The organism is Pseudomonas sp. BF-R-30, from assembly GCF_019956175.1.
Lineage (GTDB): Bacteria > Pseudomonadota > Gammaproteobacteria > Pseudomonadales > Pseudomonadaceae > Aquipseudomonas > Aquipseudomonas jessenii.
On sequence record NZ_JAHBDE010000011.1, the window covers coordinates 115,343 to 173,013 of the forward strand.

Consider the following 57,671-nt stretch of genomic DNA (forward strand, 5'->3'; position numbering starts at 1 on the left):
AACCGCTGGCGGACAACAGGTACGCCAGGGCAAAGCCGATGTGCTCGGACAACGACAGCAACAACAGGTAGAAGAACGCCAGCGCCACACCTACCAACGCATATTGCACCGGGTGCACCGCTAGGCTTTTCAGCACTTCGAACAGGAAGAAACCGGCAAAGGTCAGGACGATGAACAGCAGCGCATATTTGATCGCCCGGTCGCTTTTCAGGTACTGGTCCACGGGTTCGATGAAGCTCACGCCGAAGCTGCGACCGAACAACGCCTCACAGCCACCGCGGGACACGCAGCTGTTCAGCGTTTCTTGCAGGTTGGTGGAGAAAAACGAGGTCTGCCAATGGGCGGTAAAACCTTGATCAGTGATCTCGCGCTGGGCAGGCAGGTAGTTGCCGATGAAGCTTGGATGCGGCCAGTTGGCACTCAGCGAAACTTTGCTGGTCTTGCCCACCGGCAGGATTTGTAACTGGCCGGTACCTTGCAGCTTCAGGTCAAAACCGAAGGCCAGCTCCGTGGCCTGCTTTGTTTCCAACGCCGGCAGGGTCACGTGGACGCCTTCACCCAGCCAGCTCACTTGGCTGCCCGGAATGAAGTCCAGGTTTTGGCCGTTGAGTTCAAGCTTCAACGCGTTTTCGATACCACGAATGTCGCTGATGCCAACAGCGAGGAACGGCTGATCGAACTGGTAATCGGCGAAATCTTCCTTGATGCCCAGTTGAACCGGCAGGGAAAAGTGGCCGCTGATGCGGTTGTCTGCATGGAACAACCGTGCCTGGTAAATACCTCGGGAACGCAGTTCGGTCTGAACGTCTGCGTCGAGTTCGAAGCGCTCCGGCAGAAAATACAAACGACCGCGCTCTTCACCGATCTCCTGATAACGCTCGTTGGTTTTTTCGTGGGTCTTCCAGGTGCGCACGACTTTACGATACGGCACCACCATCAGCGGGCCGCTCAATTGCTGGCTGTAACTGGAGCTGCGGGCAATGTCTTCGAGCACACCGTCGCGCAGTTGCTGGCGCTCCTGGATCACGCCGTTGATCATCAGCAGTGGAATCAGCAACAACAGAATCAACAGGGCAATTGCCCCGAGTTTTAGGGTCAGGCTACGGTTCATGGGACTCTCCCTGTTTTGGATGGGGAGAGTCTGGATTCGGTATGTGGTGGGGCCATGGGGGGAATGTGGAGATTGTGTGGAGATTCCGCCTGCTCGCGATTGGCCGTAACTCGCTCTTAAGGCAGGTGTAACTTCACCTCCACTCCGCCGTCGACATTACCAATACTCATCGTACCGCCATGCAGCTTGACCACTTCCTCGACAAAGTTGAGCCCGAGCCCGGTGCTTTTGCGCCCATTGTCGGGACGCGGCAACGAGTAAAAACGCTCGCTCAAACGCGGCAGCGCGTAGTCGGGAATCAGCTCTGCTTGATTGAAAAGCTTGAACTCGACCTGCTCGCCTGTCCGTTCGGCGGTGAATCGCAGCCCACCTTCAACAGGGGTGAAATCCAGCGCATTGTCCAGCAGATTACCCAACGCCTGACGCAGCAGAAATGGCTCGCCGATCAGCACCAGGTCCGATGGAATCGTTTGCTCTACGCGCAACTGTTTACCTTCGATTCGCGCAGATTGCGCGTTCAGCAGGCCATCCACCAAAGCCGCCAATGGCACCGCCACCCGCTGCTCCAGCCCTTGGCGTTGCTCGACCTGCGCCAGGTTCAAAAGCCGCTCGATCAGCTGCTGCATGCGCGCACTTTCACTGTCGATATTGCCGACGAAACGTTGCCGCTGTGCCGGAGGCATTTCGCCCTGTAACAGTTCCGCCGCGCCACGAATCGCCGCCAACGGACTCTTCAGCTCATGGGTCAAGGTGTGCACGTAACGTTCGACGTAGGCCTTGCCTTCAAGCTGCGTGCGCATCTGCTCCACTGCCGTGGCCAATTGCTCCAGCTCACCGCCGCGATAATGCGGCACTTCAACCCGCCGGCCTTCACTGACGCCTTGGGCGTACACCGTCAATCTTCGCAGGGCTCGGCTGAGCCACCAGGATAACAACGCGCCGAACAGCAGACCGAGGCCGATCAGCCCGGCGCCGTACACCAGCAACCGGCGTTCCGTGCGATCCACATAAGGCTGCAACGAGCTGTTGGGCTTGGCCACAGTGACCACGCCGATGATCTGGCCGTTGTCGCGAATCGGCGCGCCGACGTGCATCACCGAAGACCCCGGATCGTTCGGGTCATTGCGCGTGGAGCGTGCGCCGTATTCGCCACGCAGGGTCAGGTAGACGTCGTTCCAGCGCGAGTAATCCTGCCCCACCGCCGTCCCGCTGGAGTCCAGCACGACGAAGCCCTTGGCGTCGGTGACGTAGATGCGGTGGTTGACCTGATTCTTTGGCAAGCCCCAGATTTTCGCTCCGGGCTGTCGCTCACCATAGGCCTTGAGCAGTTCCGGCCAGCGGTTCTGGTTGAGGCTGCCGGCCTTGAAGTCGTCGCGCAGGATCTCGGCCATCAGGTTGGCGGTATCGACCAGGGTTTCTTCGGTGGACTGGCGCACGCCGGGGCGGATCTCCTGCATGACCGTGTTGAGCACAAAGTAGCCGGTCAGGCCGATGAACAGTGCGTAGACCAGGAAAATCCGGATTCCCAGCGGCATCAGCTGTGTCCCGGGTTGAAGCTGTAGCCGAGGCCGCGGTGGGTCTGGATCGGTTCGGCGTCAGCCTTCACCAATCGCAACTTGGCGCGCACGCTCTTGATGTGGCTGTCGATGCTGCGCTCGTAACCGGCATCGGCGGCCACACCCAGGGCATCGAGCAACTGTTCGCGGCTGAAGACTCGCTCGGGCTGCTCCAGCAGGCATTGCAGCAGACGGAATTCATGGCGGGTCAGGGTCAGCAGTTGACCGCGATAACTGATTTGCACACGCTCACTGTCGATGCGAAACAGCGTCGCCGACGGTTCGCTCACCGTGCGGGGCACCATGCGCTTGAGAATCGCCCGGACCCGCGCCGCCACTTCTCGAGGGCTGAACGGTTTGACCACGTAATCGTCGGCGCCGATTTCCAGGCCCACGACGCGATCGATTTCGCCATCCCGGGCGCTGAGGAACATCACCGGTACTTCGCTGAAGCGCCGCAGTCGCTTGCAGGTTTCGAAGCCGCTGATGTCCGGCAGGCCGATATCGAGAATGATCAGATCCGCCGGGGTCTGGCGCTGGTGCTCCAGCGCCGCCGCGCCCAGGCTCAGCCATGTGGTGGTGAAGCCCTCGCCTTGCAGGGCGAAAACCAGGGTGTCGGCAATGGCCGCTTCGTCTTCGACAATCAGGATATGAGGCATGGCGTCCGAGCCCGGCAGTGATGTGGGCGAACGGTGACTCAAGGGGGAATCGGCGTCAATCAGGCTGTGTTAATTGGCGGCGAGGCCTGTGGTACCTAGCAGTTCTGCTAGTAGGCAATGGATGAAAACAAGCTGATTCTGATAGCCCGTCTTTTTGGTACTGACACGGAGACCAGTCAATGCCTTTGCACTCTCGCAAAACGATTCTGCTGGCAACCGATCATCAGCGCTCGGTAATAAACGCCCTGGTCGAAAATCGGCGACAACACATCGCCTACACACCCTATGGTCATCGCCCAGCCGAAAACGGCTTGCTCAGCCTGCTGGGTTTCAACGGCGAACGGCCGGACCCGCTGACCGGGCATTATCATTTGGGTAACGGATATCGGCAGTTCAATCCGGTGTTGATGCGGTTTAACAGTCCCGATAGTTGGAGTCCGTTTGGGGAGGGTGGATTGAATGCGTACGTCTACTGTTTGGGGGACCCAGTGAACGCAACCGATCGTTCGGGTCATACACCATATCCCCTGAAATTACTTCTGAAAAAGCTTGGTTTGATGAGTAAATCATCTAAAGGAAAAAACAGAGTTTCAGTAACTATCGCCAATCAGAAAACAACTACTCCGCCTCCTTTAAACTCCCCCAAGACCGCTGATCAATTAAATCCTGACGACTTCTACAAAGACGATCTGAATCTAAGCTTTTTCACCCCAAAAAACCAATCCAATTTGCCGTCAAGTTTCAAAAACTCGAAAATCTCAAAAAACAGCGTTAACAAACCAATTGGCAGCATCACTGATCCGAAAAGCCAAGCTATTCCACCTCCTAAAGGTAAACATTTCCCACCACAGCGCGCTCTACCCAAAAGCCATCGCGGCTCATTACCGTCACTGGAAGAGTTTCTTAGTACAGCAACTAGTGAGCAACTCAGTGCTGGATTTAACGATGTTAAGTACGCCCTTGAGCAGTCTCAAACATCAGCTTTCATAAAGATAGGAATTGCCTATGAGCAAGAAATGTTAAACCGCGCCATCAGGGCAAGCTCATAGCCCAGCAACCAATATGGCGCCATGCTCTGGTGAGGCCTTTCAGCAATCCGGCTTATCCGCGGTAAAACGCCGCGCCGGATTCACCGCCGCGCCAAACTCACGCAATGCCTTGGCCCCAATCAACAACGGGTAGTTGAAGCTGCTGCGGTCAGTCAGGTTGACCTCGACCGTGCGCTTGACGTTGCCCAGGCACAATTCCAGATCGACCACCGGACGCTTGCTGGGCGCGGCAGTGTCTTCTTCTTCGTCCTCTTCAGAACGGGTCTTGATTTTGCTGATCCGCGCGACTTTATGCTCGTAGACCTTGTTGCTCGCATCCTTGGTCGCGAGGCGGAAACGCACCCAGTCTTCACCGTCTCGCTTGAAGGTTTCGATGTCCTTGGCCGACAGCGACGCGGTCAGGGCACCGGTGTCCATCTTGGCCTTGAGCACTTCACCGCCAATTTCCGGCAGCGCGATGTATTCGTAACGTCCGTACAGCGTGGGCTCGGCGGCCATGACCGGCAGGGCCAGAAGAGAAAGCAGTGCGAGGAGCGATTTCACGTATGGGGCTTCCTTGAGCAATGGGCAGCGAAATTTTAGACAGTCAGTTGGCAATTCGTTCGTTCTTGGAATCGCTTCGCGGGCAAGCCACGCTCCCACAGGGTTTTGTGTCGTTCACACATCTTGTGTACACCCCCAATCCACTGTGGGAGCGGGCTTGCCCGCGAAGAGGCCGGTACAATCGCCACAGTAATGTGACCGGATACTCCAACCCAGCCTACCCATCCAATGGTGAAACATTCGTCAGCACCGATTTGGCCTGACGCCCGAAGCTGCTTATCATTGCGCGCCCAACCGCTTCCACGAGTGACTTATGCGCCGCCTGCTCACCGGCTGTTTCGTGACCCTGCTGCTCCTGCTCAACACCCTGATCCTGATCGGACCGTTGATGGTGTTTGCCCTGCTCAAACTGATCCTGCCTGGCCGTTTTCGCGATTACGCCTCATGGTCGGTGATGTGGATCGCCGAGACCTGGTCCGAGATCGACAAGCTGATCTTCCGTGTCTGCATCCCTACCCAATGGGACATCCGTGGCGGTGACGATCTGCGTCGCGACACTTCATACCTGGTGATCAGCAACCATCAATCCTGGGTCGACATCCCGGCGCTGATCCAGACGCTGAACCGGCGCACGCCGTTCTTCAAATTCTTCCTCAAGAAAGAGCTGATCTGGGTGCCCTTCCTGGGCCTGGCGTGGTGGGCGCTGGATTACCCGTTCATGAAGCGCTACAGCAAGGCGTTCCTGGCCAAATACCCGGAACTGGCCGGCAAGGATCTGGAAATCACCAAACAGGCCTGCGAATTGTTCAAGCGCCAACCGGTGACGGTGGTCAACTACCTCGAAGGCACCCGCTTCACGGCGGCTAAATGTGCCCAGCAACAGTCACCGTTCAATCACCTGCTCAAGCCCAAGGCCGGCGGGGTGGCCTTTGTGCTGGCGGCGATGGGTGAGCAGCTGGACGCGATCCTCGATGTGACAGTGGTTTTCCCGCAGCAGACGATTCCGGGGTTCTGGGACTTGATCAGCGGCAACGTTCCGCGGGTCATCATCGACATCAAGACTCGCGAACTCGACCCGGCGCTGTGGCAGGGCGATTACGAAAACGACCCTGCGTTTCGCGAGAAGGTCCAGAACTGGGTCAACCAGCTCTGGATCGAGAAGGACCGGCGCATCGACGCATTACGCGCCGGGCGCCGCTGAATCAGCTACCGGTGCCGATGCCCCAGATGCTGCCCAGGCTGCTCAGCAGCGAACCGCCGACGCCCTGCTGACCGAAGTATTGCAGGAGTACCGGGGCAAACTGGCCGATCATGCCGCTGTCCATGCCCAGGGCGCTGAAGGCGTTGTTCAGGTCGTTGGTGTCCTTGACGTTGCCCAAGGCGTTGTCCAGCCCTGCTGCTTTGCCGCTGGAGCCGAGCAGACCGGCGAGTGCACCCAACTCCCCGCCGCCCGAGAGCATGTCGATGCCCGGCACGCTTTTGGCCAGTTCCGAGTAGTCGGTCGAGCTCAACTGGTTCTTCGCCAGCCCCAGCATCGCCCCGGCACCGCCAACGGCTTGCTCTGGGGTGATGTCCAATTCACTGAGGGTGCTCAGCAGGTTGGCGGTCTGCGGTGTCGGTGCAGCAGTCGCGGCCGCGTCATCGCCCTTCATGCCGGCAATGGCATTGACCGCATCGCCCAAATTGAACTGTGCGAAGACCGGGCTGGCTGCCAGGGTCAGGAGTGATGCCAGTGCAAAACCGCGTGAAATCTTCATTCAGACATCCTCTGCGTCATGAAAAACGCCCGGCTTACGGGCGCAAAGCTGCCGATTTGACCGGGCAGACGTGGGCATGTTCCTCAGGTTTCCACCCATTTCCTATCCGCTCGTCACAAAGCAGCCCCGAAGTCTGCGGCACTATCAGATCTGCCAGTAGGCGGATCTGTTCGAATGCGCCACAGTAAAACCCTGGACCGACAAACTCATTCAGGAACCCGGCCATGCTCCCCAATCGAGAAACTCTGCTCTGCAGTTACCGCTACGACCCGCTGGATCGTCTGGTTGATTGCACTCCCTCTGCGCAGTCCCCCACCCGACGCTTTTACTTGAAAGATCGTCTGGCCACAGAGATTCAAGACGCGGTGCAGCGTTCGATCATGCAGCATGAGGATCAACTGCTGGCGCAGCAGCAGCGTCAGAGTGGGGCCGTGGAAGCGCGCTTGCTTGCCAGTGATCGACAGCGTTCGGTTTTGAATGTACTTGATGTCGCTCGGCAACACCCCCTCGCCTACTCACCCTATGGTCATCGCCCTGCGGAAAGTGGCTTGCTCAGCCTGCTGGGTTTCAACGGCGAACGGCTTGACCCGGTGACGGGGTGTTATTTGTTGGGGAACGGGTATCGGGCGTTTAACCCTGTGTTGATGCGGTTTAACAGTCCGGATAGTTGGAGTCCGTTTGGGAAGGGTGGGTTGAATGGGTATGCGTATTGCAGTGGAGACCCCATCAATCAAAGCGATCAGACTGGGCATGCTGCACGAAAGCTAATCAGCATTTTGAAAAGTGATAAAATTCCATTTATGGGTTCGCTCAAAAAATTGATTTCTCGGAAGACCAGGACCTCTAGAAACGGTATCAATACAAGCGGAGCAATTGAGAATACACCCCGCGCTAGCCCCCCCCTCCTCCAAGTTACGCCGATACTTTCCCTCCCAGCTATGAAAGTGCAGTCCCAGTAGAAAACAGACCTGCGTTTTCCCCAACACCCACCGACTTCAAATTTGACGCTCAACAAAAACTGCTAACAGCGATTAAAAATAACCAAATCAATCTATCTCAACTCGTACTTGACCAACACAAAAATATTGGACACTCAATAAAAGCACCTTTGGCCACAAACTCGCACCTATATAGATCCATCACTACCGGACAGGCATTTAAATTAAATCCGACGCAGCAAACAAAATCCATAGAAAGCCTCCACAAGCAGCTTAATTCTAAACAATACTTTCCAAGCTTCATTGAAGAACTTAAGAACAATAGTATCCAAAGTATAAATTTAGAAGATCTTCCTGAAAGAGTAAGAAGCATCATCCGCGACGCCTGAAATTTTTCGACAGGCTATTTTGGCAAGCGAACCTTAAGAACCTTTAACAAAGCTTACTACCTCACAAACCATCATCAGTCTGCAGCTCTATCAGAGCTGCCAGTAGGCGGCTCTGTTCGAATGCACCACAGTAAAACCCTGGATCGACAAACTCATTCAGGAACCCGGCCATGCTCCCCAATCGAGAAACGCGGCTCTGCAGTTACCGCTACGACCCGCTGGATCGTCTGGTTGATTGCACGCCCTCTGCGCAGCCCCCCACCCGACGCTTTTACCTGAAAGATCGTCTGGCCACCGAGATTCAAGACTCGGTGCAGCGTTCGATCATGCAGCACGAGGATCAACTGCTGGCGCAGCAGCAGCGTCAGAGTGGGGCAGTGGCGGCGCATTTGCTTGCCACTGATCAACAGCGTTCGGTTTTGAATGTACTTGATGTAGTTCGGCCACATCCCCTCGCCTACTCACCTTATGGCCATCGCCCGGCGGGGAACGGCTTACTCAGCCTGCTTGGCTTCAATGGTGAAAGACCGGATCCGGTGACGGGGTGCTATTTATTGGGGAATGGTTATCGGGCGTTTAACCCGGTGATGATGCGGTTTACCAGCCCGGATAGTTGGAGCCCGTTTGGGGAGGGGGGGATTAATGCGTATGGGTATTGCGCGGGAGATCCGGTAAGCAGAAACGATCCGAGCGGGCATGCATTTAATTTATTTACCATTAAGAAATTTAAGTTCTGGAAGTCAGCTCAGACGATCAAAAAATCCAGAAATACACCTGCGACGGTAGACTCGCTTGTAGGGACGTATAAAAGAACCGAACAAATCACAGCCGATCGAAGGAGCCCAGCGCATCTGCGACTCGATAAACAACGTACATTAAAAAGCATCGACGATCTCTTCGATGATACAAGTTCAACTACCCTTCACACCTCTTCAGCAACCGATCAGGCTGATGCCTCCTTCAAATCGGCCGTTCAAGAATTAATAACAAGTGAACAAAGAGCAATTAAACAGCTGATCAGCTCGAATGCAGCCTCAAAAAACGCCAATCAATCAGAACTTAATCTCATTGCAATCGGCGTAATAGACCAGAGAATATTGAAACTAGAACACACTTTAAGAACCACCCCCAACCCCCAGATATCCGCCCAAACAAGAGACATTATTCGCAACGAAAAAGGGTGACATTAAGTCACCCTTTTCCTTTTCTTAAAGACCCTTACGCCGCACTAAACATCTTATGCGGATCAATCACAAACTTCTTCGGCACACCCGCGTCAAACTCGCCATAACCCTGCGGAGCCTGATCCAGGCTGATCACCTGCACCCCCACCACTTCGGCAATGTTGATGCGGTCCCACATGATCGCTTGCATGAGCGCGCGGTTGTACTTCATCACCGGGGTCTGGCCGGTGTGGAAGCTGTGGGACTTGGCCCAGCCCAGGCCGAAGCGGATGCTCAGGCTGCCCATTTTCGCGGCAGCGTCGACAGCGCCCGGGTCTTCGGTCACGTAGAGGCCGGGGATGCCGATCTTGCCTGCCACACGCACCACGCCCATCAGCGAGTTGAGCACGGTGGCCGGGGCTTCGTGTTTCACGCCGTCATGGCCATGGCCACGGGCTTCGAAACCAACGGCGTCGATGGCGCAATCCACTTCCGGCTCGCCCAGCAGTGCCGCGATCTGTTCGTGCAGCGGCGTGTCCAGGGACAAATCGGCGATCTCGAAGCCCTGAGCCTTGGCGTGGGCCAGGCGCACGGTGTTGACGTCACCGATGATCACCACCGCCGCGCCCAACAGACGGGCCGAAGCAGCCGCCGCGAGGCCGACCGGACCGGCTCCGGCGATGTACACGGTGCTGCCCGGGCCGACGCCAGCGGTCACGGCGCCGTGATAGCCGGTCGGCAGGATGTCGGAGAGGCAGGTCAGGTCGCGGATTTTTTCCATCGCCCGGTCGCGATCCGGCAGTTTCAGCAGGTTGAAGTCGGCGTACGGCACCATGGCGTATTCGGCCTGGCCACCGGTCCAGTCGCCCATGTCGACGTAACCATAAGCACCGCCCGGACGCGCCGGGTTGACGCTCAGGCAGACGCCTGTGTGCATTTCTTTGCAGGAACGGCAGCGCCCGCAAGCCACGTTGAACGGAACAGACACCAGGTCACCGATCTGCAGGTTCTCGACGTCGCTGCCCTTTTCGATCACTTCACCGGTGATCTCGTGACCCAGGACCAGACCGGTTTGAGCGGTGGTACGGCCGCGCACCATGTGCTGGTCGGAACCACAGATATTGGTGGAAACCACGCGCAGGATGACCGCGTGGTTAATTTTCCTGCCACGCGGGTCCTGCATTTTCGGATAATCAATACTCTGCACTTCGACCTTGCCAGCGCCGAGATACACCACACCACGATTGCCAGACATGCTTTCACCTCGCTGTTGTTTTTATGGAACCGCGTTGCCCAGGCAGGCAGCGCGTTAAATGCTCGGGTTATTGCCGTTGTCATTTGTGTTGCTTATAAGGGCCTCATCGCGAGCAAGCTCGCTCCCACAGGTTTTTGTGTCGTTCACAAATCTTGTGTCCGCCCCCGATCCACTGTGGGAGCGAGCTTGCTCGCGATGGCGATTTAAAGAACGACCGTACGATTGGCGTTCAAAAACACCCTTCTCTCAATGTGATACCCGACGGCCCGCGCCAGTGTCAGCCCTTCGATATCCCGCCCCTTGGCGATCAGGTCTTCCGGATAATGGCTGTGGTCCACTGCCTCCACACCCTGGGCAATGATCGGGCCTTCATCCAGGTCGTTGTTGATGTAATGCGCTGTGGCGCCCACCAGTTTCACGCCCTTGTTGTAGGCCTGGTGGTAGGGCTTGGCGCCCTTGAAACCGGGCAGCAGGGAGTGGTGGATGTTGATCGCCTTGCCATCGAGCTTGCGGCATAGCTCCGGCGACAGCACTTGCATGTAGCGCGCAAGGATCACCAGTTCCGCACCGGACTCTTCAATGATCTGCCAAACCTGACGCTCCTGCGCCGGCTTGTCGTTCGGATCCAGCGGGAAGTGGTAGTACGGAATCTGGTGCCAGTCAGCCAGTGGCTTGAGGTCCGGGTGGTTGGAGACCACGGCGGCCACGTCCATCGACAACTGGCCGATGCGCTGGCGATAGAGCAAATCGTTGAGGCAGTGATCGGCCTTGGAAACCATGATCACCACTTTCGGCCGGTAGTTCGGCGCGGTCAGTTCGAAGATCATGCCAAAGGCTTCACCGCGTTCGGCGAGGCCCGCGCGGAAGGACTGCTCGTCGAAACCGTCAGGCTGGCGGAACTCCACGCGAATGAAGAAACGGCCCGAGAGTCGGTCATCGAAGGAATGGTGCTCGGTGACGTAGCAGCCCTGCTCGAACAGAAAGCGGGTCACCGCGTCCACGGTGCCGAGGACGCTGGGGCAGTCGGCGGTCAGAATCCATGTGTCTGGGGCGCGGCTCATGGTGCGGTGACTCCTGTGATATCTGTAAACGGAACAGCCTTCCTGTAGGAGCGAGCCTGCTCGCGATGGACGTCAACGATGACGCGTACTTCCTGATTTAACGCGTCGCTCTCAAGTCCATCGCGAGCAGGCTCGCTCCTACAGTGACGGTGGTGATCAAGCCTGAACGCTGAGGCCGAATTCGGCAGAAGCATCCTGCAACCACAGCCACCAGTAATCCGAGAAGCTGCGACGAATCAGCAGTTCCCAGGTGTCTTCGGCGGTGTGACGGATCATCAGTTGCGACTTGGCGAACACCGTGCCGACGGCTTTGCCCACCGGGAAGTTGTTCGGGTGCACGTCGTAGCTGGTGGACTTCATCAGCACCTGGCGCACGTTCGGGCCGCTCAGTTCGAGGAGTTGCTGGCCGCCGCTGACGTTGACGATTGCAATGTGCAAATCGCCCAGTGCTGCGCGCAGTTTTTGCTCGGCGGCAAGTTCTTCACCGGTCGGCACGATCAGCAGCCACTCATCCGGCCCCATCCATTGCAGACTGGTTTCGCCTTTGACGATGACGCTCAGCGCGCCCGGCAACTCGATGCCCAGGGCCTTGTGCACGCCCGCGGCAAACGCGGCATCGTGGCCATCGCCGCGGATGGTCAGGTGGCCGAGGAGTTTTTTCTCGCGCACGGTCACGCCGGCGTTCTTGCGACCCTTGCCCACCAGGCTGGCGAGGTCGGCGTGATGCAGCGACGACTCGGCCTTGGCCCCGGAGGTTGGGCGTTGTTGGTAAACATTGGCTGCGGTCATAAAGCACCTGCTCTAAATTCTGTTGGCTTCTGTGGAGACTGTTCTGCCGCCTTCGCGAGCAAGCCCACTCCCACATTGATTGATGCCTGACTCATATTCCCTTGTCGACTTCGGTCCTGTGGGAGCGGGCTTGCTCGCGAAAGCGGCAGCAGGCTCACCACAGGATCCAAGGCCATTAAACGTTCTGGCGCTCACCCTTCGGATCAAAGAACACCGAAGAAACGATTTCCGCCTCGATCACGCTGCCATCGGCCAGCGGTGCAAACACTCGCTCGCCCATCCGCTGCAACCCGCCCTTGACCACGCCCATGGCAAACGAATAGCCCAGGGAGTTGTGCAGGTAACTGGAAGTCACGTGACCCACCATGGTCATCGGGATGGCTTGCTTGGTGTTGAACACCAGTTGCGCACCTTCCGGCAGCCACTTGGTCGGATCGATCGGCTTCAGGCCAACCAGCTGTTTGCGCTGATCACGCACGCAGTCTTCACGGTTCATGCCACGCCAGCCGATCCACGAAAACGGTTTGGTGCGACCGACACACCAGCCCATGTTCAGGTCGTCCGGGGTCATCGAGCTGTCAGTGTCCTGACCGACGATGATGAAGCCCTTCTCGGCCCGCAGCACGTGCATGGTTTCTGTGCCGTACGGCGTCAGGTTGTACTTCTTGCCGGCGTCGACGATTTTTTCCAGCACGCCCATGGCGTAGTCGGCTTGCACGTTGACTTCGTACGACAGTTCACCGGTAAACGAAATCCGGAACACCCGCGCCGGCACACCACCGACCAGACCTTCTTTCCAGGTCATGAACGGGAAGGCTTCGCTGCTCAGGTCGATGTCGGTGACTTCAGCGAGCAGCTTGCGGCTGTTCGGCCCGGACAGGGTCATGGTCGCCCAGTGGTCGGTGACGGAGGTGAAGTACACCTTCATGTCCGGCCATTCGGTCTGGTGGTACAGCTCCAGCCACTGCAGCACACGAGCCGCGCCGCCGGTGGTGGTGGTCATGACGAAATGGTTGTCGGCCAGGCAAGCCGTCACGCCGTCGTCGAAGACCATGCCGTCTTCTTTGCACATCAGGCCGTAACGGGCCTTGCCCACATCGAGCTTGGTCCAGGCGTTGGTGTAGACGCGGTTGAGGAACTCACGCGCATCCGGGCCCTGGATGTCGATCTTGCCCAGGGTCGAAGCATCGAGCAGGCCGACGCTGTCGCGCACGGCTTTGCATTCGCGCTTCACCGCGGCATGAAGGTCTTCACCGGATTTCGGGAAGTACCAAGGACGCTTCCACTGGCCGACGTCTTCGAACTCGGCGCCGTTTTTCAGGTGCCATTGATGCAGTGCGGTGTAACGCACCGGCTCGAAGATGTGTCCGCAGTGACGACCGGCCACGGCGCCGAAAGTCACCGGCGTGTAGTTCGGACGGAACATGGTGGTGCCCATCTGCGGGATGGTCACGTTCAGCGAGCGGGCAGCGATGGCCAGGCCGTTGACGTTGCCGAGCTTGCCCTGATCGGTGCCGAAGCCCAGTGCGGTGTAGCGCTTGACGTGCTCGACCGACTCGAAGCCCTCGCGGGTCGCCAGTTCGATGGCGGCGGCGGTGACATCGTTTTGCAGGTCGACGAATTGCTTCGGTGCCCGTGCGGTGCTCTTTTCATGGGGAACCTGGAACAGCGCCAGGGTCGGCTCTTCGAGACGGCTCAGGGCTTTCGGCAGTACGCCTTCAACCGTCTGGAATCCGGCTTCAGCAGCGGCGCGAGCGCCACCTTCAAAACCGTCGGCCAGGGAATCGCCAAGGCCGTAGACGCCGTTGATGCCGCCGACACACACGCGTTTCTGCGGTGCTTCGCCCGGTACGAAACCGAGGATGTCTTCACGCCAGATCGGCTTGCCACCCAGGTGCGAAGCCAAGTGAACCACCGGGCTGTAGCCACCGGAGCTGGCGACCACGTCGCAGTCGAGCCATTCGCCAGGGCTGGTCACGGTGTGGGCTTTGACGTCGATGGCGGCCACACGGGCAGCGGTCACGTGCTTGCTGCCACGAGCCTCGATCACGGCACTGCCGGTGAGGATGCGGATGCCTTTGGCGCGGGCTTCTTCCACCAGCGCACCACGCGGATTGCTGCGGGCGTCGGCGATGGCCACCACTTGCAGGCTGGCATCGAGCCAATCCAGGGCAACGCGGTAGGCGTGGTCGTTGTTGGTCGACAGCACCAGCTTCTTGCCCGGTGCCACGCCGTAACGACGCACGTAGGTCGAGATGGCGCCGGCGAGCATGTTGCCCGGCACGTCGTTGTTGCCGTAGACCAATGGACGCTCGTGAGCGCCGGTTGCCAGTACCACGCGATTGGCGCGGACCCGGTGAATGCGCTGACGCACCTGGCCAATCGGTGCGCGGTCGCCGAGGTGATCGGTCAGGCGCTCGTGAATGGTCAGGAAGTTGTGGTCGTGGTAGCCGTTGACGGTGGCGCGCGGCAACAGCAGCACGTCCGGGGTGTTCTTCAGCTCGTCGATGACGCTGGCCACCCACTCCATCGCAGGCTTGCCGTCGAGGCTTTCGCGGGAATCGAGCAGGCTGCCGCCGAACTCTTCCTGTTCATCGGCGAGGATCACCCGGGCACCGCTGCGCGCAGCCGCCAGGGCAGCCGCCAGGCCAGCAGGGCCGGCACCGACGATCAGCACGTCGCAGTGCTGGTTCATGTAGTCGTAGGTGTCCGGATCGTTTTCGGTCGGCGAGCGACCAAGACCGGCGGCCTTACGAATGTACTTCTCGTAGGTCATCCAGAACGATTGCGGGTACATGAAGGTTTTGTAGTAGAAGCCCGGTGGCATCAGCTTGCCGCCGACCTTGCCGAGAATCCCCATCATGTCGTTGTTCACGCTCGGCCAGCCGTTGGTGCTGGTGGCGACCAGGCCCTGATACAGCGCCTGTTGCGTAGCACGCACGTTCGGGATCTGCGTGGCTTCGGTGGCGCCGATCTGCAGCACCGCGTTCGGCTCTTCGGCACCGGCGGCGAAGATGCCGCGCGGACGAGAATACTTGAAGCTGCGACCGATGATATCGACGCCGTTGGCCAGCAGTGCAGCGGCCAGGGAATCGCCTTCGAAGCCTTTGTAGTTCTGGCCGTTGAAGGTGAAGGTCAAGACTTTGTTGCGGTCGATCCGTCCGCCGTTGGACAGGCGATTGATCTGGCTCATACCTTCTCTCCCAGAGCCGTGCTGGCCGCTTTCGGGCTATCGGTCTTGTCGGTGAATTGTGGCTTGGTGCCGATCTTGTAGGTTTCGAGAATCTCGTAGGTCACGGTGTCGCGGGTGACGTTGAAGTACTGACGGCAACCGGCGACGTGATCCCACAGCTCGTGGTGCAGACCGCGCGGGTTATCGCGGAAGAACATGTAGTCGCCCCACTCCTCGTCGGTGCAACTGCTCGGGTCCAGTGGGCGCGGGATGTGCGCCTGGCCGGATGCATGGAATTCCTCTTCGGAGCGCAGTTCGCCGCAGTGAGGACAGAAGATATGCAACATAGGGATTTCTCCTGTTAGTGGGCGACTGCTGCAGCGCCGTGTTCGTCGATCAACGCACCGCTGTGGAAACGGTCGATGGAGAAAGGTGCGGCCAGTGGGTGCATTTCACCCTTGGCCAGGCTTGCGGCAAATACGTTGCCCGAGCCAGGTGTAGCCTTGAAGCCACCGGTGCCCCAACCGCAGTTGAAGAACATGTTCGGTACCGGGGTTTTCGAAATGATCGGGCAGGCATCCGGCGTGGTGTCGACGATGCCGCCCCACTGACGGTTCATGCGTACCCGCGACAGCACCGGGAACATCTCGACGATGGCCTGGATGGTGTGTTCGATCACCGGGTACGAACCACGCTGGCCGTAGCCGTTGTAGCCGTCGATACCGGCGCCGATCACCAGGTCGCCCTTGTCGGACTGGCTGATGTAACCGTGCACGGCGTTGGACATGATCACGCTGTCGATAATCGGCTTGATCGGCTCGGACACCAGCGCTTGCAGCGGGTGGGATTCGATCGGCAGGCGGAAACCGGCGAGCTTGGCCATGTGCCCGGAGTTACCGGCGGTCACGACGCCGACGCGCTTGGCGCCGATGAAGCCCTTGTTGGTTTCAACGCCGATGCACACGCCGTTTTCCTTGCGGAAACCGATCACTTCGGTCTGCTGGATCAGGTCCACGCCCAATGCATCGGCGGCCCGGGCAAAGCCCCAGGCCACGGCATCGTGACGGGCCACGCCGCCGCGACGCTGGACGGTGGCGCCCATCACCGGGTAGCGAGTGTTCTTGGAGCAGTCGAGGTACGGAATCTCGTCGGCAACCTGCTTGGCATCGAGCAGTTCACCGTCCACGCCATTGAGGCGGTTGGCGCTGACCCGACGCTCGGAATCACGGATGTCCTGCAGGGTGTGGCACAGGTTGTAGACGCCACGCTGGGAGAACATCACGTTGTAGTTGAGGTCCTGGGACAGGCCTTCCCACAGTTTCATCGCGTGTTCGTACAGGTGCGCCGACTCGTCCCACAGGTAGTTGGAGCGAACGATGGTGGTGTTGCGCGCGGTGTTACCGCCGCCCAGCCAGCCTTTCTCGACCACGGCCACGTTGGTGATGCCGTGTTCCTTGGCCAGGTAGTAGGCCGTGGCCAGACCATGCCCGCCACCACCGACGATGACCACGTCGTAGACCTTTTTAGGGGTCGGCGTGCGCCACATTTTCTGCCAGTTTTCATGATGGCTGAGAGAGTGTTTGAAGAGGCCGAAGCCCGAGTAGCGTTGCATAGTCATTTACTCCAAAACCGCACTCAGCGATAAACCGGGAAGTCCGCGCACAGGGCTGCCACTTGCTCGGCGACATTGGCCTCGACATCGGCGTCGCCGAGGTTGTCGAGGATGTCGCAGATCCAGCCGGCCAGCGTGACGCACTGGGTCACCTTGAAGCCGCGAGTGGTGACCGCCGGGGTGCCGATGCGCAGGCCAGAGGTCACGAACGGCGACTGTGGATCGTTCGGGACAGCGTTCTTGTTCACAGTGATGTGGGCGCGACCGAGTGCTGCATCCGCCTCTTTGCCGGTGAGGCCCTGACGGATCAGGCTGACCAGGAACAGGTGGTTGTCGGTACCGCCGGACACTACATCGTAGCCGCGTTTGATAAACACGCCGGCCATGGCCTGGGCGTTGTCGATCACTTGCTGCTGATAAGCCTTGAAGCCAGGCTCCAGCGCTTCCTTGAAGCACACCGCCTTACCGGCGATCACGTGCATCAGCGGGCCGCCCTGGGCACCGGGGAAAACTGCTGCGTTGAGCTTCTTCTCGATTTCTTCGTTGGACTTGGCCAGGATCAGGCCGCCACGCGGACCGCGCAGGGTCTTGTGGGTAGTGGTGGTGACCACATCGGCGTAAGGCAGCGGGTTCGGGTACAGACCAGCGGCAACCAGACCGGCCACGTGGGCCATGTCGACGAACAGCAGCGCACCGACCTTGTCCGCGATCTGGCGGAAGCGCGGGAAGTCGAGGGTCTTGGAGTAGGCCGAGAAGCCAGCAACGATCATCTTCGGCTTGTGCTCGACGGCCAGACGCTCGACTTCGTCGTAATCGATCAGGCCGGTGTTGGTGTCGATGCCGTACTGCACGGCGTTGTACAACTTGCCCGAGGACGACACTTTGGCGCCGTGGGTCAGGTGACCGCCGTGGGCCAGGCTCATGCCGAGAATGGTGTCGCCGGCTTGCAGCAGGGCCAGGTACACGGCGCTGTTGGCCGAGGAGCCGGAGTGCGGCTGGACGTTGGCGTAATCGGCACCGAACAGTTGCTTGGCGCGCTCGATGGCCAGCGCCTCAACCTTGTCGACGTGTTCGCAGCCACCGTAGTAGCGCTTGCCCGGATAACCTTCGGCGTATTTGTTGGTCAGGCCACTGCCTTGCGCTTCCATGACGCGTTTGCTGGTGTAGTTCTCTGACGCGATCAGCTCGATGTGATCTTCCTGGCGTTGCTCCTCGGCATTCATCGCCGCCAGCAGTGCATCGTCGTAACCCTGGATCTTGTCTTGCTTGCTGAACATCGCGTCTCTCCCAGCGGCGGCGGTGCGCCATTCGTCTCGGTGAGGCACTGGCTTTTCGGCAGTGCCCTTTGGTAGCGATGGTATGACTGGCTTGGAGTCGTCAAATGCCTACGGGCGCCACGCAAAGGTGCGTTTACGACATGGCGGGAAATGGCAAGCCGCAAGCAAACCTCAAATCAGCCTGGATCCCTTGTGGGAGCGGGCTTGCTCGCGAATTCTGCGTATCAGTAAGTATTGAAGTGACTGACACCCCGCTTTCGCGAGCAAGCCCGCTCCCACAGGGTTATGCGAGCACCTGACGCAAAGTCAGCAAAGCGACGAAATGCGCGGGATACAGGGCATACGCCCAACGCCGCATCGGTGGTGGATTTACGCCCTTTGCGTGTCGCAACAAGAACAGCCCGAGCCATGGCGCAATCAGGCACGTGACGATGGCCGGAAACGCCGCGACATTGCCCAGGCGAGCGGCGTGATACAGCACCTGCCATTGATTGGCCGCCAGACAGACCAGCCCCGCCAATAGCGCGAAATACCAGGGTCGCTGAAGTACCAGCAGCAAGGCCAGCGGCAACAGAACGCCAAAGAAACCGAACATCAATCGCTGGGAGAAAAACCCCGCCAGCAGCAACGCACCGACGGCCAGCAGGCGCGGCGCAAGCACCGGCTGCTGCCAGCCACGAATCACCAGCAAGCCCAGCGCAAGGGTGGGCAACACGTTCAAGGTGTCGGGATTGTGAATATACATCCGGTAAGGAATTTCACTCACCGCGCTAAACAGCAACAACCAGCCCAGATAGCGCCATTGCCCACCGTCCACCACAACAGGCTTTCGTGACAGATTGGCCGCCATCGCCAGGCAGAACCACGGGAATGCCAGCCGCCCCGGCACATACAACAGATCGGCGGAATAACCGACATATCGCAGGTGATCGAGCACCATGCTTAAAAGCGCCAGCCACTTGAGCAGATCCAGTGCCCCGTCGCGCTGCTTTAAGTGCATGGCCTTGTGCATCGTCACGTGCATAATTGCCCTTCGACTGTGTATGTTCCCGACAGCGACATCCTGTGCGCTCCACCTGACGATCTTGGGTACAGTGCGCACCCTCATTGACCACGGGACGCTTCACCATAGGCATCTCGACCACGGAAGCAGGCCATGACCGACAAGAGCCAACAATTCGCCAGCGACAACTATTCCGGCATCTGCCCTGAAGCCTGGGCCGCCATGGAGCAGGCCAACCACGGCCACCAGCGCGCATACGGCGACGACGAGTGGACCGCCCGCGCCTCCGACGGATTCCGCAAACTGTTCGAAACCGACTGCGAAGTGTTTTTTGCCTTCAACGGCACCGCCGCCAACTCGCTGGCGCTGTCGTCGTTGTGCCAGAGTTACCACAGCGTGATCTGCTCGGAAACCGCCCACGTCGAAACCGACGAATGCGGCGCCCCGGAATTCTTCTCCAACGGCTCCAAACTGCTGATCGCCCGTACTGAAAACGGCAAGTTGACCCCGGAATCGATCCGCGAGGTCGCGCTCAAGCGCCAGGACATCCACTACCCGAAACCCCGTGTGGTGACCCTGACCCAGGCCACCGAAGTCGGCAGCGTCTACACCCCGGACGAAATCCGCGCCATCAGCGCCACCTGCAAGGAACTGGGCCTGAACCTGCACATGGACGGCGCACGATTCTCCAACGCCTGCGCCTTCCTCGGCTGCACCCCGGCTGACCTGACCTGGAAGGCCGGCGTCGACGTGCTGTGCTTCGGCGGCACGAAAAACGGCATGGCCGTGGGCGAGGCGATTCTGTTCTTCAACCACAAACTGGCCGAAGACTTCGATTACCGCTGCAAACAGGCCGGGCAGCTTGCTTCAAAAATGCGCTTCCTGTCGGCGCCGTGGGTCGGGATCCTGGAAAACGACGCCTGGCTCAAATACGCCAACCACGCCAACCACTGCGCGCAGTTGCTGGCCGAACTGGTCAGCGACATCCCCGGCGTGGAGCTGATGTTCCCCGTACAGGCCAACGGCGTGTTCCTGCAACTGTCGGAACCGGCCATCGCCGCACTGACCGCCAAGGGCTGGCGCTTCTACACCTTCATCGGCAACGGCGGCGCACGCTTCATGTGCTCGTGGGACACCGAGCAAGAGCGCGTGCGTGAATTGGCGAAGGACATTCGCGAAGTGATGTCTCACTAACCTCCCCCTGTAGGAGCGAGCCTGCTCGCGATGGGCGCTAACGAAAACGCGTGCTTTCTGGATAAACGCAGCGCCTTCAAGTCCATCGCGAGCAAGCTCGCTCCTACAAAAAGCCCCACAGCCTGACCGTTCGCACCTGAAGTCTTGGTCTACATTGTCTGTCGATCCGTACAGATAACAACAATCAGGAGCGTACGCATGTCATTGCAAGGCAAAACCCTGTTCATCACCGGCGCCAGCCGCGGCATTGGTCGCGAGATTGCGCTGCGGGCCGCACGCGACGGGGCCAACATTGTGATTGCGGCGAAAAGTGCGTCGCCACACCCCAAATTACCCGGCACGATTTTCAGCGTGGCCCAGGAAGTCGAAGCCGCAGGCGGCAAGGCACTGGCCCTGCAAGTGGATGTGCGCGATGAAGATGCCGTGCATCAGGCCCTGGCCCAGGCCAACGAACATTTCGGTGGCATCGATGCACTGATCAACAATGCCGGGGCGATCAAGCTCACCGGGGTTCAACATCTCGAACTCAAGCGCTTTGACCTGATGCACCAGATCAACACCCGCGCCGTATTGCTGTGCAGCCAGGCAGCGTTGCCGTACCTGAAGAAGTCCAGCGGCCATATCCTCAACCTCTCGCCGCCGCTGAACCTGGCCGCCAAGTGGTTCGCCCAATACAGCCCCTATACCGTGACCAAGTACGGTATGAGCATGCTGACCCTGGGCATGAGCGAGGAATTCAGGAATTACGGGATCAGCGTCAACTCGCTATGGCCACAGACGATGATCGCCACCGCTGCCATCGAGTTTCAGTTGGGGTCGAGGGAATCGTTCAAGCATGCGCGCCTGCCTGCGATCATGGCGGATGCGGCGCATGTGATTCTGAGCAGCGCAAACCGCAGCCTGACCGGGCGCTTGTTGATTGATGAGGAGATTCTGCGGGAAAGCGGTGTGACGGAGTTCGAACACTATCGGTTCGCGCCGGACAGCAACGACAAGCTGATGACCGACTTGTTTATCGACTAAACACCCTCCCCTGTAGGAGCGAGCCTGCTCGCGATGAACCTGAGAACACCGCGGGGGGTCAGGTTGTCAGCGTTATCGTTGACGTCCATCGCGAGCAGGCTCGCTCCTACAGGGACTATTGCGCAACCATTAGAATTCGATGCGCACGTCGCCTTTAGGCACGCTGCAGCACGAAAGAATGAACCCTTCAGCTTCATCTTCCTCGGTGATCCCGCCGTTGTGGTCCATTTCCACTTCACCACCCAGCTTCAACACCTTGCAGGTGCCGCAGATACCCATGCCGCACGCTTTCGGAATCATCAGGCCGACCTTGGCCGCCGCCGCATGCACGGTCTCGCCCGGGGCCACACGAATGCTCTTGCCGGACGCCGTGAACTCCACCTCGTGCAGATCCGCCACGTCGACTTCCGGTGCCTCGGCCGCTTGCTCGGCGTGTTCCACGGCGTCGGCGCGCGCCTCTGGCGGGGTCGCACCGAAGGATTCTTCGTGATAACGCGACATGTCGAAGCCAGCGGCTTCCAGCAAGCGCTTGACCGCATTCATATACGGTGTCGGGCCGCAGCAGAACACTTCGCGCTCAAGGAAGTCCGGCGCCATCAATTCAAGCATTCTGTGGTTCAGGTAACCGCGATAACCGGCCCAGGGCTCACCCATACCGTGCTTCTCGCAGATCAGGTGCAGGCTGAAGTTGTCGATCCGCGACGCCATGTGTTCCAGCTCACGGTGGTAAATGATGTCCTTGGGCGAACGGGCGCTGTGGATAAACACCATGTCGACATTGCCGTTGGTGTCGTAGAACCAGCGCGCCATGGACATGACCGGCGTGATACCGACGCCGCCGCTGAGGTAAAGCACCTTTGGCGCGGTGAAGTCCATGGCATTGAACAGCCCGACCGGTCCGTGCACCGCCAGCTCCTGGCCTTCGTGCAGAGTGTCGTGCAGCCAGTTGGAGACCTTGCCACCCGGTACGCGCTTGATGGTCACCGAAAAGCTGTACGGCACCGATGGCGAGCTGGAAATGGTGTACGAACGCATGATCGGCTGGCCTTCAATCTCCAGCTCCAGGGTGACAAACTGCCCCGGTTTGAAGAAGAACATGATCGGCTGATCGGCCATGAAGCAGAAGGTGCGCACATCCCAGGTTTCCTGGATGACTTTGACGCAACGGACGATGTGCCGACCATTGGCCCAGGTCTGGGTGGTTACCGGATTCAGGAAACTATTGGACATGCTGATCTCCACGGCCGACTGCCGGCCTTCATGTTGGCGATTCTGCGTATAGCGCAGATCACCCATTTACCTATCTGCGACATTGACATGCTTATCGCGACCAGCCCCCAACGACTGGGGCTTGCGCGTCGGGAACAGATTGCACCATGTCGCCCATGGATAAGGTTCTGGCCTGCGCCGGCCCCACACTCGCCCCATACCAAGACACATTCTTTACACCTTGCGTAGCAACCCTGATCAGCCACTTTCGCGGCCACGCAGATGGCCTTGAGGAAATACACGATGGACGTCACTACTACCCTGAGCCTGGGCGATCCGCTGGAACCCGCACGCAAGGCCACCGCGCAGATGCTGCAAGAGCGCGAGCGCACGTTCTCGCTGCCGCAGCCGTTTTACTCCGACGAGCGCCTGTTTGATATCGACATGCAGGAAATCTTTCAGAAAGAGTGGTTGATCGCCGGCATGACCTGCGAGATCCCTACCAAGGGCAACTACCTGACCCTGCAGATCGGCAAGAACCCGATCATCGTGATCCGTGGCGCCGAAGGCGTGGTGCACGCGTTCCACAACGTCTGCCGCCACCGTGGCTCGCGCCTGTGCACCAGCGACAAGGGCAAGGTCGCCAAGCTGGTTTGCCACTATCACCAGTGGACCTACGAACTCGACGGCCGCCTGCTGTTCGCCGGCACCGAAATGGGCGCCGACTTCGACATGAACCAGTACGGCCTCAAGCCGGTGAACGTGAAGACCGCCGGCGGCTACATCTTCATCAGCCTGGCGGAGAACCCGCCGGCCATCGATGACTTCCTGTCGACGCTCAACCACTACATGGAACCGTACGACATGGAGAACACCAAGGTGGCGGTGCAAACCACCTTGATGGAAAAGGCCAACTGGAAACTGGTGCTGGAAAACAACCGCGAGTGCTACCACTGCAACGCGTCGCACCCGGAACTGCTGAAAACCCTGCTGGAGTGGGACGACGTCACCGACCCGCGCGCCGACCAGGCCTTCAAGGACCACGTAGCTGCCTCCGCCGCTGCCTGGGAAGCCGAGAAGATCCCTTACGCCCACGCCAGCTTCGGCCTGCGCAACCGCATCGTGCGCATGCCGCTGCTCAAGGGCACCGTGTCGATGACCATGGACGGCAAGCAGGGCTGTGCCAAGCTGATGGGCCGCATCAAGAACCCGGACCTGGGCTCGATGCGCATCCTGCACCTGCCGCACTCCTGGAACCACTGCATGGGCGACCACATCATCGTGTTCACCGTGTGGCCGATCAGCGCTCAGGAAACCATGGTCACCACCAAGTGGATCGTGCACAAGGACGCGGTCGAAGGCGTGGACTACGACGTGGAGCGCATGCGCCAGGTCTGGGACGCCACCAACGACCAGGACCGTCGCCTGGCCGAAGAAAACCAGCGCGGCATCAACTCCACCGCGTACCAGCCTGGTCCGTACTCCAAGACCTATGAGTTCGGTGTGGTGAACTTTGTGGATTGGTACAGCGAGCGCCTGCTGAGCAACTTGGGTGCCGAGCCTGCGCCTTACCTCAAAGGGGTTCCGGTTCAAGGCTAAAGCATGCCCCTGTAGGAACGAGCTTGCTCGCGAAAAATCCAGGGGCACCGCTGGTCATCTGTCTTTTCGCGTCATCGTTCACGACCATCGCGAGCAAGCTCGCTCCTACAAGGGGCTTGCTCGCAACAGGTTTTCTCCCCGCTACACATTCCTCTAACTTTAGAACTGTACGAAATATGATCTATTTCGTTCAGAGCTATGCTGCGCACGCCTCCCAGCCTTCCGCAAACAAGTTATCCACATCTCCACCCACAGCTATTGGGGACAACTGTGGAAAGACTGCAAAATCTCTTCACAAAAACCAAAGAAAAAACGTGACTTATCCAGAAGCATGCTTCCACTGGCGCGCTGGTCATTTTTTAACCAGAAGCCTGAAAGTCACGTACTGCAAGGCTTTCAGAGGATGGCAAACACCTTATCCACAGAAGCGCCAACAGACTTTGGGGTTAACTTCGCAAGGGCTGTGGAAAACCGCCAAAACCCGCAGGAACTCGGCGTTTGCGCGGAGGTTCACGGCGCCAAACGGGCTTTTGATCATTTTATGATCAAAAGCCTACACGCCGCTGTTTATAAGGCCTGCAGCCGATAGCAAACATCTTATCCACAGAAGCGCCAACAGAGATTGGGGGCAAGTCTGCATCAGCAGCAGCACATATCCCCTTGAAAAAGCATGGAAAAACCACGAGCCAGGCTGGGTGTTTTTTGATCGACGCCATGCAAGGCTTGATTTGTATGGGGTGTAGCGAGGGGCGAACATGTTATCCACAGAACCACCAACAGGGATTGTGGGTAACCGTCCAAGCTGTTCAGACTCTATTGAGGCATGAGCGACCCGAATCGAGATCCAGGTTCAATTCAAAGTCTTTGAAGGCGCGCCATCCGAGTAATATCGACGGGACGTATTGTCCGTCCACCAACGACGGCGGGATGGTAAAGCCCGGGTAGTATTTGTAGCTGACCACCAAGGTGTCGCCTTGCAGGGCCAATACGCCGGTGAAGCGTTGAAAGTGCTTATTGTCGCCGGTGTAAACGTTCGAGCCTCCCGGTGTCAGCGCCTGCGCCACGCTGACGTGCCTGCCGGGCGACGCGGCCGTCAGGTAGTCGACATTTCCCGTATCGATGATGGCTTGCGTTGTCCGACGATCCAGCTGTGCGGCAACTACCAGCCGCTGGTTGAGATCCAGGCGGCTCAAGACAATTGGCGCATCACAGCGCCGGGCAGGCGGCGGATTAAGCTCCAGTGTTCTCCTGGTTATCTTCAAGCGCCCCAGCTTGCTGATCAGATCCAGCCCCAACAAATTATCCCGGTCGCTGACAAAGACCAGGACGTTCCTGAACTCACGGGTGCCGACTCTCAATGACCCGAGAATTCCCAACCTCGCGGCCAGGCCCCTTTCGCCATAAAACGTGCTGTAGCGATAATGAGCATCGGGCAACATCCTGATCCCCATCTGTTTCGCAGTTTCAATGTTGACCCGGGTTTGCGGTGCCCCCGTGTCCAGTACAAAACGCGCCGAGACACCGATGGCCGTTCCGACCTCGATAAATGGCAGCGATTGTTCAGCGATGTGGAAGTCATTGGCATACGGATGGAGCTGCAGCACCTCATGTCGCGCAGATCCCTTGACCGAGAAATTGCCAGCCCTCGTCAGAATAGCCAGTGATTCGCTGCCAAACATGGAGAACAGGGCATTCAGGTCGGCATCGACCGCAATCGCCCGGGCATGCTTGCCCTTGATGGCCAGATAGTATTCGGGGATTTGGTTGGCGGCCTTGGCTTCGAGCATTCTGGCCAGGACCGTCACTGAACAGCTGAGGTGCTTATCGGCATCCAGTACCTTGTCGCACTGCTGCCGTAGCTGCGCCAGGGACGCGTCGCGCCCCTGCCCGGTCTCCAGCCATTGATAAAAGTCCTGATCAGCCACGGGCACGTTTGCCGGGACAGCAGACAGCAAGCCGGTGGATATCCACAGGGTCGATGCAAAAAGCGCCGGAAGAGCGAAAGTCTTCATGTTCAAGCCAGTCATAAAAACCGGATTTCATGAGTCAGCGCTGAACGTCTGAAAACTCCCTAAAGCGTGTCGCACCCTTGATCAGCGCATAGAAAACTGTAGCTCATCGCCCTCGTCAACGTGGGACGAGGGCGCGTGGCGTTGTGGATAACCTTCGCTGGTTAGAACCCCCGCAGACTCAGGGCCTGTGCATAAGATAGGCGTCACCGGTGACGCGGATCATGGGATGAGGGGTGACCTGGCAGGTCTTGATGATCTCGAAACCGTGCCGCTCGTAAAAGCGCCGGGCGCCAGTGTTGGCGGCATAGTCGATCAGGCTCAGGCCATTGAGCCCCAGTTGGTCGGCACGTTCTTGAGCATGGGCGAGAAACTGCACGCCCAGGCCCCGGTTGCGCCAGCCCTCGTGCAGGGCAAGGCTGGAGATATAGAGCGTGTCGGGCACTTCCATGTCGGCGTAAGGCGCCAGTACCGGGTCGGTCGTCGGCACCGCCAGTGGATCGTGGCGCATCACGTAGCTGTGCATCATGCCAATGACCTGGCCACCGGCCTCGGCAATCAGGCAATTCTGGTAGGAGAAATCCACGTCGTCCCGGGCATACCGAATGGTGCCGACGTCCAACAGATCCTGGCCGGGCTCTGCGATCTGGCTCCAGATGTAGTCTGAAGCGCCTTCGGATGAAATCTGGAACAACCGCGCAATCTCACGCGCATCCGCGCGGACCGCCGAACGAAATTCAACAGCCATCGTTTCCTCACAATCTGGGGGGTTAACACAACCCAATGTGGGAGCGGGCTTGCTCGCGAAAGCGGTGTGTCAGGTAATCAGAATCTCGACTGACGCGACGCCTTCGCGAGCAAGCCCGCTCCCACAGTGGACTTGCGGTGACTATGTGATTAGCGGACCACACCCTCTTCAATCAGCAGCTTGAGGATCGCGTCTGCCCCCGCTTGCGCCGTAACGCCCTTGAGCACTTGCCCACCGCCACCGCTGGCCTTGGCCGTCGCGGCTTTCATGCGATCGGCGCCGCTCTTGGCCTTGATCACCTTCAGGCGCTTGGGCCGTGGCTTGGCCGGCTGCAGGGTGGCGACCGCGAGCAGTTCATCGTCGATGACCTCGACGTCCTGTGCTTGCAGCACGCCGCGTCGGGCCGGGCCGTAGGCACTCTGCCGTGGCTTGGGCGCGGCGTTATCCACAGTTGCCAGGAACGGCAAGCGAACCTTCAAGCGACGACGCTGACCACGCGGCAACGCTTGCAGCACCAGCGCCGAACCGCCATCGATGGACTCGACTTGCGCCAACCCCACCACCAGCGGCCAGCCCAGGTTTTCAGCGAGGAGGAATGGCAACATGCCCGATCCTTCGCCGGTTTCCGCCTGACTGCCGGTCAACACCACCTGGGCCCCGGCATCGCGCAGATAATCGGTCAGCGCCGGCAGTGCGTCGGCGCCTTGTGGTTGTTCCAGCACGTGCAGTTGTTCCAGGCCCATGCCCAGATACGCGCGCAATGCAGGCTCGGTGATGTCGCCGGCATGCAGCACCTGCAAGTTATCCCCAGCCAATTGCAGGCCCAGTTCCACCGCCCGCGCATCCTGTTCCGCGCGACGCGGTCGACCGGACGTCGGGTGGGCGCCGATGGACACCAGGCTGATGATTTTCGTGCTCATAACCCTTTCCTTCCCTTAAGCCGCATCGCGCTTGGCGTCGTTGCGGTAAGCCGCTACCGCATCGATCAAGGCTTGAAGAATCTCCGCGCTCTCGCCGATCACCGAGAGGTCCGCACGCTTGATCATGTCGCAACCAGGGTCGAGGTTGATCGCCACCACCTTGTCGCAGGCACCAATGCCTTGCAGGTGCTGGATCGCTCCGGAAATCCCCACCGCCACATAGACCCGCGCGGTGACCCAGGTGCCGGATGCCCCGACCTGACGGTCGCGGGCCATGAACCCATCGTCCACCGCCACCCGCGATGCGCCTTCGGTCGCGCCGAGGGCTTCGGCGGTCCTGTGGAAAAGTCCCCAGTCCTTGACCCCGTTGCCGCCGGAGAAAATGAATTCGGCTTCGGCCATGGGGATGGCCGCCGGATCGACTGCCACCGCACCCAGGTCTTCGATCCGCGACAGGCTGCGGGCCACGGTTGTGGATAACTCCACGGGCAGCGCTTCGTGACGGGTTTCGCTGACCGGTTCGGCGCACTCGGCAGCCGCCAGGATCAGTCGCGCCAGTGGACGGGCAAGGTCTTGCAGACCCGCGCCGGCGCGGCCGATGCACTCCTGATCCTTGACCTGCCAGACCCGCGTGGCCGGGCGTTCGCCCAGTGCGGCAGCAAAGCGCCGCCCCAGCTCGCCGCCACCGCTGCGGCTGTCCGGCAGCAACCAGTGACGCGGGCTGAACTGGTTATCCACAGCCCGCAGGCCCTGGACCCGTTGTTCCTGTGCATAACCGCTGAATTCGTCACCTTCCAGTACCAGCAAGCGGTCAACGCCCGCCGTGGCGAAAGCGCTTTCCTTGTGCTCGCCGAACACCACGGCCAATACAGCGCCGTCCTTGCCGGCCAGTTGATGGGCCAGGCCCAGCAGATCGCGGTCGTGACTGCTCAAGCGACCGCCGACCATGTCCGGCACCACGCTGATGTAAAACGCGGGTGCAGTCACTTGATGCAGCGGCAACTGCACTTCAACCGCGGCCGAACGTTTAGTCGTCCCGCCTTGCTGAGCGCCACTGCGGTCGATCCGTTTGATCCCATTGGGACCGATAAAACCGATCCCGTGAGGATTCTTGCGGATGACACCGTTCGGTCCCATCCAGCTGTGTTGCGCTGGCTGCATGGCCGCGTGCAGCGGGTGCAGACGGTTGCGGGCGATCCATTCGGCGCGAGGGTCGCGGCGGATAATGTCACTCATCAATGCACCTCCGCAGGTTCACGTTTGGCCGGTGCCGAAGGCTTTCCCGGCGCGGCGTCTTCGAGCAACGCATCAGCCACCAGTTCGGCGATGTCCTTGATCAGAGGACGTGGTTCGACCACGCCTTCAAGCATCGCGGTGCACTGTGGACAACCCACGGCCACCAGTTCGGCGCCGGTTTCGCGGATGTCTTCCATGCGCATGTCGGGAATGCGCTGCTTGCCGGGAATGTCGGTGATCGGCGCGCCGCCACCACCGCCGCAGCAGCGGGAGCGGAAGCCGGAGCGCTGCATTTCTTTCACTTCAATCCCGAGCGCACGCAGTACCTGGCGCGGTGCCTCGTATTCGCCGTTGTAACGGCCGAGGTAGCACGGATCGTGATAGGTCACGCTATCGCCTTTGTGCTGGCCAAGATTGAGCGCGCCAGCATCGATGATTTCCGCCATGTAGGTGCTGTGGTGCTGCACCAGGTAGTTACCATCGAAGGCGCCGTACTCGTTTTTCAGCACGTGGAAACTGTGCGGATCGCAGGTGACGATACGGTTGAAACTGTATTTGGCCAGGGTCTGGATGTTGCGCTTGGCCAACAGCTGGAAGGTTGCTTCGTCGCCCAGGCGCCGGGCCACGTCACCGCTGTCGCGCTCTTCGAGGCCGAGCACGGCGAAGTCGATTTTCGCCGCTTTGAGCACTTTGACGAAGGCGCGCAGGGTGCGCTGGTTACGCATGTCGAAGGCGCCATCGCCGACCCAGAACAGCACGTCGGTGGATTTCTTTTCGCTAAGCAGGTTGAGGTTCAGGTCCGCCGCCCAGTTCATTCGCCCGCCCGGCGCGAAACCGCCAGGGTTGTCGGTGGCGATCAGGTTTTCCAGGACTTCGGCACCCTTGTTCGGGGTCGCGCCTTTTTCCAGGGTCAGATGACGGCGCATGTCGACGATGGCATCGACGTGCTCGATCATCATCGGGCATTCCTCGACGCAAGCGCGGCAGGTGGTGCACGACCACAACGTTTCGGCATCTACCAGACCGTTGACAATGGGCTGATGCGGATTGCCCGCGTGTTCGCCAATGGCTTTGCCTGGGTACGGGCTGCCGGCGAACTTGGCATCGGTGCCACCGGCCAGGCCGACGACCATGTCCTGAATCAGTTTTTTCGGGTTCAGTGGCTGACCGGCGGCGAAGGCCGGGCACGCTGCTTCGCATTTACCGCACTGCACGCAGGCGTCGAAGCCGAGCAACTGGTTCCAGGTGAAATCCTTGGGTTTTTCCACACCCAGTGGCGCGGTCAGGTCGCTAAGATCCAGCGGTTTCAACCCCGTGGAACGACCACCGCCAAAGCGTTCGGCGCGGCGGTGCCAAGCCAGGTGCAGGGCACCGGCAAAGGCGTGTTTCATCGGCCCGCCCCAGGTCATGCCGAAGAACAATTCCGACACGCCCCACAACACGCCAACCCCGAGAATCGCCGCCAACAGCCAGCCACCGAAATTTTCCGGCAGGATGCCCGCCACCGGCAGGGTCAACAGGAAGAACGAGGCCGAAAACGCCAACAGGCTTTTCGGCAGGCGCATCCACGGGCCTTTCGACAGGCGCGACGGCGGATTGCGCCGACGCAGGTAAACGAAGATCGCACCAACGAACATCACCGCCGACATCAGCAGCAACGCATAGCCGAGGAAGCGGTTATGCAGGCCGAAACCATGCACCAGAATCGCCAGCACGATGGACGCCACCGCACCGCCAGCCGTGGCGACGTGGGTGTTGGCAATGTATTTGTCCCGCGCTACCACATGGTGCAAGTCGACCATGTAACGCTTGGGCATGGCGAACAGGCCGCCGATCAGGTCGACCTTGGAGGCTCGGCCCCGGCGCCACATGGCCACCCGCCGCAACGCGCCCAGGACACCAAGGCCCAGGGCGGCGAACAACAGGATTGGAAGAAGGGTGTTCAACATGGTGAAGCTCCCAAAGACCTCGGGGTCTCATGTGGGAGCGGGCTTGCTCGCGAATCAGGCGACGCGGTGTATCAGGTGTACCGCGTTTTCGTTCTTCGCGAGCAAGCCCGCTCCCACATTGGTTCGGTGTGGTTTTAGAAATCCTTGCACAGCCGCAACGCGTCGTAGATCGCCGCGTGCACGTTACGCTGGGCCACGCAGTCGCCGATGCGGAACAGAAGGTAGCCGTCGCCGCTCTGTTCCAGGCAAGGTTGCGGCTTGATCGCGAACAAGGCTTCGACGTCGATCTGGCCTTTGTTGCGCGAGCCTTCCTTCAGCGCGTAGTAGATTTCTTCGTCCGGACGCACGCCGTTTTCCACGACCACCTGGTCAACCACCCGCTCCTCTTTGGCGCCGGTGTATTCGTTTTCCAGTACCGCTACGAGCTTGTCGCCTTCGCGGTAGACCTTCTCCAGCATCATGTCGCCGGTCATGATCACTTCTTTCGGGTACATGCTGCGGTAGTAAGTCGGGAACGACGTACCGCCAATCGCCACACCAGGCTTGATGTCGTCGGTGACGATCTCGACCTGACTGCCCTTGTCGGCGAGGAAGTCGGCGGTCGACATGCCGGTGAACTCGCAAATGGTGTCGTAGACCAGCACGTTCTTGCCCGGTGCCACCTTGCCGTCGAGGATGTCCCAGCTGCTGACCACCAGGCCTTCAGCCGCGCCCCAGTGTTCGTTCTGCTCGATGAACGGATGACCGCCGACGGCCAGCACCACCACGTCCGGACGCAGGTCCATGATGGTTGGCGCGTCAGCCGCGGTGCCCAGGCGCAGGTCGACTTTCAACCGCGCCAGTTCCAGTTGATACCAGCGGGTGATACCGGCGATCTGGTCCCGTTGCGGGGCTTTCGATGCGGTGGTGATCTGCCCGCCGATGAATTCCTTTTTCTCGAACAGGGTCACGTCGTGGCCACGCTCGGCGGCCACGCGGGCGGCTTCCATCCCGGCGGGACCGGCGCCGACCACCACCACCTTGCGTTTCACGCCAGTGGTTTTTTCGATGATGTGCGGCAAGCCCATGTATTCACGAGAAGTCGCGGCGTTCTGAATGCACAGCACATCCAGACCCTGATACTGACGGTCGATGCAGTAGTTGGCACCGACGCATTGTTTGATCTGGTCGATCTGGCCCATTTTGATCTTGGCGATCAGGTGTGGGTCGGCGATGTGCGCGCGGGTCATGCCGACCATGTCGACGTAACCGCCTTCCAGGATACGTGTGGCCTGGTTAGGGTCCTTGATGTTCTGCGCGTGCAGCACTGGAACCTTGACCACTTCCTTGATGCCGGCAGCCAGATGCAGGAACGGCTCCGGCGGATAACTCATGTTCGGAATCACGTTGGCCAGGGTGTTGTGGGTGTCGCAACCCGAACCCACGACGCCAATGAAGTCGAGCATGCCGGTATCGTCGTAATACTTGGCGATCTGCTTCATGTCTTCGTGGGAAAGACCATCCGGGTGGAACTCGTCACCGCAGATGCGCATGCCCACGCAGAAATCGTCACCAACCTCGGCGCGCACGGCCTTGAGCACTTCCAGACCGAACTTCATGCGGCCTTCGAAGGTGCCGCCCCATTCGTCGGTACGCTTGTTGACCCGTGGGCTCCAGAACTGGTCGATCATGTGCTGGTGCACCGCCGACAGTTCGACACCGTCCAGGCCACCGGCCTTGGCGCGGCGGGCCGCTTGAGCGTAGTTGCCGATCACCCGCCAGATCTCTTCCGGCTCGATGGTTTTGCAAGTGGCACGGTGCACCGGCTCGCGCACGCCTGACGGCGACATCAGCGTCGGCCAGTTGAAACCGTCCCAACGCGAGCGACGGCCCATGTGGGTAATCTGGATCATGATCTTGGCGCCGTGCTTGTGCATGGCGTCGGCAAGATTCTGGAAGTGCGGAATGATGCGGTCGGTGGACAGGTTCACCGAACTCCACCATTCCTGCGGGCTGTCGATGGCCACCACGGACGAACCGCCACAAATCGCCAGGCCGATACCGCCCTTGGCTTTCTCTTCGTAATACTTGACGTACCGGTCGGTGGTCATGCCGCCGTCGGTGGCATAGACCTCGGCGTGCGCGGTGCTGAGCACGCGGTTGCGGATGGTCAGTTTGCCGATCTGGATCGGCTGGAACATTGCTTCGAAAGCCATGGCGGGTTCCTCGACTTACAACGGCTTGACGGTGAACAAGCCGTCTTCGTGGCCCTCTTCGGAGCCACCGTAGACTTGTTCGGCCACGGTGCGGATCTTGCTGCCGCGAGCGGCGAGGATCTGATCCATGGCCCCTGCAAACCAGCCAGTGAACATGTAGTCGACCTTGCGCCCGACCTTGCCGTACACGTAGACAAATGCCGAGTGTTCGAGCTTGACGCTGGCGGTGCCTTTGTCGAGGTCGATGTCCTGGATCTTGAACAGGCCCCAGCCGCGCTGCGACAGGCGCTTCATGTAGTGCTCGAACACCGCGACGCCTTCCAGGCCGTGGCATTCGGCTTCTTTTTCACACCAGTGCCAGGCGGACTTGTAGCCGGCCTTGTAGAGGATTTCGGCATAGGCTTCAGCGCCCAGCACTTCCTCGATGCCCATGTGGTTGTTGACGAAGAAATGGCGCGGCACGTACAGCATCGGCAGGGCGTCGGAGGTCCAGACACCGGTTTCGCTGTCGACTTCGATTGGCAATTGCGGGGCGATCTTGGCCATGGAAACTTAACTCCAGAAAAATTTTGGTGTTGCCCCCGGCGCGGGCGGCCGGGGGAAAGGATTCAGAGGTGCAGCGGCTTATTCGCCCCAGACATCTTTCAAGACGTTGACCCAGTTCTCGCCCATGATCTTGCGTACCACGCGCTCGGAGTGGCCGCGCTTGAGCAGGGTCTCGGTCAGGTTCGGGAACTCGCCCACGGTGCGGATGCCCAGCGGGTTGATGATCTTGCCGAAGCTGGTCAGGCGGCGGGCGTAGCCCTTGTCGTGGGTCAGGTATTCGAAGAAGTCCTGGCCATGGCCCTGGGTGAAGTCGGTGCCGATGCCGATGGCGTCTTCGCCGACGATGTTCATCACGTACTCGATGGCTTCGGCGTAGTCGTCGATGGTCGAATCGATGCCCTTGGCCAGGAACGGCGCGAACATGGTCACGCCGACAAAGCCGCCGTGGTCGGCGATGAACTTCAGTTCTTCATCGGACTTGTTGCGCGGGTGCTCCTTGAGCCCCGATGGCAGGCAGTGGGAGTAGCAGACCGGTTTCTTCGACTCGAGGATGACTTCTTCGGAAGTCTTGGAACCGACGTGGGACAGGTCGCACATCACACCAACGCGGTTCATCTCGGCGACGATTTCGCGACCAAAGCCCGACAGGCCGCCGTCACGCTCGTAACAGCCGGTGCCCACCAGGTTCTGGGTGTTGTAGCACATCTGCACAATGCCGACGCCCAGCTGCTTGAAGACCTCGACATAGCCGATCTGGTCTTCGAAGGCGTGAGCGTTCTGGAAGCCGAACAGGATGCCGGTCTTGCCCTGCTCCTTGGCTTTACGGATGTCGGCGGTGGTGCGCACCGGGATCACCAGGTCGCTGTTCTCGCGAATCAGCTTCTGGCTCGCGGCGATGTTGTTGACGGTGGCCTGAAAGCCCTCCCACACCGACACGGTGCAGTTAGCCGCCGTCAGACCGCCCTTGCGCATGTCTTCGAACAGTTCACGGTTCCACTTGGCGATAATCAGCCCGTCGATAACGATGCTGTCGGCGTGCAATTCGGCTGGGCTCATCAGGCTGTCCCCTTGTTAGCGATTCATGCGCCGAATCGTGTGCCGGCGCTTTGGGGCCAGCATATGCCTCGGTGCAGGGGCAGCCGGGTGCAAAAACGACAGGGGGTTTGCCGAAAGCGTCAATCCGCGACAAAGGGTCGTCGCCAGGCACAATCATCGACCTGTTCAAGGCCCCTGGCTTGGGCCAGAATTCGCCGCATCACTGGATGCTTCACTGGACAAGAGCGGCGACGATAATGAAATCGATCATTCTGGCAATGGCACTGATTGCGACCGGCGTACACGCAGCGGAGGTGGCCGACGACAACCCCTGCGACAAAGTCGAAAACGACATCCAGACCCTCGAGTGCTCGGCCTTCAGCAAAACCTCCGCCGAAGACCTGCTCAAGGAAAACCTCCAGGGCCTGACCGAGCGCATGCAGTCGCAGTACGGCAAAAACCCGTCGCAACTGGCCGACATCACCGCCAAGATCAAAGCCGCCCAACAGCAATGGCTGAAGACCCGCGACGCAGACTGCGCCGTCGAAGCCTTCCCGGCCACCAGTGGCAGCAAGGCGCTCACCATTGCCCAGAACGATTGCATTGCACGGATGAGCGACGAGCGGTCGGAGTTTTTGGAGTCGATTGGGCAGGAGTGATCCGTTCCCCAGCCAGCTTGAGCTGTAAGCTGCACACCCTCTGTCACTAATGGGATTGAACATGAAAGTCTGCGGCATCGAAATCAAAGGCAGCGAAGCGATCATCGCCGTGGCCACGCTGGACGGTCAGGCGCTGAGCCATGTCGCGCTCGCCACCAAGAAAATTGCCCTGGACGATGATGACGAAGCTGCCAACGTCAAAGTGTTTGCCGCTCAGGTCGCTTCGTTTGTCCGTGAGAATTCCATCGACCGCATTGCGATCAAGAAACGCAGCAAGAAAGGCGAGTTCGCTGGCGGGCCAACGACCTTCAAGATCGAGGGGGTTTTCCAGTTGTTGGAGAATTGCGAGGTGACCTTGCTGTCGCCGCAGACCATCAATGCCCAAGCCAAAAAGCACAATTTCGAGCTGCCGGGGACGCTGAACAAGTATCAGCATGAGGCGTACAAGGCGGCATGTTCGGCGTTACTGAAGAAGTAACCGCCCCTCCAGACACTGGTGATCAAATGTGGGAGCGGGCTTGCTCGCGAATGCAGTCTGTCAGCTGACATCTGTGCCGATTGACACACCGCTTTCGCGAGCAAGCCCGCTCCCACAGGTTTCTCGGGGGTTTATGCCTTGGCGGTGCGTCGATCCTCCCGCGGGCACCGCTCATACTTCGCTCGATAACTGCGGGTGAAATACGACGGCGATTCAAACCCGCAGGCAATGCTCACTTCCAGCACGCTCATGTCGGTCTGGCGTAGCAACTGCCGGGCCTTTTCCAGCCTTAATCGCAGGTAGAAATTGCTCGGCGTGTCGTTCAGGTGCAGGCGAAACAGGCGCTCCAGCTGCCGCCGCGTCACCTTGATCGATTCCGCCAGTTCCAGCGTGCTCAGTGGCGGTTCACTGTGCTGCTCCATCTCGCCGATCACGTGAACCAGCTTCTTGTTGCTGATGCCATAACGGGTGGCGACTTCCATGCGCTGATGGTCTTTGCGCGGGCGGATGCGGCCAAGCACGAATTGCTCGCTGACCTGGATCGCCAGCTCCGGGCCATGGGCCTGGGCGATCAGATCCAGCATTAAATCAATAGAGGCGGTGCCGCCAGCAGAGGTGATGCGACGGCGGTCGATCTCGAACAGTTCCTGGGTGACGCTGAGCTGTGGATAAGATTCCTTGAACGCGTCGATGGCTTCCCAGTGCAGGGTCAGGCGATGGCCGTCGAGCAAACCCGCCTCGGCGAGGATGAAGCTGCCGGTGTCGATGCCGCCGAGGGTCACGCCTTCGTGGTCCAGACGGCGCAGCCAGTGTTCCAGCGCCGGGGTGGTGAATTTCAGGGGCTCGAACCCGGCGACCACCAGCAGCGTCACGCCTTTTTTCAACGGCTCCAGCGCCGCATCGGCGTTGACCGACATGCCGTTGCTCGCCAGCACCGCCCCGCCGTCGGCGCTCAGCACATGCCAGCGATACAGCTCGCCACGAAAGCGATTGGCCACCCGCAACGGCTCGATGGCCGAGATAAATCCGATGGCCGAGAAACCCGGCATCAACAAGAAGTAGAAATCCTGGGACATGGAGCGCACTCGCTTAGCAGGTAACAAGAGGCCAGGTAACGAGAGGGCGGGCAGCGTAGGGATGTTGATACGCCAGTTGCGAGCGGCATTCAAGAGCACAGGTCGCTGCAGTGCAAGAGTCGGTCGCCGCAGTGCGCTTTCATGGGCGCTTAGCTGCGTAACTTGGCATCACCGGCGCATCAGACACCGGAACTCACAATAAACGAACTGCCGAGGAACCCGAGATGAAACGACTGATCAGCAGCTGTGTTCTTGCACTCAGTGGTACCGCTTTGCTGAGCGCCAGTGTCATGGCCGCCGAACCCGCCGCGTGCCAGAACGTGCGCATGGGTGTAGTGAACTGGACCGACGTGATCGCCACCAGTGCCATGACCCAGGTATTGCTCGACGGCCTCGGCTACAGCACCAAACAGACCAGCGCCTCCCAGCAAATCATCTTCGCCGGGATCCGCGACCAGCGTCTGGATCTGTTCCTCGGCTACTGGAACCCGCTGATGACCCAGACCATCACCCCGTTCGTCGACGCCAAACAGGTCAAGGTGCTTGATACGCCAAGCCTGCAGGACGCCCGCGCGACCCTCGCCGTGCCGACCTACCTCGCCGACAAGGGCCTGAAAACCTTCGCTGACATCGCCAAATTCGAAAAAGAACTGGGCGGCAAGATCTACGGCATCGAGCCTGGCTCGGGCGCCAACACCCAGATCAAGGCGATGATCTCCAAGAACCAGTTCGGCCTCGGCAAGTTCCAGCTGGTCGAATCCAGCGAAGCCGGCATGCTCGCCGCGGTGGATCGCGCCGTGCGTCGCAACGAAGCCGTGGTGTTCTTCGGCTGGGCGCCGCACCCAATGAACGTCAACGTGAAAATGACCTACCTCACCGGCAGCGATAACGCCCTCGGCCCGAACGAAGGCAAGGCCACCGTATGGACCGTCACCGCACCGACCTACGCCGAACAGTGCCCGAACATCGGTCGCCTGCTGAGCAACCTGACGTTCACCGCCGAAGACGAGAGCCGGATGATGCAGCCGCTGCTGGATCACAAGGACGCTTTCGAGTCGGCCAAACAATGGATCAAGGATCACCCGCAGGACAAAAAACGCTGGCTTGAAGGCGTCACCACCTTCGATGGCAAACCGGCCGCTGAAAACCTGCAACTGACCAGTAAATAAACCGAATGAACCACCGACTCGCAGCCCCAACGGGCTGCGAACGGGATCACCACGCCTGGCCAAAACCAAAAACTCGCCTGTAAGGAACCGCCAAATGAACCACGACGTCATCATCACCTGCGCACTCACCGGTGCTGGCGACACGACCGCCAAGAGCCCACACGTGCCGGTCACCCCGAAACAAATCGCGGCTGCCGCCGTGGAAGCCGCCAAGGCCGGTGCCACCGTGGTTCACTGCCATGTGCGTGACCCGCAAACCGGCAAGTTCAGCCGTGACGTGGCGCTGTACCGTGAAGTGATGGAGCGCATCCGCGAAGCGGACGTGGACATCATCGTCAACCTCACCGCCGGCATGGGCGGCGACCTGGAAATCGGCGCGGGCGAGAACCCGATGGAATTCGGCCCGAACACCGATCTGGTCGGCCCGCTGACCCGCCTGGCCCACGTCGAAGAACTGCTGCCGGAAATCTGCACCCTCGACTGCGGCACCCTGAACTTCGGCGACGGCGACACCATTTACGTCTCCACCCCGGCCCAACTGCGCGCTGGCGCCAAACGCATCCAGGAACTGGGCGTTAAAGCCGAGCTGGAAATTTTCGACACCGGCCACCTGTGGTTCGCCAAGCAGATGATCAAGGAAGGCCTGCTCGACAACCCGTTGTTCCAGCTGTGCCTGGGCATCCCTTGGGGCGCACCGGCGGACACCACCACCATGAAAGCCATGGTCGACAACCTACCGGCCGACGCGGTCTGGGCCGGTTTCGGTATCGGTCGCATGCAGATGCCGATGGCGGCACAAGCAGTGTTGCTCGGCGGCAACGTGCGGGTCGGGCTGGAAGACAACCTGTGGCTGGACAAGGGCGTACTGGCGACCAACGGCCAACTGGTCGAGCGCGCCACGGAAATCCTCAGCCGCCTCGGTGCCCGCGTCCTGACCCCGGCTGAAGGCCGAGCAAAAATGGGCCTGACCAAGCGCGGTTAATCACACCTACGCATACCCCTGTGGGAGCGGGCTTGCTCGCGAAGAGGCCGGTGCATCCGGCACATCTTCAGCGGTAGAACCACCGCTTTCGCGAGCAAGCCCGCTCCCACAAGAAATCTCTGAACTCTTTAGGACGTGACCATGAGCTTTATCACCGAAATCAAAACCTTCGCAGCGTTAGGCAGCGGTGTCATCGGCAGCGGCTGGGTATCCCGCGCCCTCGCCCATGGCCTGGATGTAGTGGCCTGGGACCCGGCCCCCGGTGCCGAAGCGGCCCTGCGCAAGCGTGTCGCCAACGCTTGGGGCGCACTGGAAAAACAAGGTTTGGCGCCGGGTGCATCGCAAGATCGCCTGCGTTTTGTCGCAACCATCGAAGAGTGCGTGCGCGATGCCGATTTCATCCAGGAGAGCGCCCCGGAACGGCTGGAGCTGAAACTGGACCTGCACAGCAAAATCAGCGCGGCAGCCAAGCCCAATGCGTTGATCGGCTCCAGCACCTCTGGCCTGTTGCCGAGCGAGTTCTACGAGAGCGCCACGCACCCGGAACGCTGTGTGGTCGGTCACCCGTTCAACCCGGTTTACCTGCTGCCACTGGTGGAAGTGGTCGGCGGTAAAAACACCGCCCCTGAAGCGGTGCAAGCGGCCATGAAGGTCTATGAATCCCTGGGGATGCGCCCGCTGCACGTGCGCAAGGAAGTGCCGGGTTTCATCGCCGACCGCCTGCTCGAAGCACTGTGGCGCGAGGCGCTGCACCTGGTCAACGACGGCGTGGCGACCACCGGCGAAATCGACGACGCCATCCGCTTCGGCGCGGGTTTGCGCTGGTCGTTCATGGGCACCTTCCTGACCTACACCCTGGCCGGCGGCGATGCCGGCATGCGTCACTTCATGGCGCAGTTCGGCCCGGCGTTGCAATTGCCGTGGACCTACCTGCCGGCGCCGGAGCTGACCGACAAACTGATCGATGATGTGGTCGATGGCACCAGCGATCAACTGGGTAAACACAGCATTTCGGCGCTGGAGCGCTATCGTGATGACTGCCTGCTGGCGGTGCTGGAGGCAGTGAAGACCACCAAAGAGAAGCATGGGATGGCCTTCAGCGAGTAAACCTCAAGCTAATGGGCCAGCAGGTCTGCCCCCTTCGCGAGCAAGCCCGCTCCCACATTTGATCGCAGGTGCCTGATACAACTCGGTCACCTGTGGGAGCGGGCTTGCTCGCGAAAGCGACGGTACCGTCACCACACATATTGGAAGTTAAACCATGCCCACCCTCACCACCTACCAAACCACCATCATCCCCGACTGGGTCGACTACAACGGCCACCTGCGCGACGCCTTCTACCTGCTGATTTTCAGCTACGCCACCGATGCCCTGATGGATCGCCTGGGCCTGGACAGCAATAGCCGCGAGGCCAGCGGCAACTCGCTGTTCACCCTCGAACTGCACCTCAATTACCTGCACGAGGTGAAGCTCGACGCCCAGGTCGAAGTGCACACCCAAATCATCGCCCACGACAACAAGCGCGTGCACCTCTATCACAGCCTGCATCTGGTGGGTGATGCCCGGGAACTGGCTGGCAATGAACAGATGCTGCTGCACGTGGACCTCGCCGGGCCGCGTTCGGCACCGTTCAGCGAGCAGTCCTTGAGCCAGCTGCAAGCCATCGTCGCCGAACAGGCGGACCTGCCAGCGCCCGAGTACATTGGCCGAGTGATCGCATTACCCCAAAAAAAATAACAAGGAGATCGCCATGAACACCGCCGCTGCCTTTGCCGACTTTCGTACCTATCCGTTGATCAGCGCGCTGACTGCCGTGCAGACCCTGGCGGACCGTGTTCTGGTGAAGTGGGCCGACAATCGCGTCAGCCCCTTCCACCATCAATGGCTGCGAGACAATTGCCCGTGCCCGCAGTGCGTCTACACCGTGACCCGCGAGCAAGTGCTGGAAATCGTCGATGTAGCTCAAGACTTGATCCCTGACCAAGTGCACATCGACACCGAAGGTTGCCTGTCGGTTGATTGGCAGGACGGCCACAGCAGCCGCTTCGACCCCGGCTGGCTGCGCGCCCACGCCTATGACGACGAGTCCCGCGCCGAGCGCCAGGCACGCAAGCCAAAAGCCAGGCTTTGGCACAGTAATTTGCAGTTGCCGGTATTCGAGTATCAGGCGCTGATGAACGACTCTGACGCCTTGTTGCAATGGTTGTTGGCGGTACGGGATGTCGGATTGACCCAAGTCCGTGGCGTGCCCACCGAACCCGGCTCTCTGAAGCTGATCGCCCAACGGATTTCCTTCATCCGCGAGAGCAATTTCGGCGTGCTGTTCAACGTGCAATCCAAGGCCGACGCCGACAGCAACGCCTACACCGCGTTCAACCTGCCGCTGCACAGCGATTTGCCAACCCGGGAGTTGCAACCGGGGCTGCAATTCCTGCATTGCCTGGTCAATGACGCCGAGGGTGGCGAGAGCATTTTTGTCGACGGCTTTGCCATTGCCGACGCCTTGCGCCGGGAAGACCCCGAATCTTTCAAAAGCCTCTGCGAAATCCCCGTGGAGTTTCGCAACAAGGACCGTCACAGCGACTACCGCTGCCTGGCACCGATCATTGCCCTGGATACGTTGGGGCAGGTGTCGGAAATCCGCATGGCCAACTTTCTGCGCGGACCCTTCGATGCATCGGTGGAGCAGATGCCCAAGTTGTATCAGGCCTACCGGCGCTTTATCGCGATGACCCGCGAGCCTCGATTCAGGTTGATGCAGCGGCTCAATCCCGGTGAGCTGTGGTGCTTCGACAACCGCCGCACCCTGCACGCCCGCAACGCCTTCGACCCCGCCACTGGGGCGCGGCATTTCCAGGGCTGCTATGTCGACCGGGATGAGTTGTTGTCGCGCATCCTCGTGTTACAGCGCTAGACCGCGTCATCGTTCTTCGCGAGCAAGCCCGCTCCCACATTTAACCGCGTTTCTCTGAAAGGACTCGGTCGAATGTGGGAGCGGGCTTGCTCGCGAAGACGGTATATCAATCAACACAAAATCCACTGATTCACAGGCAAAAAAAACCCCGATCAAGCCGTGACAGGATCGAGGCAGAGGGTACTGTTGAGGAGCTGCCGTGCGAGGGTGACCAAACCTTCGTGAAGCGAGCTGAGTCCAGTGTGCCCCCTCCTTTGGCCGGCAAGTTGCCCGAAAACGACCTGTTCATAGCCAATGCTGCCATTGCGACAATTCGCCCTTGCCGACACCCGGCACCCCTACCAGAATCGAACCAAGACACCGTTCCCTGAAGAAGGATTGCGTCATGATGCACGCCGATTTGATAGACCAGGAAGACCTGTTGGGCCAGCTCAAGTCGTTGGGCTTCGAGGTGCCCACCGGCGCCACCGCCGAGCAAGCCTGCGAGTGTGCGGTACGAGGTTTGAACGATGTACGGGCGATGACCCTGCGGACCATGGTCAAACAGATGTACACCAGCAGCGCGACCATCCTGCCGGCGGTACGCCAGGCGATCGACAAGCAGTTGTTGCCGGCGCTGGCGGAGTATCAGCAGAGCCATACAGGCCGATAAACAGCCTTCGCGAGCAAGCCCGCTCCCACAGGAAATCGGGGTTGAACACAAAATGTGTGAACAATCCGAAAACCTGTGGGAGCGAGCTTGCTCGCGATGAAGGCGCCTCGGTCTAGAGCCTTACACTGGCAAACGTAGACTCATTACGCGCCTGGCTCAGCGCCGACAACGGCCCGGACAACGGCGACAGCACCAGCGCTTGAGGCAACGGCATCATCGCCACCTGCTGGGTGGTGTTGGACCCTACACGCTCGTCACGTGGCGGAATGCCGAAGTATTCGCGGTAGCACTTGGAGAAGTGCGGCGTGGACACAAACCCGCACACCGAAGCCACTTCGATGATCGACATCGGCGTTTGCTTGAGCAGCTGACGCGCGCGGATCAGGCGCAGTTTCAGGTAGTAACGCGACGGCGAGCAGTGCAGGTACTTCTGGAACAGGCGTTCGAGCTGACGACGGGACACCGCGACATACACCGCCAGTTCGTCCAGGTCGATCGGCTCTTCAAGATTGGCCTCCATCAACGCGACGATTTCCTGCAACTTCGGCTGGTTGGTGCCGAGCATGTGCTTGAGCGGCACACGCTGGTGATCCTGCTCGTTGCGGATGCGCTCGTAGACAAACATTTCCGAGATCGCGGCCGACAGTTCACGCCCGTGATCACGGCTGATCAGGTGCAGCATCATGTCCAGCGGCGCGGTGCCGCCGGAGCTGGTGAAACGGTTACGGTCGAGGGTGAACAAGCGGGTGCTCATCGCTACACGCGGGAAAGCTTCCTGCATCGCCGCCAGGCATTCCCAGTGCACGCTGCAATCGAAACCATCGAGCAGGCCGGCGCAGGCCAGGGCCCAGCTGCCGGTGCACACCGCGCCGAGGCGGCGGGACTGGCGAGCCTGGCTTTGCAGCCATGACACGTGTTCCCGGGTAACGGTGCGCTGGATGCCGATGCCGCCGCACACGATGACGGTGTCCATCGGCGGGGCTTTGTGCATGGAAGCGTCGGGGGTGATTTGCAGGCCGTCACTGGCCCAGACCTGGCCGCCATCGACGGTGAGGGTGGTCCAGCGATAAAGCTCGCGACCGGACAACTGGTTGGCCATGCGCAGCGGTTCCACTGCGGAGGCCAGAGAAATCAGCGTGAAATTGTCCAGCAGCAGAAAGCCGATGGATTGAGGCGCACGGTTCTGGGGTTGGGCCCCGGAGTTGAACGTCGTCATCGCGGTATCTCCTCACACAAAGCGGGTGATGGCCTCAGGCGGAGGCTCTTTTTATTGCCATCGTTCTCGCGTGGGAGACGGGCTTTGTAATGACAGAGCAATTGCCATGCCTAAATTTGAATGCGCGTTCAATAACTCCTAAAAACGACGTCGGAATGTGTCTATATGTGACGCGCAGGGAGTGGGGATTTAAATGGCCATCAGGGCTGGCAAGCGCCCTGGCCCACAAGCTGTGAGCAATTCGGTAGCACTTGTGGGAACGGCGTTTCGCCGCATCGCAGAGGAGTGTCACCGCAAGCACGGGTGACGGGCGGTCGAAGGCTGGCTGGCCCTCGATCAGTGGCAAGGCGATTTATCTGTGAGCGACGCACTAAAAGATGGCGCGACTTCGAGCGGGTGTTCACTTGGTGCGCAGTTTTGACTGGTCTGCCGCCTTCGCGAGCAAGCCCGCTCCCACATTGGATTTGTGAACGACGGAGATCAAATGTGGGAGCGGGCTTGCTCGCGAAGCAGGCGACTCGGTTTTATTGTCTCAACACTCCACCGCACTCACCGCCAACCCACCCCGCGATGTCTCCTTATATTTGTCATGCATGTCGGCACCGGTATCGCGCATGGTGCGGATCACCCGATCCAGCGAAATGAAGTGCTGACCATCACCGCGCAATGCCATTTGCGCGGCGTTGATCGCCTTCACCGCGGCAATTGCGTTGCGCTCGATGCACGGCACCTGGACCAGCCCACCCACCGGGTCGCAGGTCAGGCCGAGGTTGTGCTCCAGACCGATCTCCGCCGCGTTGCACAGTTGCTCTGGCGTGGCGCCAAGGATTTCCGCCAGCCCCGCCGCCGCCATGGCGCAGGCCGAACCGACTTCGCCCTGACAACCGACTTCGGCACCGGAGATCGAGGCGTTCTTCTTGCACAGGATTCCCACCGCCGCCGCGCCGAGGAAGTAGTCGACGACATTGGCGTCGGTCACGGCCTCGCTGAATTTCATGAAGTAGTGCAACACTGCCGGAATGATCCCCGCCGCGCCGTTGGTCGGTGCCGTGACCATGCGCCCGCCGGCGGCGTTTTCTTCATTGACCGCCAGGGCGAACAGATTGACCCATTCCATGGCGCTCAAGGTCGAGCCGATCACGTTGGGTTTGTTCAGTTCCTGCAGGCTGCGATGCAGCTTGGCCGCGCGGCGGCGCACGTTCAACCCGCCGGGCAGGATGCCTTCGTGTTTGAGGCCCTGTTCAACGCAATCCTGCATGGCGCGCCAGAGCTTCATCAGGCCGCTGCGGATTTCATCCTCGCTGCGCCACACCCTCTCGTTGGCCATCATTAACTCAGCCACGCGCAGGTTGTGTTTTTTACACAGTTCCAGCAGCTCGGCGGCGCTGGAAAAATCATAAGGCAACACAGTGCTGTCGAGGTCGACGACACCGCTGGAGGCCTGCGCTTCATCGACGACAAAACCGCCGCCGACCGAATAGTAGGTGTCGCGATGCAACTCGCCGTCATCACCCTCGACAATCAGGGTCATGGCGTTTGGATGGAATGGCAGGTTCTCGTCGATCAGGCGCATGTCCCGGCCCCAGATGAAGGGCACCGGCAAGCGACCGTCGAGCAGCAGCGTGTCGGTCTCGCGCAGGTTGGCGATACGGATGCCGATTTGCGACGGATCAATCGCATCCGGCCACTCGCCCATCAGCCCCATGATCACTGCATTGTCGCTGCCGTGGCCGATACCAGTGGCTGACAACGAGCCAAACAGCTGGACTTCGACACGCCGCACCTGCTCAAGCAACCCACGCTCGCGCAGGCCCTGCACAAACAACGCCGCCGCCCGCATGGGCCCCACGGTGTGCGAACTGGATGGGCCGATGCCGATTTTGAACAGGTCGAAAACACTGATAGCCATTACTGCCGAACTCCTGGATGGGCCCACTGCGCACGCAAAAACGCACGGTGACGGAGCTGCTACGCTCAAGCTGCAATCCGCCGAGATGACCGCATCATCAAGCTTTTATCGTGTTGTTCGACGTCTCTAACCGACGCACTCATGCCCACCAGCGCCGCGTGTCTTTTACGCCGTGTTTTCGCCGTTTTTTTGCGGTTCAGAAGAGGAAAAGGGCCTGAAAAAATCTGTAAACGACGTCACCGACACTGGATGCGACCATCCCTGTACTGGATACGACGCACCCTGTAGGCGTCAGATTTTCACTGGTACATGATCATATCGACTCGATTGCAAGGCGCTGCGGTAGAGCTGTCTCCAGAACGCCATCCAACCGCAACCTATAAGTGCGGTGGTCCAGTCGGAACACTGCCAAAAAAAACACCAAGGAGTCCATCCATGAAAGGTTCCCCGTCGTTGTTGTTGGCCGCCATGCTTAGTCTGCCGGTTCTGGCGCAAGCCGCAGAACCGGCGCAGTGCAGTACCGTAAACTTCTCCGATGTCGGCTGGACCGACATCACCGCGACTACCGCGACCACCAGCGTCGTGCTCAACGCCCTCGGCTACAAGACCAAGACCACCATGATTTCCGTGCCCGTGACCTACAAGTCCCTGGCCGACGGCAAGAACATGGACGTGTTTCTGGGCAACTGGATGCCGACCATGGAAAACGACATCAAGGCCTACCGCGATGCCGGCACCGTGGAAACCGTACGCACCAACCTCAAGGGCGCCAAGTACACCCTCGCCGTCCCTCAGGCGCTGTACGACAAGGGCCTGCATGACTTCGCCGACATCGCCAAATTCAAGAAAGAGCTCGACGGCAAAATCTACGGCATCGAGCCTGGCAACGACGGTAATCGTCTGATCCAGAGCATGATCGACAAGGATGCCTTCGGCCTGAAGACCGCCGGTTTCAAAGTCGTCGAATCCTCCGAAGCAGGCATGCTGTCGCAGGTCGACCGCGCACAGAAACGCGACACCGCCGTGGTGTTCCTCGGCTGGGCGCCGCACCCGATGAACAAGCGCTTCAAAATTCAATACCTGACCGGTGGCGATGACTTCTTCGGCCCCGACTTCGGTGCCGCCACCGTGGCGACCAACACCCGCAAGGGTTACGCGCAGGAGTGCAGCAACGTTGGTCAGTTGCTGAAGAACCTGGAGTTCACCGTCGACATGGAAAGCGAACTGATGGGCAACATCCTGGACGACAAGATGAAGCCTGACGCGGCCGCCAAGGCCTGGCTGAAAAACAATCCACAGGTGCTCGATACCTGGCTCGCTGGCGTGACAACCATTGACGGTAAACCAGGCCTGGAGGCCGTGAAAGCCAAACTGGCCAAGTAATCGCTTATGCCGGGCGGCCTCGGCCGTCCGGGCTGTTTATTTCCTTGCATGCGGACGTTCAATACCATGCTGATTGATCAGAAAATCCCCTTAGGCCAGTACATCGCGGGCTTCGTTGAATGGTTGACGCAACACGGCGCCAACACCTTCGACGCCATCGCCGTGTCACTGGAAACGATGATCCACGGCGTGACGTTTGCGCTGACCTGGTTCAACCCGCTGGTACTGATCGGCGTAATCGCACTACTGGCACACTTTATTCAACGTAAATGGGGCCTGACAGCGTTTGTCGTTGCCTCCTTTCTGCTGATCCTCAATCTGGGGTACTGGCAGGAGACCATGGAAACCCTCGCCCAGGTGTTGTTCGCCACCCTGGTCTGCGTGATCATCGGCGTGCCGCTGGGCATCGTCGCCGCGCACAAACCGATGTTCTATACTTTAATGCGTCCGGTACTCGATCTGATGCAGACCGTACCGACGTTCGTGTACCTCATTCCTACCCTGACCCTCTTCGGGCTGGGTGTGGTCCCGGGTCTGATCTCCACGGTGGTGTTCGCGATTGCCGCGCCCATCCGCCTGACCTACCTGGGTATTCGCGATGTCCCGGAAGAATTGATGGACGCCGGCAAGGCCTTTGGCTGCTCGCGCCGTCAATTGCTCTCGCGAATTGAACTGCCTCACGCCATGCCAAGCATCGCGGCCGGCATCACCCAGTGCATCATGCTGTCGTTGTCGATGGTGGTGATCGCGGCACTGGTTGGCGCCGACGGTTTGGGCAAACCCGTGGTCAACGCACTGAATACCGCTGATATCGCCCTGGGCTTCGAAGCAGGTCTGGCGATCGTACTGCTGGCGATCATGCTCGACCGTATCTGCAAACAACCCGACGCCAAAGTAGGGGGTGACGCATGAGCATTATTCGCTTCGATAACGTTGACGTTATCTTCTCCAAGGATCCACGCGAGGCACTCAAGCTGCTGGATCAAGGCATGACCCGTAACGAGATCCTGAAAAAGACCGGGCAGATTGTTGGTGTTGAAAAAGCCAGCCTGGACATCGAAAAAGGTGAGATCTGCGTACTGATGGGCCTGTCCGGCTCCGGTAAATCCAGCCTGCTGCGTTGCATCAACGGCCTCAACACCGTCAGCCGCGGCAAGCTGTTCGTCGAGCACGAAGGCAAGCAGATCGACATTGCCTCCTGCACCCCGGCAGAACTGAAAATGATGCGCACCAAGCGCATTGCGATGGTGTTCCAGAAGTTCGCCCTGATGCCCTGGCTGACCGTTCGCGAGAACATCAGCTTCGGTCTGGAGATGCAGGGTCGTCCCGAGAAGGAACGCCGCAAGCTGGTGGACGACAAGCTAGAGCTGGTGGGCCTGACCCAGTGGCGCAACAAGAAACCCAACGAGCTGTCCGGTGGTATGCAACAACGCGTGGGCCTGGCCCGTGCCTTGGCGATGGACGCCGACATCCTGTTGATGGACGAACCGTTCTCGGCGCTCGACCCACTGATCCGCCAGGGTCTGCAAGACGAGCTGTTGGAACTGCAACGCAAGCTGAGCAAGACCATCGTATTCGTAAGCCACGACCTCGATGAAGCCCTGAAACTTGGCAGCCGTATCGCGATCATGAAAGACGGCCGGATCATCCAGTACAGTGTGCCGGAAGAGATCGTGCTGAACCCGGCGGACGACTACGTGCGGACCTTCGTGGCCCACACCAACCCGCTGAACGTGCTGTGCGGCCGCAGCCTGATGCGCACCCTGGACAACTGCAAACGCATCAACGGTTCGGTATGCCTCGATCCGGGCGGCGATTCGTGGCTGGACCTGGCGGAAGGCAACACTATCAAAGGTGCGCGTCAAAACGGTTCTGCTCTGGATCTGCAGAACTGGGTACCGGGTCAGGCTGTTGAAGGCCTGGGTCGTCGACCAACCCTGGTGGACTCGAACATCGGCATGCGCGATGCGCTGCAGATTCGTTATCAGACCGGCAACAAACTGGTGCTGCACGATAACAACCATGTAGTGGGGATTCTTGGCGACAGCGAGCTTTATCACGCACTGCTCGGCAAGAACCTGGGGTAAGGCAACAGACACAAAAACGCCGCGAGAGTATCGCGGCGTTTTTGTTTGTGGGGTATAGGGACATTCAGCTTTGCGGCTGATTGCCCCTTCGCGAGCAAGCCCGCTCCCACATTTGATCTGCGGTGTTCACAAATCCAATGTGGGAGCGGGCTTGCTCGCGAAGAATGCGATGCGGTGCCTCAGACAGAAACACCGCATCACTTCACAACTCAGCTATAGACGCGGCCAAGGAGCTGCCGATGGCTTTCAAACTGATCGAGCACGTCACGGGTGATCTGATCCTGGGTGAAGCCCATCAAGTCGTAGTCCTGGCTGCCGTTGTGCAGATACACCTCGGCACGATAGTAACGCTGACGCGCCTCATCGGACTGAGCCGATTCGGTTGGCGTGGCCAGGTAGCCATCCAGGCTGACTTCGTAGACAAACGGGTTGCCCTCTTCCATCTCGACCCGTACGCCCATGCAACGCTTGGACTTGCCCAGCAGCGTCTGCACTTCCAGGCCTTGCGTACGCAGCTGCACAGCCGCATCTTCCAGCGCCGGAGTCACGTGCTTGTCCATGAAGCGCTGCACCACCGACTGGCTCGGTTGCAGGTCCAGCTGGGTCAAACGCTCAGTGAAACCACGGCGACCACGTGCCGCCAGTTCCGCTTGCTCCTGTTCGATCTGCACGTCCTGGCGCATGGCCTTGTGCAAGCCGAACATGAAGAACACCAGCACCACCGAGAACGGCAGACCGGCCAGCACCACCATGGTTTGCATGGCTTCGAAGTTGCCGGCGAACAGCAGGCCGATGGTCACCAGGGTGATCACCGCCGACCAGAAGATCCGTAGCCAGTGCGGCGCGTCTTCGTCGACATTGCCGCCCTTGCACGAAAGGTTGGCCATCATCACCGCGCCGGAGTCCGCCGGGGTCAGGAACAGCACGAAACCGACAAAGATCGACACGCCGATCACAACTTTCGACGCCGGGTAATGCTCAAGTAACTGGTAGATCGCCATGGACGGCTGTTCCAGCGCCGTCTTCCCGAGCTCCACCGCCCCATGGTTCATCACCAGGTCCAGGGCAGAGTTACCGAAGATCGACAGCCACGCCAGGGTGAAGCCCAGCGGAATCAGCAGCACACCGGCCACCAGTTCGCGCACGGTGCGACCACGGGAAATACGCGCGATGAACATGCCCACAAATGGCGCCCAGGAAATCCACCAAGCCCAGTAGAACAGGGTCCACAGGCCCAGCCAGCGGTCGGACTTCTCACTGTCGCCTTCGTACACATACAGATCGAAAGTCTTCAGCACCACGCCGTTCAGGTAGTCACCGACGTTCTGTACGAAACCATTGAGCAGGTGCAAGGTCGGGCCGAACAACAGGACGAAAATCAGCAGGCCGCTGAACAGCACGATGTTGAGGTTGGACAGACGGCGGATGCCGTTTTCCACGCCCGACACGGCAGCGATGGTCGCCACGGTGCTCATCACGATGATCACGATCAGCAGGTTGGTGTTGCTGTGCTCCATGCCGAACAGGTTTTCCAGCCCCGACGACACTTGCAGCGAACCGATCCCCAGGTTCGTCACCAGCCCCAGCAGGGTCACGAACATGCCGAAGCCGTCCACCGCGTGCCCGGCCGCGCCCTTGACCCAACGCTCTCCCACCAGCGGATACAACGCCGAACGCAACGCCAGCGGCTGGTTGTGCCGGTAGGCAAAGTACGCCACGGCCAGGCCGACCAGCGCGTAGATCGCCCAGCCATGCAAGCCCCAGTGCAGGAAGGTCAGCTGCACCGCCTGACGGGCCGCCAGGTTGCTGCCAGCCACGCCTTCCGGTGGGTTGAAGTAGTGGTCCAGCGGCTCGGACGCGCCGAAGTACAGCAGCGAAATACCGATACCCGAGGAGAACAGCATCCCCGCCCAGGCACCGTAGCTGAAGTCCGGGGTGTCGTCCTTGCTGCCCAGTTTCAATTTGCCGTAGGACGAAAACGCCAGACCAACGACAAAAATCAGGTAGGCGGCGATCACCACCATGTAGTACCAGCCGAAGCTGCGGGACAACCAGGCTTGCGCCGTACCCAGCATTCTGCCGGCCTCTTGCGGGGCGATGATCAGAATGACGGTCAACAACAGAATCAACGCGGTAGAGGTGTAGAACACCCAACCGTTGACCGTCACCTTCTCGGGTGGGGTCTTTATTAGCGAGGCAGAACTCATGGCACAGATGCTCCGGGCAGTGCGAGAGAAGAACGCAAGACAAACGAGTTACCCGACCAATCGGTTAGTGGGCAGCCGACCGGCGGGTGATATAAAGACAGCCCGAAAAAAGCCCGAAGCCCTTGAGACGCCGTGGCGTATAGGCTTCGAGCTATTTCGGATGTCGGTTTGCCGCCATTTACATGTAGGAAAAATCTGTAAGCAGCGACGATTTGTCGCAGATCTTATTCTTTGTTGATTGAACGTTCAATCAAAACAAAATAGACTGGCCCTCAAGCCGATGGACGTTCTGCGTCTGCGGGAAGGCCTAAGGAGATGTGCAAGATGCCCAAGGTCGGTATGCAACCCATCCGCCGCCAGCAATTGATCGAAGCCACTTTGCAGGCCGTCGATCAGGTCGGAATGGGGGACGCCAGCATTGCGCTGATCGCCCGTTTGGCCGGTGTCTCGAATGGCATCATCAGTCACTACTTTCAGGACAAGAATGGCCTGATCGCCGCCACCATGGGGTACCTGATGACCGTCCTGAGCGAGAACGTCACCCTGCGCCGACAGGCGCTGACAGATGACAGCCCGAGGGCTCATCTGCAGGTGATCATCGAAGGCAACTTCGACGCCAGCCAGGTCAATGGCCCGGCAATGAAAACCTGGCTGGCCTTCTGGGCCACCAGCATGCACCAGCCGTCTTTACACAGGTTGCAGCGGATCAACGATCACCGTCTGTATTCCAACCTGTGCTGCCAGTTTCGCCGCGTGCTGCCGCTCAATGATGCGCGCAGTGCCGCCCGAGGTCTGGCAGCGTTGATCGACGGCCTGTGGTTGCGCGGCGCGTTGTCGGGAGATGCTTTCGACACCGAGCAGGCGCAACAGATTGCTTACGAATACATGGATACCCAACTGGCCAAGCGGGTGAGTTAGAGCACACATAAACGCTCAACCACCGAACCGCGCCAGCCACTTAATGCTCTTGCGAGGACTTTATGGCCCGTTTCGAACTGCAAAAACTCTACATCGATGGCGCGTACAGCGACGCCAGCAGCGACGCCACTTTCGAAGCCATCAACCCGGCTAACGGTGAAGTCCTCGCAAAAGTGCAACGTGCTACCAAGGAAGACGTCGAACGCGCCGTCGTCAGCGCCGAAAAGGGCCAGAAGATCTGGGCCGCCATGACCGCCATGGAGCGTTCGCGCATCCTGCGTCGTGCCGTGGAAATCCTGCGCGAGCGCAACGACGAACTGGCCGCCCTGGAAACCCTGGATACCGGCAAGGCCTACTCCGAAACCCGCTACGTCGACATCGTCACCGGCGCTGACGTGCTGGAGTACTACGCAGGCCTGGTACCGGCCATCGAAGGCGAGCAGATTCCGCTGCGCACCACTTCGTTCGTCTACACCCGTCGCGAGCCGCTGGGCGTCGTGGCCGGTATCGGCGCGTGGAACTACCCGATCCAGATCGCCCTGTGGAAATCCGCACCAGCCCTGGCGGCCGGTAACGCGATGATCTTCAAGCCAAGCGAAGTCACCTCGCTGACCACCCTGAAACTGGCCGAGATCTACACCGAAGCCGGCGTACCAAATGGCGTGTTCAACGTCCTGACCGGCAGTGGCCGTGAAGTCGGCACCTGGCTGACCGAACACCCGCGCATCGAGAAAGTCTCGTTCACCGGCGGCACCGATACCGGCAAGAAAGTCATGGCCAGCGCTTCGAGCTCTTCGCTCAAGGACGTGACCATGGAACTGGGTGGCAAGTCGCCGCTGATCATCTGCGACGACGCCGACCTCGATCGCGCCGCCGACACCGCGATGATGGCCAACTTCTACAGCTCCGGCCAGGTTTGCACCAACGGCACTCGCGTGTTTGTACCGGCTCACCTGAAGGCCGCTTTCGAAGCCAAGATCGCTGAGCGCGTTGCGCGCATCCGCATCGGCAACCCGGAAGACGAAAACACCAACTTCGGTCCGCTGGTCAGCTTTGCGCACATGGAAAGCGTGCTGGGCTACATCGCCAAGGGCAAGGAAGAAGGTGCCCGCCTGCTGTGTGGCGGTGAGCGCCTGACCGACGGTGAATTCGCCAAGGGTGCGTTCGTGGCGCCGACCGTGTTCACCGACTGCACCGACGACATGACCATCGTCCGCGAAGAAATCTTTGGCCCGGTGATGGCGATCCTCTCCTACGAAACCGAAGAAGAAGTGATCCGCCGCGCCAACGACACCGACTTCGGCCTGGCCGCCGGTATCGTCACCAAGGACCTGAACCGCGCCCACCGCGTGATTCATCAGCTGGAAGCCGGTATCTGCTGGATCAACGCCTGGGGCGAATCCGACGCGAAGATGCCGGTCGGTGGCTACAAGCAGTCGGGTGTCGGCCGTGAGAACGGCATCAGTTCGCTGAACAACTTCACCCGCATCAAATCGGTACAGGTCGAGCTGGGCGATTACGTCTCGGTGTTCTAAGACCGAGATCTGTATTGCTCGCGAGGGCCTCTTCGCGAGCGAGCCCGCTCCCACAAGGGGCCAGTGGCGAACACAGATCCTGTGTACACCAGAGATCAAATGTGGGAGCGGGCTTGCTCGCGAATCGAGTGCGCAGCACTCGTCAGGCCAGACCTGACCAACTTCAAAGAGGGTGCATTCAATGTCCCAAGAATTCGACTACATCATCATCGGTGCCGGCTCTGCCGGTAACACCCTGGCGACCCGTCTGACCGAAGACGCAGGCGTCACCGTCCTGCTGCTCGAAGCGGGCGGCCCGGACTACCGTTCCGATTTCCGCACACAGATGCCGGCCGCCCTGGCGTTCCCGCTGCAAGGCCGTCGCTACAACTGGGCCTACGAAACCGATCCAGAGCCACACATGGACGGTCGTCGCATGGAGTGCGGTCGCGGCAAAGGTCTGGGCGGTTCCTCGCTGATCAACGGCATGTGCTACATCCGCGGCAACGCCATGGACTACGACGGCTGGGCAAAATTGCCAGGCCTTGAGGACTGGTCGTACCTGGACTGCCTGCCGTATTTCCGTAAAGCGGAAACCCGCGACATCGGCCCTAACGACTACCACGGTGGCGACGGCCCGGTCAGCGTGACCACGCCGAAAGCCGGCAACAACCCGCTGTTCCACGCCATGGTTGAAGCCGGCGTGCAGGCCGGTTACCCGCGCACAGAAGACTTGAACGGCTACCAGCAGGAAGGCTTCGGCCCGATGGACCGCACCGTGACGCCGAAAGGTCGTCGTGCCTCCACCGCCCGTGGCTACCTGGACGTCGCCAAGAAGCGTTCGACCCTGACCATCGTCACCCACGCCCTGACCGACAAGATCCTGTTCGAAGGCAAGCGTGCGGTCGGCGTGCGTTACCTGGTCGGCGCTGCCGAGGAGCGCGTTGAAGTCAAGGCGCGCAAGGAAGTACTGCTGTGCTCCGGCGCCATCGCTTCGCCGCAGATCCTGCAACGCTCCGGCGTCGGCCCGGCCGAACTGCTGAACAAACTCGACATTCCGGTGGTCCACGACCTGCCGGGCGTTGGTGAAAACCTGCAGGATCACCTTGAGCTGTACCTGCAATACGCTTGCACCCAACCGGTCTCGCTGTACCCGTCGCTGCTCTGGTACAACCAGCCGGCCATCGGTGCCGAGTGGCTGTTCAACGGCACCGGCATCGGCGCCAGCAACCAGTTCGAAGCCGGCGGTTTCATCCGTACCCGTCCGGAGTTCGAATGGCCAAACATCCAGTACCACTTCCTGCCGGTAGCGATTAACTACAACGGCAGCAACGGTGTGAAAGAGCACGGTTTCCAGGCGCACATGGGCTCCATGCGTTCGCCAAGCCGCGGGCGCATCCAGGCCAAGTCCAAGGATCCGCGCCAGCACCCGAGCATCCTGTTCAACTACATGGCCACCGAGCAGGACTGGCAAGAATTCCGCGACGGCATCCGCCTGACCCGGGAAATCATGCAGCAACCTGCACTGGACGCCTTCCGCGGTCGCGAGATCAGCCCGGGCATCGAGGTGCAAACCGACGAGCAACTGGACAAGTTCATCCGCGAACACGCCGAAACCGCGTTTCACCCGTCCTGCTCGTGCAAGATGGGCACCGACGAAATGGCCGTGGTCGATGGCGAAGGTCGCGTGCATGGCATGCAAGGCCTGCGTGTGGTCGATGCGTCGATCATGCCGATCATCACCACCGGCAACCTCAATGCACCGACGATCATGATGGCCGAGAAAATCGCCGACAAGATCCGTGGTCGCAAGCCATTGCCACGCAGCACCGCCACTTACTATGTGGCGGGTGAAGCGCCGGTGAAGGGCAAGCCGGTGCGGGAAGTGAGCCAGACTGCTCCGTAACAATTCTCGCACTTGCTTCAAATAAAACCGTCAATCTTTCCGGGTTGGCGGTTTTTTTTCGGCTAACACAAGCTGCTCACAACAAACAATAATCCTCACACCAAGTAACTAAAAAACTATAAACCCTCAACAAAACTCGTTACACATGTATTCACACGAACTTAAAAACCTCCATTACTATCCGCGCCCGTTTCAGCCGGACGCGAGCAGTTTCAATGGAGATCAAGGACATGCCTGACATCGACCATGCCAAGGACCCAAGTTACTTTCGAGACAGAATATCCAAAGAAAAAACAATCACCCTGGACTTCGGCTATTTAGCTGACGCCATTGAGTCCTGGTGGAAAAAAAACAGCCACCACGATACGCACGTCTTAAAAACACAATTGGTTAACCTTTTTCTAACTTACCTGCGCACTGAAGACACCTTCTACTTTGACAAAGTAGGACTGGCAAACGGATGCGCGGCCGCCTGCATCAAAAGGGTATTCAGCCTTGATTCGCCAAAACTCGCTTTAACGGTGCACGAGGCTTTGGCTGATCTGTTTCATCTCACTGACATTAAATATGAATACGAAGAACACAAAGCACTGTATCTAAAGCCCTCCGCAGAAAAATATCGGGAATGGGGCAACGGCCATGGCGATATCACACCACACTCCGATGACTTGTATGAAAACCTGAATGTTGATTTCCTGGCCCTGACCGTTTGCCGTGACGTCACAAAAACCCCCACCGCCTATTATTTCCCAAGCGATCTACTTTGCGATTTAAACGACGAGGAGATGCGCGAATTATTGACGATGCAAGCAACGTTCATTTCCGGCAAAAACGTCAGCGGCTTTAAAAAGCGGGTTCGTCACGTAGTTGAGTATTCCGAACTCTATGGCTTTCATTTTTCGCTGGATTTCCGAATTGATTCAGAGAACGGTGAGCGGATGCGCGCAGAAAATGGTGGTCAGCACGTCCTTGACAAAATACGCGCTGGCCTGCCAAACGCAAAACACCACGTTTCAATAGCTGAAACAGGTACGTTCCTGATCGTAGCCAACCACAAGATACTGCATGCCCGCCCGATGCTGAACATCGATACCAACGAGGCTCGCGAACAAGCGCACAACTCGACATTCAACACAACGCCTCGATTACTGTTCCGAAGCAAGGGCCCTAGAAAGCACTACTTCCCACTGGATGAAACAACCTATACGCGGGTGGCCCATTGATGGTGACTCAAGATACATCCACTCGATCTTCGGTCGCCAACGTTTTTATTGAAGGTGCACGCGACGCAATCACGTTTGGCGTCGCGTTCATTTTCCTGTATTTATCCATAGGTATTTTAAGCGCAACACAATCATTATCCCTAAGCCAAGCGCTTGCAACGACCCTGTTGATATTCTCCACCCCACTGCAGTTTCTGCTTATACAAAGCTATAATGACGGATGGATATTGCTCCCTATCATCGTGGCGCTCAACGCTCGCTTCGTACTACTTTCCGCAACACTTGCCCCCTATATAAGAAACACTTCCACCACGAAAACCATGGCTTCCTTGATTCTGATCACACCATCGATATTCACAGGGTGCGTCACTCGATTCAAG

The 57,671-nt window shown here is 59.5% G+C and carries 50 protein-coding genes (2 of these 50 running past the window's edge); 23 read left to right on the plus strand and 27 right to left on the minus strand.

Translation table 11 applies throughout. The features are described 5' to 3' along the window. From creD to creB, 3 genes are all read right to left on the minus strand, one after another. Window positions 1-1,111: the 5' portion of a cell envelope integrity protein CreD gene (creD, locus tag KGB20_RS07330; RefSeq protein ID WP_154861010.1), read on the minus strand. It extends 260 nt beyond the left edge of the window; the window shows 1,111 of its 1,371 coding nt (coding positions 1-1,111); the start codon lies at window positions 1,109-1,111; its stop codon lies beyond the left edge, outside the window. 116 nt (window positions 1,112-1,227) lie between these two features. Further along, window positions 1,228-2,646, minus strand: a complete 1,419-nt coding sequence (creC, locus tag KGB20_RS07335; protein WP_154909887.1) for a two-component system sensor histidine kinase CreC — start codon at window positions 2,644-2,646, stop codon at window positions 1,228-1,230. After that, entirely contained in the window at window positions 2,646-3,326 is a 681-nt protein-coding gene (gene creB, locus KGB20_RS07340) for a two-component system response regulator CreB (RefSeq protein WP_154909888.1), read from the minus strand. The genes creC and creB overlap by 1 nt, the downstream gene beginning before the upstream one ends. A gap of 179 nt (window positions 3,327-3,505) precedes the next feature. Here creB and KGB20_RS07345 point away from each other — a divergent pair, with 179 nt between their 5' ends. Further along, the gene (locus tag KGB20_RS07345; protein ID WP_223508797.1) at window positions 3,506-4,375 is read left to right on the plus strand and encodes an RHS repeat-associated core domain-containing protein; all 870 of its coding nucleotides are present in this window, start codon (window positions 3,506-3,508) and stop codon (window positions 4,373-4,375) included. Between the two features lie 39 nt (window positions 4,376-4,414). Here KGB20_RS07345 and KGB20_RS07350 read toward each other — a convergent pair whose 3' ends face one another. After that, window positions 4,415-4,918: an ATP-dependent zinc protease gene (locus KGB20_RS07350; protein ID WP_154909889.1), complete on the minus strand. Its 504-nt coding sequence runs from the start codon at window positions 4,916-4,918 to the stop codon at window positions 4,415-4,417. A gap of 313 nt (window positions 4,919-5,231) precedes the next feature. Between KGB20_RS07350 and KGB20_RS07355 the strand changes: the two genes are divergently transcribed. Next, complete coding sequence (locus KGB20_RS07355) at window positions 5,232-6,119, plus strand: acyltransferase (RefSeq protein ID WP_154909890.1); 888 nt, start codon at window positions 5,232-5,234, stop codon at window positions 6,117-6,119. Between the two features lies 1 nt (window position 6,120). Here the strand turns inward: KGB20_RS07355 and KGB20_RS07360 are convergent, their stop codons facing one another. Together KGB20_RS07360 and KGB20_RS29230 are read right to left on the minus strand one after the other, a co-directional pair. Next, complete coding sequence (locus tag KGB20_RS07360) at window positions 6,121-6,675, minus strand: DUF2780 domain-containing protein (protein ID WP_154909891.1); 555 nt, start codon at window positions 6,673-6,675, stop codon at window positions 6,121-6,123. A 206-nt stretch (window positions 6,676-6,881) separates the two neighbouring features. Continuing rightward, window positions 6,882-7,175 carry a hypothetical protein gene (locus tag KGB20_RS29230; RefSeq protein WP_411740889.1) on the minus strand — a complete coding sequence of 98 codons (294 nt, stop codon included), beginning with the start codon at window positions 7,173-7,175 and terminating at the stop codon, window positions 6,882-6,884. Between KGB20_RS29230 and KGB20_RS29235 the strand changes: the two genes are divergently transcribed. Together KGB20_RS29235 and KGB20_RS07370 are read left to right on the plus strand one after the other, a co-directional pair. After that, a complete protein-coding gene (locus KGB20_RS29235) occupies window positions 7,056-7,634 on the plus strand; it encodes an RHS repeat-associated core domain-containing protein (protein ID WP_411740888.1) in 579 nt (192 codons plus the stop codon). The two genes, KGB20_RS29230 and KGB20_RS29235, sit on opposite strands and share 120 nt — an antisense overlap. Before the next feature lie 538 nt (window positions 7,635-8,172). Further along, on the plus strand, window positions 8,173-9,186 hold the full coding sequence (locus tag KGB20_RS07370; RefSeq protein ID WP_154909893.1) for an RHS repeat-associated core domain-containing protein: 1,014 nt from the start codon (window positions 8,173-8,175) through the stop codon (window positions 9,184-9,186). Between the two features lie 34 nt (window positions 9,187-9,220). Here KGB20_RS07370 and fdhA read toward each other — a convergent pair whose 3' ends face one another. The 8 genes from fdhA to KGB20_RS07410 form a co-directional block, all read right to left on the minus strand. Next, the gene (gene fdhA / locus KGB20_RS07375) at window positions 9,221-10,420 is read right to left on the minus strand and encodes a formaldehyde dehydrogenase, glutathione-independent (protein WP_090451825.1); all 1,200 of its coding nucleotides are present in this window, start codon (window positions 10,418-10,420) and stop codon (window positions 9,221-9,223) included. A gap of 203 nt (window positions 10,421-10,623) precedes the next feature. Further along, window positions 10,624-11,481, minus strand: a complete 858-nt coding sequence (gene purU / locus KGB20_RS07380) for a formyltetrahydrofolate deformylase (protein ID WP_150813796.1) — start codon at window positions 11,479-11,481, stop codon at window positions 10,624-10,626. Between the two features lie 156 nt (window positions 11,482-11,637). Next, a complete protein-coding gene (locus tag KGB20_RS07385) occupies window positions 11,638-12,270 on the minus strand; it encodes a sarcosine oxidase subunit gamma (protein ID WP_150813795.1) in 633 nt (210 codons plus the stop codon). A 175-nt stretch (window positions 12,271-12,445) separates the two neighbouring features. Then, complete coding sequence (locus KGB20_RS07390; protein ID WP_102672491.1) at window positions 12,446-15,463, minus strand: sarcosine oxidase subunit alpha; 3,018 nt, start codon at window positions 15,461-15,463, stop codon at window positions 12,446-12,448. After that, window positions 15,460-15,789 (minus strand): sarcosine oxidase subunit delta, encoded by a 330-nt coding sequence (locus KGB20_RS07395; protein WP_057713000.1) that lies wholly within the window; start codon window positions 15,787-15,789, stop codon window positions 15,460-15,462. The genes KGB20_RS07390 and KGB20_RS07395 overlap by 4 nt, the downstream gene beginning before the upstream one ends. Window positions 15,790-15,803: 14 nt before the next feature. Further along, a complete protein-coding gene (locus tag KGB20_RS07400; RefSeq protein ID WP_007907561.1) occupies window positions 15,804-17,054 on the minus strand; it encodes a sarcosine oxidase subunit beta in 1,251 nt (416 codons plus the stop codon). A gap of 23 nt (window positions 17,055-17,077) precedes the next feature. Beyond that, window positions 17,078-18,331, minus strand: a complete 1,254-nt coding sequence (gene glyA / locus KGB20_RS07405) for a serine hydroxymethyltransferase (RefSeq protein WP_102672492.1) — start codon at window positions 18,329-18,331, stop codon at window positions 17,078-17,080. A 283-nt stretch (window positions 18,332-18,614) separates the two neighbouring features. Continuing rightward, window positions 18,615-19,331: a TraX family protein gene (locus KGB20_RS07410; RefSeq protein WP_223508015.1), complete on the minus strand. Its 717-nt coding sequence runs from the start codon at window positions 19,329-19,331 to the stop codon at window positions 18,615-18,617. Window positions 19,332-19,487: 156 nt separating this feature from the next. Here KGB20_RS07410 and KGB20_RS07415 point away from each other — a divergent pair, with 156 nt between their 5' ends. Then, window positions 19,488-20,528 carry a low specificity L-threonine aldolase gene (locus KGB20_RS07415; RefSeq protein WP_090451829.1) on the plus strand — a complete coding sequence of 347 codons (1,041 nt, stop codon included), beginning with the start codon at window positions 19,488-19,490 and terminating at the stop codon, window positions 20,526-20,528. A 198-nt stretch (window positions 20,529-20,726) separates the two neighbouring features. Next, window positions 20,727-21,551 carry an SDR family oxidoreductase gene (locus KGB20_RS07420; RefSeq protein WP_150813793.1) on the plus strand — a complete coding sequence of 275 codons (825 nt, stop codon included), beginning with the start codon at window positions 20,727-20,729 and terminating at the stop codon, window positions 21,549-21,551. A gap of 129 nt (window positions 21,552-21,680) precedes the next feature. Here the strand turns inward: KGB20_RS07420 and gbcB are convergent, their stop codons facing one another. Continuing rightward, window positions 21,681-22,781 (minus strand): glycine-betaine demethylase subunit GbcB, encoded by a 1,101-nt coding sequence (gbcB, locus tag KGB20_RS07425; RefSeq protein WP_102672494.1) that lies wholly within the window; start codon window positions 22,779-22,781, stop codon window positions 21,681-21,683. A 282-nt stretch (window positions 22,782-23,063) separates the two neighbouring features. On the opposite strand from gbcB, the gene gbcA reads away from it, so the two are divergent. Beyond that, the gene (gene gbcA / locus KGB20_RS07430; protein ID WP_057712996.1) at window positions 23,064-24,359 is read left to right on the plus strand and encodes a glycine-betaine demethylase subunit GbcA; all 1,296 of its coding nucleotides are present in this window, start codon (window positions 23,064-23,066) and stop codon (window positions 24,357-24,359) included. 806 nt (window positions 24,360-25,165) lie between these two features. Here the strand turns inward: gbcA and KGB20_RS07435 are convergent. The 8 genes from KGB20_RS07435 to KGB20_RS07470 form a co-directional block, all read right to left on the minus strand. Then, window positions 25,166-26,371, minus strand: a complete 1,206-nt coding sequence (locus KGB20_RS07435; RefSeq protein ID WP_223508798.1) for a retropepsin-like aspartic protease — start codon at window positions 26,369-26,371, stop codon at window positions 25,166-25,168. A gap of 178 nt (window positions 26,372-26,549) precedes the next feature. After that, complete coding sequence (locus KGB20_RS07440) at window positions 26,550-27,116, minus strand: GNAT family N-acetyltransferase (protein ID WP_154909895.1); 567 nt, start codon at window positions 27,114-27,116, stop codon at window positions 26,550-26,552. A gap of 149 nt (window positions 27,117-27,265) precedes the next feature. After that, the gene (locus KGB20_RS07445; RefSeq protein ID WP_154909896.1) at window positions 27,266-28,036 is read right to left on the minus strand and encodes an electron transfer flavoprotein subunit beta; all 771 of its coding nucleotides are present in this window, start codon (window positions 28,034-28,036) and stop codon (window positions 27,266-27,268) included. Window positions 28,037-28,051: 15 nt separating this feature from the next. Next, window positions 28,052-29,272 carry an electron transfer flavoprotein subunit alpha/FixB family protein gene (locus tag KGB20_RS07450; protein ID WP_154909897.1) on the minus strand — a complete coding sequence of 407 codons (1,221 nt, stop codon included), beginning with the start codon at window positions 29,270-29,272 and terminating at the stop codon, window positions 28,052-28,054. Continuing rightward, window positions 29,272-31,221 carry a dimethylglycine demethylation protein DgcB gene (gene dgcB / locus KGB20_RS07455; protein WP_057712991.1) on the minus strand — a complete coding sequence of 650 codons (1,950 nt, stop codon included), beginning with the start codon at window positions 31,219-31,221 and terminating at the stop codon, window positions 29,272-29,274. Before dgcB ends, KGB20_RS07450 begins: the two co-directional genes overlap by 1 nt. A 134-nt stretch (window positions 31,222-31,355) precedes the next feature. Next, on the minus strand, window positions 31,356-33,416 hold the full coding sequence (gene dgcA, locus KGB20_RS07460; RefSeq protein WP_057712990.1) for a dimethylglycine demethylation protein DgcA: 2,061 nt from the start codon (window positions 33,414-33,416) through the stop codon (window positions 31,356-31,358). A gap of 15 nt (window positions 33,417-33,431) precedes the next feature. After that, entirely contained in the window at window positions 33,432-33,962 is a 531-nt protein-coding gene (locus KGB20_RS07465) for a DUF5943 domain-containing protein (protein ID WP_008048169.1), read from the minus strand. A 78-nt stretch (window positions 33,963-34,040) separates the two neighbouring features. After that, window positions 34,041-35,018, minus strand: a complete 978-nt coding sequence (locus KGB20_RS07470) for a dipeptidase (protein ID WP_032829497.1) — start codon at window positions 35,016-35,018, stop codon at window positions 34,041-34,043. A gap of 236 nt (window positions 35,019-35,254) precedes the next feature. Here KGB20_RS07470 and KGB20_RS07475 point away from each other — a divergent pair, with 236 nt between their 5' ends. Together KGB20_RS07475 and KGB20_RS07480 are read left to right on the plus strand one after the other, a co-directional pair. After that, on the plus strand, window positions 35,255-35,656 hold the full coding sequence (locus tag KGB20_RS07475; RefSeq protein WP_057712989.1) for a lysozyme inhibitor LprI family protein: 402 nt from the start codon (window positions 35,255-35,257) through the stop codon (window positions 35,654-35,656). 61 nt (window positions 35,657-35,717) lie between these two features. Then, entirely contained in the window at window positions 35,718-36,134 is a 417-nt protein-coding gene (locus KGB20_RS07480; protein WP_150813789.1) for a DUF3010 family protein, read from the plus strand. 131 nt (window positions 36,135-36,265) lie between these two features. On the opposite strand, the gene KGB20_RS07485 is transcribed toward KGB20_RS07480, so the two are convergent. Further along, window positions 36,266-37,210 (minus strand): GlxA family transcriptional regulator, encoded by a 945-nt coding sequence (locus KGB20_RS07485; RefSeq protein WP_057712988.1) that lies wholly within the window; start codon window positions 37,208-37,210, stop codon window positions 36,266-36,268. A 224-nt stretch (window positions 37,211-37,434) separates the two neighbouring features. Here KGB20_RS07485 and KGB20_RS07490 point away from each other — a divergent pair, with 224 nt between their 5' ends. The 6 genes from KGB20_RS07490 to KGB20_RS07515 all read left to right on the plus strand — a co-directional run bounded on the left by KGB20_RS07490 (window position 37,435) and on the right by KGB20_RS07515 (window position 42,928). Further along, on the plus strand, window positions 37,435-38,379 hold the full coding sequence (locus KGB20_RS07490; protein WP_154909898.1) for a choline ABC transporter substrate-binding protein: 945 nt from the start codon (window positions 37,435-37,437) through the stop codon (window positions 38,377-38,379). A 94-nt stretch (window positions 38,380-38,473) separates the two neighbouring features. After that, a complete protein-coding gene (locus tag KGB20_RS07495) occupies window positions 38,474-39,361 on the plus strand; it encodes a 3-keto-5-aminohexanoate cleavage protein (protein ID WP_007994462.1) in 888 nt (295 codons plus the stop codon). 141 nt (window positions 39,362-39,502) lie between these two features. Next, a complete protein-coding gene (locus KGB20_RS07500) occupies window positions 39,503-40,468 on the plus strand; it encodes an L-carnitine dehydrogenase (RefSeq protein WP_095964145.1) in 966 nt (321 codons plus the stop codon). A 154-nt stretch (window positions 40,469-40,622) separates the two neighbouring features. Continuing rightward, window positions 40,623-41,099, plus strand: a complete 477-nt coding sequence (locus KGB20_RS07505) for a thioesterase family protein (protein ID WP_090451849.1) — start codon at window positions 40,623-40,625, stop codon at window positions 41,097-41,099. 13 nt (window positions 41,100-41,112) lie between these two features. Next, window positions 41,113-42,276 carry a gamma-butyrobetaine dioxygenase gene (locus KGB20_RS07510; protein ID WP_154909899.1) on the plus strand — a complete coding sequence of 388 codons (1,164 nt, stop codon included), beginning with the start codon at window positions 41,113-41,115 and terminating at the stop codon, window positions 42,274-42,276. Between the two features lie 385 nt (window positions 42,277-42,661). After that, the gene (locus KGB20_RS07515) at window positions 42,662-42,928 is read left to right on the plus strand and encodes a hypothetical protein (protein WP_007995656.1); all 267 of its coding nucleotides are present in this window, start codon (window positions 42,662-42,664) and stop codon (window positions 42,926-42,928) included. Window positions 42,929-43,040: 112 nt separating this feature from the next. On the opposite strand, the gene KGB20_RS07520 is transcribed toward KGB20_RS07515, so the two are convergent. Both KGB20_RS07520 and KGB20_RS07525 read right to left on the minus strand, forming a co-directional pair. After that, the gene (locus KGB20_RS07520) at window positions 43,041-44,144 is read right to left on the minus strand and encodes a GlxA family transcriptional regulator (protein WP_007975492.1); all 1,104 of its coding nucleotides are present in this window, start codon (window positions 44,142-44,144) and stop codon (window positions 43,041-43,043) included. Window positions 44,145-44,676: 532 nt separating this feature from the next. Then, the gene (locus KGB20_RS07525) at window positions 44,677-46,053 is read right to left on the minus strand and encodes an L-serine ammonia-lyase (RefSeq protein ID WP_102672293.1); all 1,377 of its coding nucleotides are present in this window, start codon (window positions 46,051-46,053) and stop codon (window positions 44,677-44,679) included. Between the two features lie 435 nt (window positions 46,054-46,488). Between KGB20_RS07525 and KGB20_RS07530 the strand changes: the two genes are divergently transcribed. The 3 genes from KGB20_RS07530 (at window position 46,489) to choV (ending at window position 49,523) form a co-directional block, all read left to right on the plus strand. Then, complete coding sequence (locus KGB20_RS07530) at window positions 46,489-47,436, plus strand: choline ABC transporter substrate-binding protein (RefSeq protein WP_057712981.1); 948 nt, start codon at window positions 46,489-46,491, stop codon at window positions 47,434-47,436. 66 nt (window positions 47,437-47,502) lie between these two features. Continuing rightward, window positions 47,503-48,348: a choline ABC transporter permease subunit gene (gene choW / locus KGB20_RS07535; protein WP_057716544.1), complete on the plus strand. Its 846-nt coding sequence runs from the start codon at window positions 47,503-47,505 to the stop codon at window positions 48,346-48,348. Next, window positions 48,345-49,523 carry a choline ABC transporter ATP-binding protein gene (gene choV, locus KGB20_RS07540; protein WP_047534342.1) on the plus strand — a complete coding sequence of 393 codons (1,179 nt, stop codon included), beginning with the start codon at window positions 48,345-48,347 and terminating at the stop codon, window positions 49,521-49,523. Before choW ends, choV begins: the two co-directional genes overlap by 4 nt. A gap of 209 nt (window positions 49,524-49,732) precedes the next feature. On the opposite strand, the gene betT is transcribed toward choV, so the two are convergent. After that, a complete protein-coding gene (betT, locus tag KGB20_RS07545; RefSeq protein WP_154909900.1) occupies window positions 49,733-51,730 on the minus strand; it encodes a choline BCCT transporter BetT in 1,998 nt (665 codons plus the stop codon). A gap of 324 nt (window positions 51,731-52,054) precedes the next feature. On the opposite strand from betT, the gene betI reads away from it, so the two are divergent. The 5 genes from betI to KGB20_RS07570 form a co-directional block, all read left to right on the plus strand. Continuing rightward, window positions 52,055-52,648, plus strand: coding sequence for a transcriptional regulator BetI (gene betI / locus KGB20_RS07550; RefSeq protein ID WP_007985937.1), 594 nt, complete (start codon window positions 52,055-52,057; stop codon window positions 52,646-52,648). A gap of 62 nt (window positions 52,649-52,710) precedes the next feature. Next, window positions 52,711-54,183 carry a betaine-aldehyde dehydrogenase gene (gene betB, locus KGB20_RS07555; protein WP_057712979.1) on the plus strand — a complete coding sequence of 491 codons (1,473 nt, stop codon included), beginning with the start codon at window positions 52,711-52,713 and terminating at the stop codon, window positions 54,181-54,183. 181 nt (window positions 54,184-54,364) lie between these two features. Next, window positions 54,365-56,068, plus strand: a complete 1,704-nt coding sequence (gene betA, locus KGB20_RS07560) for a choline dehydrogenase (RefSeq protein WP_154909902.1) — start codon at window positions 54,365-54,367, stop codon at window positions 56,066-56,068. A gap of 230 nt (window positions 56,069-56,298) precedes the next feature. Beyond that, a complete protein-coding gene (locus KGB20_RS07565; protein WP_154909903.1) occupies window positions 56,299-57,291 on the plus strand; it encodes a hypothetical protein in 993 nt (330 codons plus the stop codon). Then, window positions 57,291-57,671 carry the 5' portion of an AzlC family ABC transporter permease gene (locus KGB20_RS07570; protein WP_154909904.1) on the plus strand. Its footprint extends 345 nt past the window's final position, so only the first 381 of its 726 coding nucleotides appear in the window; its start codon is at window positions 57,291-57,293; its stop codon lies beyond the right edge, outside the window. The genes KGB20_RS07565 and KGB20_RS07570 overlap by 1 nt, the downstream gene beginning before the upstream one ends.

Coding starts and splice junctions, on each gene's coding strand:
- KGB20_RS07360 (WP_154909891.1), bottom strand. CDS start 6,675: ATGAAGATTTCACGCGGTTTTGCACTGGCATCACTCCTGACCCTGGCA.
- gbcB (WP_102672494.1), bottom strand. CDS start 22,781: ATGTCCAATAGTTTCCTGAATCCGGTAACCACCCAGACCTGGGCCAAT.
- KGB20_RS07480 (WP_150813789.1), top strand. CDS start 35,718: ATGAAAGTCTGCGGCATCGAAATCAAAGGCAGCGAAGCGATCATCGCC.
- KGB20_RS07415 (WP_090451829.1), top strand. CDS start 19,488: ATGACCGACAAGAGCCAACAATTCGCCAGCGACAACTATTCCGGCATC.
- KGB20_RS07565 (WP_154909903.1), top strand. CDS start 56,299: ATGCCTGACATCGACCATGCCAAGGACCCAAGTTACTTTCGAGACAGA.
- KGB20_RS07525 (WP_102672293.1), bottom strand. CDS start 46,053: ATGGCTATCAGTGTTTTCGACCTGTTCAAAATCGGCATCGGCCCATCC.
- KGB20_RS07395 (WP_057713000.1), bottom strand. CDS start 15,789: ATGTTGCATATCTTCTGTCCTCACTGCGGCGAACTGCGCTCCGAAGAG.
- betB (WP_057712979.1), top strand. CDS start 52,711: ATGGCCCGTTTCGAACTGCAAAAACTCTACATCGATGGCGCGTACAGC.
- KGB20_RS07420 (WP_150813793.1), top strand. CDS start 20,727: ATGTCATTGCAAGGCAAAACCCTGTTCATCACCGGCGCCAGCCGCGGC.
- betT (WP_154909900.1), bottom strand. CDS start 51,730: ATGAGTTCTGCCTCGCTAATAAAGACCCCACCCGAGAAGGTGACGGTC.
- KGB20_RS07490 (WP_154909898.1), top strand. CDS start 37,435: ATGAAACGACTGATCAGCAGCTGTGTTCTTGCACTCAGTGGTACCGCT.
- betI (WP_007985937.1), top strand. CDS start 52,055: ATGCCCAAGGTCGGTATGCAACCCATCCGCCGCCAGCAATTGATCGAA.
- choV (WP_047534342.1), top strand. CDS start 48,345: ATGAGCATTATTCGCTTCGATAACGTTGACGTTATCTTCTCCAAGGAT.
- KGB20_RS07435 (WP_223508798.1), bottom strand. CDS start 26,371: ATGAAGACTTTCGCTCTTCCGGCGCTTTTTGCATCGACCCTGTGGATA.
- KGB20_RS07470 (WP_032829497.1), bottom strand. CDS start 35,018: ATGAGCCCAGCCGAATTGCACGCCGACAGCATCGTTATCGACGGGCTG.
- KGB20_RS07450 (WP_154909897.1), bottom strand. CDS start 29,272: ATGAGTGACATTATCCGCCGCGACCCTCGCGCCGAATGGATCGCCCGC.
- KGB20_RS07520 (WP_007975492.1), bottom strand. CDS start 44,144: ATGACGACGTTCAACTCCGGGGCCCAACCCCAGAACCGTGCGCCTCAA.
- dgcB (WP_057712991.1), bottom strand. CDS start 31,221: ATGTTGAACACCCTTCTTCCAATCCTGTTGTTCGCCGCCCTGGGCCTT.
- KGB20_RS07440 (WP_154909895.1), bottom strand. CDS start 27,116: ATGGCTGTTGAATTTCGTTCGGCGGTCCGCGCGGATGCGCGTGAGATT.
- KGB20_RS07495 (WP_007994462.1), top strand. CDS start 38,474: ATGAACCACGACGTCATCATCACCTGCGCACTCACCGGTGCTGGCGAC.
- KGB20_RS29235 (WP_411740888.1), top strand. CDS start 7,056: ATGCAGCATGAGGATCAACTGCTGGCGCAGCAGCAGCGTCAGAGTGGG.
- KGB20_RS07355 (WP_154909890.1), top strand. CDS start 5,232: ATGCGCCGCCTGCTCACCGGCTGTTTCGTGACCCTGCTGCTCCTGCTC.
- dgcA (WP_057712990.1), bottom strand. CDS start 33,416: ATGGCTTTCGAAGCAATGTTCCAGCCGATCCAGATCGGCAAACTGACC.
- creB (WP_154909888.1), bottom strand. CDS start 3,326: ATGCCTCATATCCTGATTGTCGAAGACGAAGCGGCCATTGCCGACACC.
- KGB20_RS07505 (WP_090451849.1), top strand. CDS start 40,623: ATGCCCACCCTCACCACCTACCAAACCACCATCATCCCCGACTGGGTC.
- KGB20_RS07385 (WP_150813795.1), bottom strand. CDS start 12,270: ATGACCGCAGCCAATGTTTACCAACAACGCCCAACCTCCGGGGCCAAG.
- KGB20_RS07390 (WP_102672491.1), bottom strand. CDS start 15,463: ATGAGCCAGATCAATCGCCTGTCCAACGGCGGACGGATCGACCGCAAC.
- betA (WP_154909902.1), top strand. CDS start 54,365: ATGTCCCAAGAATTCGACTACATCATCATCGGTGCCGGCTCTGCCGGT.
- KGB20_RS07345 (WP_223508797.1), top strand. CDS start 3,506: ATGCCTTTGCACTCTCGCAAAACGATTCTGCTGGCAACCGATCATCAG.
- KGB20_RS07445 (WP_154909896.1), bottom strand. CDS start 28,036: ATGAGCACGAAAATCATCAGCCTGGTGTCCATCGGCGCCCACCCGACG.
- purU (WP_150813796.1), bottom strand. CDS start 11,481: ATGAGCCGCGCCCCAGACACATGGATTCTGACCGCCGACTGCCCCAGC.
- KGB20_RS07530 (WP_057712981.1), top strand. CDS start 46,489: ATGAAAGGTTCCCCGTCGTTGTTGTTGGCCGCCATGCTTAGTCTGCCG.
- KGB20_RS07370 (WP_154909893.1), top strand. CDS start 8,173: ATGCTCCCCAATCGAGAAACGCGGCTCTGCAGTTACCGCTACGACCCG.
- fdhA (WP_090451825.1), bottom strand. CDS start 10,420: ATGTCTGGCAATCGTGGTGTGGTGTATCTCGGCGCTGGCAAGGTCGAA.
- KGB20_RS07485 (WP_057712988.1), bottom strand. CDS start 37,210: ATGTCCCAGGATTTCTACTTCTTGTTGATGCCGGGTTTCTCGGCCATC.
- glyA (WP_102672492.1), bottom strand. CDS start 18,331: ATGTTCAGCAAGCAAGACAAGATCCAGGGTTACGACGATGCACTGCTG.
- choW (WP_057716544.1), top strand. CDS start 47,503: ATGCTGATTGATCAGAAAATCCCCTTAGGCCAGTACATCGCGGGCTTC.
- KGB20_RS07465 (WP_008048169.1), bottom strand. CDS start 33,962: ATGGCCAAGATCGCCCCGCAATTGCCAATCGAAGTCGACAGCGAAACC.
- KGB20_RS07410 (WP_223508015.1), bottom strand. CDS start 19,331: ATGCACTTAAAGCAGCGCGACGGGGCACTGGATCTGCTCAAGTGGCTG.
- KGB20_RS07515 (WP_007995656.1), top strand. CDS start 42,662: ATGATGCACGCCGATTTGATAGACCAGGAAGACCTGTTGGGCCAGCTC.
- KGB20_RS07510 (WP_154909899.1), top strand. CDS start 41,113: ATGAACACCGCCGCTGCCTTTGCCGACTTTCGTACCTATCCGTTGATC.
- KGB20_RS07500 (WP_095964145.1), top strand. CDS start 39,503: ATGAGCTTTATCACCGAAATCAAAACCTTCGCAGCGTTAGGCAGCGGT.
- creC (WP_154909887.1), bottom strand. CDS start 2,646: ATGCCGCTGGGAATCCGGATTTTCCTGGTCTACGCACTGTTCATCGGC.
- KGB20_RS07475 (WP_057712989.1), top strand. CDS start 35,255: ATGAAATCGATCATTCTGGCAATGGCACTGATTGCGACCGGCGTACAC.
- gbcA (WP_057712996.1), top strand. CDS start 23,064: ATGGACGTCACTACTACCCTGAGCCTGGGCGATCCGCTGGAACCCGCA.
- KGB20_RS07400 (WP_007907561.1), bottom strand. CDS start 17,054: ATGCAACGCTACTCGGGCTTCGGCCTCTTCAAACACTCTCTCAGCCAT.